Raw genomic sequence first — 57510 nt, 5'->3', positions numbered from 1 at the left:
GCGCTTGAAACCGCCAGCGCCCAAGCCCCGTCCGGCGTTTCCTGCGCGGCTGCCGGCCGGGACGCCGGCCCCCGCGCCGGCGCGGTTGGCTAAAGCGACCCAGGCTCCGCACCGGCCGACGCCCAGCGGGGTGGGCATGGAATCCTCGGCGGTGCGCGCGGCCATGGTGCGCAAACTGCAGGCCCAGGGCATCTCGCATCCGGGTGTGGTGGCGGCCATGCTGGCGGTCGAGCGCCACCGCTTTGTCGATACCGCGCTGGTCAACCAGGCCTATGAAGACACCAGCCTGCCGATCGGACAGGGCCAGACCATCAGCAAGCCGAGCGTGGTCGCCCGCATGGTGGAGCTGCTGTGCCAGGCGCCGTCGGCGCCCCTGGGTCGCGTGCTGGAGATCGGTACCGGCTGCGGCTACCAGGCCGCGGTGCTCAGCCAGGTGGCGCGCGAGGTCTACAGCATCGAACGCATCCGCAGCCTGCACGAGAAGGCGCGCGAGAACCTGCGCCCTTTGCGGGTGCCCAACCTGCACCTCATCCTGGGTGATGGCATGCTTGGCTTCACACAAGGTGCACCCTACGCTGCCATCATTGCCGCGGCCGGTGGGAACGATCTGCCCGAAGCCTGGATCGACCAGCTCGCGGTGGGCGGGCGCTTGGTGGCGCCGGCTGTCACGGCCGGTGGTCGGCAGAACCTGGTGGTGGTGGACAAGACCGCGCGCGGCATCGTGCGCACCGAGCTCGAGGCCGTTCTTTTCGTGCCCCTAAAATCGGGCCTCGCATGACGGTCCCCGCCTTTGCCGGCGATGAGCGTGTATGGATTTGGAGTCGCCCCGACGGGCGGCTCGCAGACAACGGTGGAATCTTCATGAACCCTTTGGCTTTGCATGACCCGGCTGAGGCCGGGCAACAGGGATGGACGGCAGGCAGGGCGTTGACGTGGTCGCTGCTGGGCGCTGCGTTGCTGGTGAGCGCAGGTTGCGCGACCCGCGTGGCGCGTCCCGCCCCCGTGGAAGACCGCGGCACCTCCCGCCCGATTTCGGCCGCACCGGCCCCCGGTGAGAGCCAACCCAAGGTGGGCTACATCACCGTCCAACCGGGCGACACGCTGTACCGCATTGCGCTCAACGCCGGTCAGGACTGGCGCGATGTGGCCGCCTGGAACAACCTGCCCAACCCGAACGCGATCGAGGTCGGCCAACTGCTTCGCGTGGCGCCGCCGAACGGTGCAGCCGTGCCCGCGCCCGCACCGGCTGTCGCCGCCGTGCCCAATGGCCCGGTGACGGCACCGATCACCTCTGGTGGGGTCACGGCACGGCCGTTGACCGAAACCAGCCCTGTGGCGACCGCCCCTGCGGCGGCACCGTCACCGGCGCCTGCCCCCGCACCGGCGCCTGCCCCTGTGGCTGCGGGTGACGAGGTGCAATTCGTCTGGCCAGCCAGCGGGCAGGTGATCGCCAATTTCGACGAGAACACCAACAAGGGCGTAAGCATTGCCGGCAAGGTTGGCGACCCGGTGGTGGCTGCCGCCGATGGCCGCGTGGTCTATGCGGGCGCCGGTCTGCGCGGCTATGGCAACCTGATCATCCTCAAGCACAACAACACCTACCTCACGGCCTACGCCCACAACCAGGCCTTGCTGGTGCGCGAGGACCAGGCCGTGCGACAGGGGCAAAAGATCGCCGAAATGGGCAGCAGCGACGCCGACCGCGTGAAGCTGCACTTCGAGGTGCGTCGTCTCGGCAAGCCGGTCGACCCGCTGTCCTACCTGCCCAAGCGGTGATGGGCGTTTTGCGTTGGGGGTTGGGCGCTGAGCGATCAGCGCCGACGACCTGCTCATGCCAAACGCTCAACCCTCAACGCTGAACGCCCATGTCCTGGCCGGTCCTCGTCTTTGACATCGAGTCCATTCCGGACATCGACGGGCTGCGCAGCCTGCGCGGCGCGACCAGCGACGTCAGCGATGCGCAGGTCTACGACGCCTGGCTGGCCGAACGCAAGGAAAAGGGGCAGAGCGACTTCATGCCGTTGCACCTGCAGCGTGTGCTGGTGATCAGCTGCGTATTCCGCAATGCCGAAGGCCTGCGCATCCATTCGTTCGTGGACCGCGACGGTGCGAGCGAAGGCAAGGTGGTGCAACAGTTCTTCCACGCGGTCGAAAAGCACGTACCCCAGCTCGTCAGCTGGAACGGTGGCGGCTTTGACCTGCCGGTGCTGCACTACCGCGGCCTGCGCCACGGCGTCGAGGCCAACAAGTACTGGGACATGGGCGAAGACGACCGCGAGTTCAAGTGGAACAACTACATCGGTCGATACCACATGCGCCACCTGGACCTGATGGACCTGCTGGCCATGTACTCGCCCAAGAACAATGCGCCTCTGGACGCCATGGCCAAACTTTGTGGATTCCCTGGCAAGCTGGGCATGGACGGCTCGCAGGTGTACGCGCAGTACCTGGCCGGGCAGACCGAAGAGATCCGCCGCTATTGCGAGACGGATGTGATGAACACCTACCTCATGTACTGCCGCTTCCAGCAGATGCGTGGTGGCTTCACCCCTGCCGAGTACGCGCAGGAAATCGACTTCGTGAAAGAAACGCTGGGCAACCTGGCGCCCAACGAGCCGCACTGGCAGGAATACCTGGCCGCTTGGATGTGAAATGGCCCCCACGCTCCGCCGCTGCGCGGGTCGCGAGGCCTTGCAGGCCGCAGGGCTGCCGGAGCCAGCCCTTCTTCGCCCGTCCAAGCCTGCGCAGGCAGGCTTGGAGCCGCGGGGCTCAGCCCCTCGGTGGCTGATCCGCCTTGGGGCGGCCCGGCGGCGGATCGGCTGCGCCCTCACGCTGCGCGGGTTGAGGTCCAGGGGCCTGAGACAATCGCGGCATGTCCGCTGAAGTCCAGACAATCCCCGCCTTTCCCGACGGCTCGCTGGCCGTCGAATCCCTCGACATCGAAGCCCAGGGCATTGCCCACCGCGCCGACGGCAAGGTTGTCTTCATTGAAGGTGCGCTGCCGTTCGAGCAGGTCAGTGTCTCCATCCACCGCAAGAAGAACAACTGGGAGGCCGGCACCACCACCGCCGTCCACCGCGAGTCCTCGCAGCGGGTGCGTCCGGGCTGCCCCAACTTCGGTTTGCACGCTGGCGCCTGCGGCGGCTGCAAGATGCAGCACCTGCACCCGGCGGCGCAGGTGGCCATCAAGCAGCGCGTGCTCGAAGACAACCTCTGGCACCTGGGCAAGGTTAGGCCCGAGACGCTGCTGCGCCCGATCGAAGGGCCCACCTGGGGCTACCGCTACCGGGCTCGCCTGTCGGTGCGGCACGTGCACAAAAAGGGCGAGGTGCTGATCGGCTTTCACGAACGCAAGAGCCGCTACGTGGCCGACATGAAGGTCTGCCCGGTGCTGCCGCCTCACGTGAGCGCGATGCTGATGCCCTTGCGCGAGCTGATTTTCGGCATGGACGCGCGCGAAACCTGCCCGCAGATCGAACTGGCCTGCGGCGACACCGTTACTGCGCTGGTGTTGCGCCACCTGGAGCCCTTGAGTGAGGACGACCTCGCTCGCCTGCGCGCGTTCGCCCAGCGGCACGCGGTGCAATGGTGGTTGCAGTCCAAAGGCCCCGACACCGTTCGCCTGCTCGACGAGGGTGGCGAGCCGCTGAGCTACGCATTGCCCGAGTTCGGCATCACCATGCCGTTCAAGCCCACCGATTTCACCCAGGTCAACCCGGCCATCAACCGCGTGCTGGTGACGCGTGCGCTGCGGCTGCTGGATGCCAAGGCCAGCGAGCGGGTCATCGACTGGTTCTGCGGCCTGGGCAACTTCACCCTGCCCATTGCCACCACAGCGGGCGAGGTGCTGGGCATCGAGGGCAGCGAGACCCTGGTGGCGCGCTCGCGCGAGAACCTGGCACTCAACCAGGCTGGCCGGGCGCAACCGCTGGCGTCCACGGCTTTTGTGGCGCGCAACCTGTTCGAGATGACCCCCGAGATGCTGGTGGCGGATGGGGTGGCCGACAAATGGCTGGTGGATCCTCCCCGTGAGGGCGCCTTCGCGCTGGCCAAGGCGCTGGCCGACCTGCACCAGACGCCTGAGCTGCGTGGCGCTTGGACGCCGCCGCGACGCATTGTTTACGTGAGCTGCAACCCGGCCACGCTGGCGCGCGACGCGGGCTTGCTGGTGCATCAGGCGGGGTATCGGTGCGTGGCCGCAGGAGCGGTGAACATGTTCCCGCACACGGCGCACGTGGAGAGCATGGCGGTGTTCGAGCTGGCCGACGCGTCCGCCTGAGCGCGCCCGGCGCCGCGGTCAGGACTTCTCGCCGTGGGCGGCCTTGTCGCCCTCGACAGGCGCTTCCTCGGACGGCATGCCGACGACATTGTTGTCGCGCATGTATTGGTCCATCTCGCGCCAGCCCGCAAACACGGCCGCCTTGCTGGCGCGGGTGTTCGACTGGAAGCAGGATTCGATGCTGCGCACCGCGTGCCGGCAGGCGCTGCCGATGGCCTTGCCCTCGGCCTCCTTGCGGGCCGCCACCGCGGTGGCGGTCTCGATGCCGAGCGCGTCACAGCCGGCCAGCACGACGCTGGCAACGGCGAGGAGGAGCAGGGTGGTGCGGCGCATGATGGATGTGGGGTGTTTGCAGAGCTTTTCGGCTGGTTCGACCCGAACTTGACACCCGCGCATGAAAAAGGGGCCCGTAGGCCCCCTGGTTTTCGCTGGGTGAAACCACTCAGTCGCTGTTGCCGCCGAACACGCCCAGCAGAACCAGCAGGTTCTGGAACACGTTGAACAGGCTCAGGTACACGCTCAGGGTGGCGGTGATGTAGTTGGTTTCTTCGCCGTCCTGCACGCGCTTGAGGTCGTACAGGATGAAGGCGGAGAACACACCCACGGCCAGCACCGACACGGTGATCATCAGCGCGCTGGACTGGATGAACACGTTGGCGATGGCGGCGACCACGATCAGGATGGCGCCGATGAACAGGAACTTGCCCATGCTCGACAGGTCGCGCTTGATCACGCTCGAGAGCGAGGCCATGCCGAAGAACACCGCTGCGGTGCCACCGAAGGCCGTCATGATCAGGCTCGCGCCGTTGGAGAAGCCCAGCACCATGGCCAGCAGACGCGAGAGCATCAGGCCCATGAAGAAGGTGAAGGCCAGCAGCACGGGCACGCCGGCGGCCGAGTTCTTGGTCTTCTCGATCGCGAACATGAAGGCGAATGCGCCACCCAGGAACACGATCAATCCGAGGCCGCCGCCCAGGCTGGCGGTGATGCCCGTGGCCAGTCCCACCCAGGCACCCAGCACGGTGGGCACCATCGACAGGGCCAGCAGCCAGTAGGTGTTGCGCAGCACGCGGTTGCGCTGTGCGTTGGTGGAAGACACGGCGGCGCCAAAGCGTCCGCTGGTTTGCACGTGGTCGGTCATCGTTGGAATCTCCTTGGGTCTGAAAGACGCGGCCATTGTGGCACGGGGTGCCGGTTTGCGAAGGCACGGCGCTCAGCCATCCGGGTGCAGGTGGCGACAGTTGTGACTGTTCCGTCTGCAATCGCCGCTGTATCGTCGGGCTTTCAAGGCCGTTTGTTCCCCAATCTCAGGAAAAGTTCATGAAATCAACGCACCAGCTTGAAGCAGCCGACGTCAGGAAGATCGCCGAGGCGGCCGAGAAAGAAGCCCTGGCCAACCAATGGGCCGTGACCATCGCCATCGTCGACGCCGGCGGGCACCTGCTGTGGCTGCAGCGCCTGGACGGCGCGCCGCCGGTGTCGGCCCACATCGCCCCGGCCAAGGCCAACACGGCGGCCATGGGCCGGCGCGAGAGCAAGGTCTATGAGGACGTGATCAACCAGGGCCGCATGTCGTTCCTGAGCGCGCCGCACCTGCAGGGCATGCTTGAGGGCGGTGTGCCCATCGTCAAGGACGGGCAGTGCATTGGCGCGGTGGGCGTGAGCGGCGTCAAGTCGGTCGAGGATGCGCAGATCGCGCGCGCCGGCATCGCGGCCATCGGTCTCTGATTCGCGGAAAAAATGCCTGGCTATCGGCGGTGAGTGCACCGCCCTGGCTGGCCAAAAACGACGCTCGGGGAAGCGGGCTTCCCCGGGTCGCCCCACGATGGAGAACCGTGTGAACCCGCCCGGTCAGGGTGCGGGCTCGGTGATGAAACCAATCTTGCGCAGGCCGGCCTTCTGCGCGGCCGCCATGGCCAGCGCCACACGTTCGTAGCGCACCGCCTTGTCGCCGCGGATGTGCAGCTCGGGCTGCGGCTCCTGCAGCGCGGCCGCTGCCAGGCGCTCGGCGAAGACCCGGTCGTCAACCTGCTGTTCGTTCCAGAAGTACTGGCCGTCGGCATCCACCGCCAGGTGGATGTTTTCGGGCTTGTCCTGCACCTTCTCGACACTGGCCTGCGGCAACTCGACGTTGACCGCATGCTTGATGACGGGCACGGTGATGATGAAGATGATGAGCAGCACCAGCATCACGTCGATGAACGGGATCATGTTGATCTCGCTCATGACCTCGTCGCTGGTGTCTTGCGTGCCAATGGCCATGATTGCCTCCGTCAGCCGCGCTTCATGGGCAGCACCTTGCCATCGCCGCCGATGCTCACGCGCGCGCCGGTCACGAAGTAGGCGTGGAGGTCGTGGGCAAAGCGGTTGAGGTGGTGCAGCACCCCTTTGTTGCCGCGCACCAGGGCGTTGTAGCCCAGCACGGCGGGAATGGCCACCAGCAGACCCAGCGCCGTCATGATGAGTGCCTCGCCGATCGGGCCGGCCACTTGATCGATGCTGACCTGGCCCGCAGCGCCAATGCCCAGCAGCGCGTGGTAGATGCCCCAGACCGTGCCGAACAGGCCGACAAAGGGTGCGGTGGAGGCCACCGAGGCCAGCACGGACAGGCCGCTTTGCGCACGGGCGGTGAAGTCATCGACGCTCTTGCGCAGCGAGCGCTCGATCCAGTCGCTCACGTCCAGGCTGTCGTGCAACTGCGGGCGCGCGGCGCCGTCCTTTTGGGTGATGTGGCGTGCCGCCTCGCGGCCTTCCAGCGCCGCGGCACGGAAGGGGTTGGCCTCGGCGTCGCCCAGCTTGTCCAGGGCCTCGGCAAAGTCGTTGCTGTGCCAGAAGCCTTCGACGCCGCGCGCCTGCTTGCGTTGCGCGCGCAGGTCCAGCGCCTTCCAGAGGATGATGATCCAAGTGGTCAGCGACATGGCCAGCAGCACCAGGGCGACGCTGCGGGTGACCCAGTCGCCCTGGGTCCAGACATGGGCCAGGCCCGAGGTGGCGAAATCGTTGGTCATGGTGGTGTGTTGAAGAGCGTTACTTGTTGAGCTTGAAATCGACCGGTACGTTGACCCACATGGCCTCGGGCACGCCGCCACGTTTGCCTGGCACGAACCGCCACTGCATGACGGTCTCCGTGGCGGCCCTGTCCAGGCGCTCGAAGCCGCTGCTGCGCAGCACGTTGATGCGTGTGGGACGGCCGTCGGTTTCGATGAACACGCGCAGCAGCACACGTCCTTCTTCGACCAGGCGGCGCGACATGGCCGGGTAGGCGGGCTTGGGGTTGTTCAGGTAGTCCGCGTTGCTGATGGGCTCCACCACCGCGGGCGGTGCCGGCGGCGCCGGTGGGGCGGGTGGCGCAACGGGGGCCGCCACCACGGGTTCGACCGGCGCAGGCGTGGGCTCCGCGGGTGCGGCCTGCATGGGCGAGGGCTCGGGCGATGTGGTGGCCACTGGCAGCGGCTTCGGTGGTGGTGGCGCTGGGCGCGGTTTGGGCGCCGGGGGCTTGGGCGTCGCCTGCCGGGGCTCGGGTGGCGCCGGCGGCGCGGGCGGTGGTGGCTCGGGTTGGGGCGCTTCGATCAGGTCGGCCATCACCTGCACCGGAATCACGATCTCCATGGCGCGGCGCAGCAGGCCGCTTTGCAGCGCCCACACGCCGGCCACGTGCAGACCGACCACGGCGGCCACGATGCTCAGGCGGCGTTGCAGGTGCGAAGGCATGGGGGAGGGTAGGGACGGTGAGGCCGCGTCGGCGCGCAAAGCGGTCATGGTATCGGTCGGGGCCTGGCTTCTCGAAGTGAACACGGGTCAGCGGTGCAGCACCCATCGCACGGCGATCAGGATCAGCACGACACCGAGGGCGAGGGAGATCAGGGCGGCCATTGTGGGGACGGTGCAAGTAGCGGTTGTTATTCTAAACGCGAATTCTTCGCATTTACAAAAGCTGCTGCAGATTTTGGCGCAAACAGGTCGCCGGCCAGATGCGCACTACGCGCTTGGCCAGGTTGGGTCAGGCCACACAGCGCCAGCGCGATGTGGAGCTCATCCACCAGTTGCCGCAGCGCGCGGGCCACGCCCTGCGCGCCATCGGTGGCCAACGCGCGCGCCAGGGGGCGACCCAGCATCACCGCATCGGCTCCCAGGGCCAGCGCCTTGAGCACGTCGGTGCCTCGCCGCACGCCGCCGTCCACCACCAACGGCAATCGGCCCGCGTTGGCGGCCACGATGTCGGGCAGCGCCTGGGCGGTGGCCAGCACCGTGTCCAGTTGGCGTGCGCCGTGGTTGGAGACGATCAGCCCGCTGGCGCCGTGCTCGGCGGCCAGCACGGCATCGCCAGGGTGCAGGATGCCCTTGGCCCAGACGGGCAGGGGGCTGTGCTGGGTCAGCCAGGCCAGGTCGTGCCAGGTTGGCGCCTGGGCCAGCAGCGCAGACAGTGAGGTTGGCACCGGGCGATCGGTGAGATTGACCGACGACACGCCAGCGGGCAGGACGAAGCCACTTGCCCGTTCGCGGTCGCGAAACCCTTGCACTGGCGCGTCGAGCGTGAGGACCGCCGCTTCGAAGCCGGCCGCCGCTGCGCGCTGGATCAGCGCCAGGGTGGCGTTGCGCGAACCCAGCCAGTGCAACTGGAACCACAAAGGGCCGCGGCCGCTGTCGGCCAGCACCAGCCTGGCAATGTCCTCGAGTGGTGTGCTGGCCTGGCAGCTCAGCACATAGCCCGCACCCAGCGCTGCGGCGGCGAGTGCGCTGGCGCTTTCACCCTGTGGGTGCAGGGCCGCCTGGTGCGCCATGGGTGCCATGAACAGCGGGTGGGGCAGCGCCCGATCGCCGAGCGTCGTGCGCAGCTGGCTGCCGGCCAGCGAGTGCAACACGCGCGGTCGCAATCGCAGGTCTTGCCAGGCGGCTTCGTTGTCACGCAGCGTGACTTCGTCGCCCGCGCCGCCTTCAAGCCAGGCGTGCCAGGCCGGCAGGGCGTCGTTGTCGGGGGTCATGGGGTGGCCCATTGCCGAAGCAGGTTGTGATAGACGCCGGTGAGCCCCACCGTCTCGTCGCTTTCGCCATGGCGTGCGCGCAGCGCCACCAGGTTCATGTCCAGATCGAACAGGATCTGGCGGTGCGCCTCCTGCGGCACCAGGCTTTCGACCCAGAGAAAGCTCGCCAGGCGCTCACCGCGCGTGACCGGCAGAACCTCGTGCAGCAGACCGGCGGGGTAGAGCAGGGCGTCGCCCGCGTCGAGCTTGATGCGTTGCACGCCCAGGCGGTCGTGGATCACCAGCTCGCCGCCGTCGTAGCTGCCGGCATCGGCCAGGAACACCGTGCAGGACAGGTCAGCGCGCAGCCACTGGCCAGGCTCCGCAGCCTTGAGGATGGCGTTGTCGATGTGTGCGCCGTAGTGCTCGCCGCTGGCGCGGTAGCGGTTGAAGCGCGGCGGGAAGATGCGTTTGGGCAGCGCGGCCGACAGGAACATCGGCTCGCGCTGCAGGGCCGCCAGCACCAGCGACTGCAGCCGGCGGCTGTGCTCGCTGTCACTGGCGATTTGCTGGTTGTGCTTGCGCTGCTGCGCCTGCGCACCCGCACTCGCGCCGCCGTCGATCCAGGGCGCGTCGTTGTCGAGCAGCGCGCGCGCCTGGGTGAGTTCGTCGGGGGAGAGCAGGGAGGTGAGACGAAGCAGCATGGGCAGGTCAGAACAGCGAGGTGAGCGTCAGCTGCACCTTGCGCGGTGCGCCGGGCTGGTAGAAGCCGCGGTACAGGCCGTCGGCGTACAGCTTGTCGGTGAGGTTGGTGACGTTGAGCTTGAGTGTGTGGCGATCGCTGATCACGTACTCGGCCATGGCGTCGAGCGTGACGAAACTGTCGGCGATGACATTGCGCGCACCTTCTGGCGACTGCTCGCTGCGGAAATTCAGGCCCGCGCCCACGCGCCAGCTCGGGGTCAGCCGGTAGGCGGTCCACAGGCTGGCGCTGTGCTTGGGGGTCAGCCCGGGGCGATCGCCTTGTACCTGCGCGCCGCCGCCACTGGCGGCCAGGGTCTGGTTGCTCTGCGTGATGCGCGCGCTCGGGATCCACGTGTGGTTGTAGAAGATCTCCCAGGCGGGCGTGATGCGCCCGGCCAGGTTGAACTCCATGCCGCGTGCGAAGCGCTTGCCCGACAGCAGTTGCTGTGTGGCGGCGGTGTCCGGGTCGGTGTTGCGCTCGTTGTACTTCTCGGAGTGGAACACGGCCACGCCGAACAAGGCGCGGTTCTCGAACAGGTCCCACTTTGCGCCGATTTCGAAGTTGCGGCTTTTCTCTGGCGGCGTGTTGGCGTTCTTGGCGTTGTTGCTGCCGGACGCGAAGCTGCCCAGCGCGTACTGATAGGTATCGCCCGAGGTGTTGTACGAGGTGCCGAAGGACGCGTAGTACGACGCCGTGCTGCTGGGCTGGAACAGCAGGCCCACGCGTGGGCTCCACAGGTTCTCGCTAACGGAGAAGTGATTGCCGGAAGGGTCCGTGTAGCTGGCGTTGAAGCGGTCGAAGCGCAGGCCGGTGACCAGCTTTAGTGCTTCGCTCAGCGCCATGGTGTCCTGCGCGTAGAAACCGATGGTTCGTGCGTCGAAGTGCGTCAGCGCCGGGTCGCCACGGGTGTCGGCGCGCCAGGCGCCGTCGTTGGGTGTGCCGACCGTGGTGGTCAGGCCCGAGGCCGTGCCGGCGAAGTTCTGGTTGCGCAGCGCGTGCTCGTAGTTGAAGTCCACGCCAGCCAGCAGCTTGTGCTTCATGCCCATGGCATCGAAGGCGGTGCTGTAGTCGCTTTGCACCTGGGTCAGGTCGCTGTAGCCGACGCGGCCCTTGGGTGTGCGGGTGATGACCGTCGACGGGTTCAGGTTCTCGAACGTCGTGCCACCGGCGAAGCGGATCACGCTGGCCCAGAGCTCGCGCTCGTACTGCCCATGGCGAACGGTGGTCTTGAGCTCGCTGTCCTGATCGAAGCGGTGCGTGTGACTGAATGTGGCCGCGGTGGTCTGGGTGCGGTTGTAGTCGCTGGCCAGGCCATAGAAATTCTCGGCCGGCAGCGATTCAATGATCTTGTTGAAGCCGCCACCGATGGACTGCTGGAACCAGGGATGGTTGTAGCCGGGGTTGCCGTCGGTCTCGAGGTAGTACAGCCCCACCGAGAACTCGTCCTTGAGGCCAATGCCCCAGCGATAGGTCGGGGCGATGCCGCGCTTGTTGTCGGTGGCACCCTTGTTGTCGGCGTTCTGCACCATGGCGTTGATGCGCAAGGCGGAGTCCTCGCCGGTCTTGATGTTGAAGTCGCCAGTCAGGCGCACTTCCTTGCCGGTGCCGATGGTGGTGTTGACCTCGTGCTGGTCCATCAGGAAGGGTTGCTTGCTCACCTGGTTGACCACGCCGCCGGTGGAACCTTTGCCGAACAGCATCGAGGCCGAGCCTTTGAGGACCTCGACGCGGTCGAGGTTGAAGGTGTCGCGCTCGATCAGCGGCGCGTCGCGCATGCCGTCGACATAGATGTCGCCGGCCTGGCCCAGTGAGAAGCCGCGCAGACGGATGTCTTCCTCGCCGGTTTCACCGGCCTGGAAGGTCACGCCGGCGGTGGTGCGCAGCACCTCGCGGAAGTCGTCGAGGTTGCGGTCGTCGAGCAGGCGTTCGGTCATCACTGTGACCGACTGCGGAATGTCGCGCAGCGCCTGCTTGCCCTTGCCGATGCTGGTCTCCGTGGCCTTCAGCGTGCTCTTCGAGTCGGTGCCGATGACCTGATCGCGCACCTCGACCGTGCCCAGCGTGGGCGTGTTGGCGGGAGCGGCAGATTGGGCAAAGGCGGGGGAGGCGGTCAGAGAGCTGGCCAGTAGAGCGGCGCCCAGCGGCAGGGGCTTGAGAGGGTGTTGAGGCATGGCAGTGCAGCAAGGTTGAAACGTTGGCTGGCTGCAGCGCCTGCGTTGGCGCCCCTGCGTTGTGGGGCTTGGACGGGCTGTGGCTGGCTGGGGTGTTGCACTTTATCACAAATAAGAACGATTCCCGTTTACATGCGGCGATGCAACAATGCTGTCAATCGCTTAGATAGGAACTATCGATGGGTGACCGTCATAGTGCTCGTTTACACTAGCATTCGTTCGCTATCAAGCGATTCATATCGATTGACATTTTCTACAACCCAGGAGCTTCTGATGTCTCTCATCAACACCACGGTCCCCGCTTTCTCCACCACCGCCTTCCACAACGGCAAGTTCGTGCCCGTCTCTGACGCCAGCCTGCGCGGCGAGTGGTCGGTGCTGGTGTTCATGCCCGCCGCCTTCACCTTCAACTGCCCGACCGAGGTGGAAGACGCCGCCGACAGCTACGCCGAATTCCAGAAGCTGGGCGCCGAGGTCTACATCGTGACCACCGACACCCACTTCTCGCACAAGGTGTGGCACGAGACCTCGCCCGCCGTGGGCAAGGCCAAGTTCCCGCTGGTGGGCGACCCCACGCACCAACTGACCCGTGGCTTCGGCGTGCACATCGAAGAAGAAGGCCTGGCGCTGCGCGGCACTTTCATCATCAACCCCGAAGGCGTGATCAAGACCGCCGAGATTCACGACAACGCCATCGCGCGTGACATGAAAGAGACCCTGCGCAAGCTCAAGGCCGCTCAGTTCGTGGCCAAGAACCCTGGCCAGGTGTGCCCGGCCAAGTGGAACGAAGGCGCCAAGACGCTGACCCCGTCGTTGGACCTCGTCGGCAAGATCTGATGCACCGTTGAGCGTTCAGGGTTGGGCGTTGGGCGTGTTGCGCGCCCAGCGCTCTTCCCTGAGCGATCCCTTGGTTCGCACCCATTCCAACGCTTAAGGCTCAACGACCATGCTTGACGACACCCTCAAAGGCCAGTTGCAGGCCTACCTCGGCAAACTGCAGCGCCCCATCCGCCTCATCGCATCGCTCGACGAATCCGCTTCGTCGCAGGAGATGCGCGAGTTGCTCACCACGATTGCGAGCCTGTCCGACCAGGTGCGTTTCGACGACAGTGGTTCGGACGAGCGCAAGCCCTCGTTCGTGATCGCCCGTGATGGCGAGACCGCCGGTGTGCGCTTCGCGGCCATCCCGCTGGGGCACGAGTTCACCTCACTGGTGCTGGCGCTGCTGTGGACCGGCGGCCATCCCCCGAAGGCCGAGCAGGAAACACTCGATGCGATCGCCAGCTTGCAGGGCGAGCTCAACTTCGAGGTCTACATGAGCCTGAGCTGCCACAACTGCCCGGACGTGGTGCAGGCGCTCTCGCTGATGGCCATCCGCAACCCGGCGGTGAAGGTCACGGTGATCGACGGCGGCCTGTATCAGGCCGAGGTCGAGCAACGCCAGGTGATGGCGGTGCCCATGGTGTTTCTCAACGGCCAGGAGTTCGGCGGTGGCCGAATGACGCTTGAGGAGATCGTCGCCAAACTCGACGTCAACGCAGATGCGCGCGAAGCCGCCAAGCTGGACGCCAAGGAAGCATTCGACGTGCTCATCGTGGGTGGTGGGCCCGCTGGTGCCGCTGCGGCGGTCTATGCCGCACGCAAAGGCATTCGCGTGGGTGTGGCGGCCGAGCGCTTCGGTGGCCAGGTCAACGACACGCTGGCGATCGAGAACTACATCAGCGTGCTGGAAACAGACGGCCCGAAGTTCGCTGCCGCCCTGGAGGCGCAGGTGCGCCACTACGACGTGGACATCATGAATCTGCAGCGCGCCGAGAAGCTGCTGCCGGCCAGCGCGCCCGGTGCCTTGCACGAGGTCGTGATGGCCAACGGTGCCACGCTCAAAGCGCGCAGCGTCATCCTGTCCACTGGCGCTCGCTGGCGCAACGTCAACGTGCCCGGCGAAGCCGAGTACCGCAACAAGGGTGTGGCCTATTGCCCGCACTGCGACGGCCCGCTCTTCAAGGGCAAGCGCGTCGCCGTGATCGGTGGGGGCAACTCAGGCGTCGAGGCCGCGATCGACCTCGCAGGCATCGTGCAGCATGTGGACCTGATCGAGTTCAACGACACCCTCAAAGCGGACGCCGTGCTGGTGCGCAAGCTGCAGAGCCTGCCCAACGTGCGCATCCACACCAACGCACAGACGACCGAGATCACCGGCGCGGGCGGCACGGTGAATGGCCTGAGCTACAAGGACCGTGGCAGCCAAGAGATCCGTCACCTCGAACTCGAGGGTGTGTTCGTGCAGATCGGTCTGGTGCCCAACACCGAGTGGCTCAAGGGCACGCTCGAACTCAGCCGCTTCGGTGAGATCGTGGTGGATGCGAAAGGGCACACCAATGTGGCGGGTGTGTTCGCGGCTGGCGACTGCACGACGGTGCCCTACAAGCAGATCGTCATCGCGGCAGGCGACGGCGCCAAGGCCTCGCTCAGTGCCTTCGATCACCTCATTCGCCAGGTGGAACCTGAGGCGCAGACGGCCTGACGTAAGGCCGTCGGTAGGGGGGCTTGAACCCCGAGAGACAAGGCGGCTTCGGGCCGCCTTGTCAGTTTCAAGCAAGCTGTTGTTGGATTCGTGTCAGGTGTTCTAGGGGCATACCCGAACCCGCTGAGCGACCTCAGGGGCGTGAAATTTTCCCGTAAGGTGCCCCTTCGAGAGTCCGCGGCGGATCGGAGGGCGGAGGCCCCTGGTCGTTCGCCGCCATGGCTCCCCCATGGTGGTTTCACCATCGAGGAGACACGCTCAATGTCTAGCAACAACAACTCCGCAGCCTATTGGAAGGCCACGCTGGGACTACTTACCAAGGTGTTGATCATCTGGTTCGCGGTGTCCTACGGGGCCGGCATCCTGTTCGCAGGCGCGCTCAACGGCATCAAGCTGGGTGGCTACCCGCTTGGTTTCTGGTTTGCGCAGCAAGGCTCCATCTACGTGTTCATCGTGCTGATCTTCTATTACGCACGCAAGATGGGCCAGATCGACCGTCAATTCGACGTTCACGAAGACTGAGGTAACACCATGGATCTGCAAACCCTGACTTACCTCGTTGTGGGCGCGACCTTCGCGCTCTACATCGGTATCGCTGTCTGGTCACGTGCCGGCAGCACCTCCGACTTCTACGTCGCCGGCGGCGGTGTTCACCCCGTCACCAACGGCATGGCAACGGCCGCTGACTGGATGTCGGCGGCTTCGTTCATTTCGATGGCCGGCCTGATCTCCAACCTGGGCTACGGCGGCGCCGTGTTCCTGATGGGTTGGACCGGCGGCTACGTGCTGCTGGCCATGCTGCTGGCGCCGTACCTGCGCAAGTTCGGCAAGTTCACCGTGCCCGAGTTCATCGGCGACCGCTATTACTCGCAAACGGCGCGTACGGTGGCGGTGATCTGCCTGCTGGTGGCCTCCATCACCTACATCATTGGTCAGATGACCGGTGTGGGCGTGACCTTCGCGCGTTTCCTGGGCGTCTCCAGCGACACCGGTATCTACCTCGGCATGGCAATCGTGTTTGCCTACGCGGTGTTCGGCGGCATGAAGGGCATCACCTACACCCAGGTGGCTCAGTACATCGTGCTGATCCTGGCCTACCTGGTGCCGGCGTTCTTCATCTCGCTCAACCTCACGGGCAACTTCCTGCCGCAGCTGGGCCTGGGTTCCGACCTCGTCGGCACCAACACCACGCTGTTGGCCAAGCTGGACCAGGTGGTGACCGATCTGGGCTTCAACCAGTACTCGACCTCGAGCGCTGGCAGCATGCTCAACATGTTCTTCTACACGGTCTCGCTCATGATCGGTACCGCGGGCCTGCCCCACGTGATCGTGCGCTTCTTCACCGTGCCGAAGGTCGCCGACGCCCGCGCCTCTGCTGGCTGGGCACTGGTCTTCATTGCGCTGCTGTACACCACGGCACCCGCTGTGGGCGCCATGGCCAAGCTCAACCTGCACGGCACCGTCAACAGCGCTGTGGGTCTGACCAAAGACGCCGATGGCCGCATCACCGTCAACCCCGACGTGGCCAACCAGCGCGCCGATCTGTACGCGCCCGAAGCCAGCCTGGAATACGCCAAGCGTCCTGAGTGGATGAAGCGCTGGGAAGCCACCGGCCTGCTCAAGTGGGAAGACAAGAACGGCGATGGCCGCATCCAGTACTACAACTCGGCCACCAAGAACGAAGCCGCCAAGGCCAAGGCCGACGCTGCTGGCTGGAAAGGCAACGAGCTCACCGTCAACGCCGACATCATCGTGCTGGCCAACCCCGAAATCGCGCTGCTGCCCAACTGGGTGATCGCGCTGGTTGCCGCGGGTGGTCTGGCCGCTGCTCTGTCGACCGCTGCCGGTCTGCTGCTGGCCATCTCGTCGGCCATCTCGCACGACCTGATCAAGGGCTCCATCAAGCCCGACATCAGTGAGAAGGGCGAACTGCTGGCTGGCAAGATCTCGATGGCCGGTGCCATCGTGGTGGCTGGCTATCTGGGCCTGAAGCCACCAGGCTTCGCGGCCGGTACCGTGGCCCTGGCCTTCGGTATCGCGGCATCCACGATCTTCCCCGCCATCATGATGGGCATCTTCAGCAAGAAGGTGACCGACAAGGGCGCGATCTGCGGCATGCTGGCTGGCCTGTTCGTGACGCTGTTCTATGTGTTCGCACACAAGGGCATCTTCTTCATCAAAGGCACCGGCTACACCGACCTCATCGGTGGCGTCAACAGCTTCTTCACCATCACCCCCGAAGCCTTCGGCACGGTGGGCGCGATCGTGAACTTCGTGGTTGCCTTCCTGGTGAGCAAGGCTTCCAAGCCGGTGCCGGATCACATTCAGCACCTGGTGGAATCGGTGCGCGTGCCCCGTGGCGCGGGCGCTGCAACGGGTCACTGATCCCAACCTTGTCACGGGCCGCTTCGGCGGCCTGTGGCAGGCCTCCACGCCCCGCCGGTTTGCGCCGCGGGGCTTTTTTTTGAACGGATCCCGCGCGTGGACGGCACAATCGGCCGCGTGTGTGCAGCCTGGCAATCCGATGGACTATTCGCTCAGCATCTTCCCGATTCGCATCATCTTTTACCTGGTGCTGTTCCCCGTGGCCTTCTTCTGGCTGCGCCGCGCCTGGCGCATCGGTGTGCGAAAGGACTTTTCGGAGGTCGCGCTCAAGAAGGGCATGCCGCCACCCAATGCGGCGCGCTACGCACCCTACGAACTGGCGTTCAACCTGGTCGGCGGCGGCGTGATGGTTGGCGTGATCGTGCTGGTGGCACTGGGCCGGGTGGACTACGACACCTGGATCGCCATCGCCGGGTCCACGTTGTGGATCAAGCTCTTTTTGTCGTTTGCGCTGGGACGCCAGGCACATGGGCTGGGTCCCGGACGCAAGCGCGTCTGATGACGAATGACGCGGCCGCTGCGCGGCCGGCATGATCTGGCTTCGCCCATGACTGCCTCGCGGTCTGGGTGGCTTCAGTCATTCGTCATGAGTGCGCACCGCGCACGAGGTCATCCGTCATCAAACGCGAGGACCGTCCACCTTCGACCAGGCGTCGAGCTGTTGCATGAGCGTCTGAGCGGCCGCGCGGTCGCCGGGTTTGACCACCTTCGCATGGCTGAGCACGAAACGCATCTGATCGGCCAGTGAGGCCCATTGGCGTGCCGACCCGGCACGCGATTGCAGGTCACTCAGAGAGTCGTTGATGTTCATGAAAGCAAGGGCCAGCGAACCTTGGTGCAGGGCCTCGATGGCGGCCAGCTCCGGCAGGCCCGCAACGCTCCAGAAATCGGGCTCGTTCTGACGCTGCCGTTGCAAGGTGTCACGCGTGCGTTGCACGCGCGCGGTGTCCAGTGGTCGCCCGCGCAGCAGATCGGCGGCGAGCAGGTTGAGCGCGGGGTAGAACAGGTCGGTTCGACCAGACTGCTGGGCCAGCCGCTCGGCGTTGCCGTAGTGATGGGCCATGTGCGCCAGGGCCGCTTGCTCGGCTGCGCCGTCGCCCGCTACACGCTCAACCATGGCGAGCCGTTTGAAGGCCGAGCCCAGCAGACCTTCCCGTTCGAGCGTGGGGGAGACCACCAGCAATGCCCGCAGGGTGTCGATGGCCAGCCCAATGTCGCGCTTTGCGGCTCGCACGGTGGACGCCCGCTGTGGCGTGTCGCCGGTGGTGTGGCGCACCTGTTCCCAGGCCTGGCGGGCCAGCAGGTTGGCGTGCTGTTCGCTCGCCTTGACCGATGCACTGCCGTCGTTGGCGGCCATCGCGCGGGCATACCACTGAAGCGCCAGCGATGCCTCGCCCGCCTCGGCCCAGGCGACGCCAAACGCTTCTGCGACCGCGCCCATGGCGCCCCAGGCGCTCTCGAAGCGTGCCTGCAGATGGCGGATCTTCTCGCGCTGGGTCTCGGGTCGCGCGCCCTGGGTGGTGCTTTCCACGGCCAGGGTTTCCAGCGCCAGCGCCAGTGCGGCCGGTGACGCCACGCCGGCGTAGATCTGGGCGGGCGTGGGTGGTGCGCGGCGCGTATCGACTTCGGCGCGCTCCCACACCCAGTCGGCATCGCCATAGCACTGGTAGGCCGCCCAGGTGTTGCCTTGGGGGCTGGCGTCGTGGGCGGCCACGCGTCCGGCCTGCACTGCGTCCATGAATCGCTGCCCGCCGAGCAAGGCCTGGTAGAAGGCCCTTGCGAACTGGTTGGCGGCGTCGTCCTCCACCGCCCAGCCGGCCGCCACCACGCAGCGCACGCCGATGCGGATGAGCTGTTTGGCCACGCCCGCGGCGAAGGCGGCCCGGTCGTAGTCGGTCAGCAGCAACTTGCCGTTATCGGCCGCCAAGTGACAGCAGTTGAGGAACACCAACTCCGGCACGGTGCGCATGGCTTGCACCTCGTGTGGCCCCAGGAAGGCGCCGTCGCTGAGCACCACGCCCCGCAGTTTGGGCGGCAGTCCCTCGCGCAGCAGCTCGGGCTCGCCGTGGCCTGCGATGTGCACGACCCTGTACCGACGCGCCAGCAGGCCGTTGATGACACTTGCCGCGTCGGGGCCTGCGCCCTGTTCGTCTGCGATCAGCGTGTGCACGCGCGCCGGGTCAAGGCCTTGTGGCCCCTGCAGGGCCTCGGCCACTGCGAGGGCTTCCTCGCGCGCAGAGGGCAGCGCAGGGTAGAGCGTCGGGTCGCACTGTGGCTCGCCGATGACCAGCACGTCGTCTTCCAGCGTGGCGTCGCTCACCTGGGCGCGAAAGTTGACGGTGCGCAAGCGTCGCAGCAGCTTGTTGCGGATGGCCCAGGGTTTGCGCGGGCCGCTGCGCCCGTCCTGCGGGGCGTCGAGGAGCTCCCAGGGGATGGCGGCAGTCCCGTCGTCGAGCTCGAGCACCAGTTCGGTGGTGCCACCCAGGCTGGCCTCCATTTCGACCGGCACCAGCAGCTGAAACAGGGTGCGGCCCATTTGCGGGTCCTGATTGGCGTGGTTCGATGCGCGTTTGACCAGCTCGCGCACCAGCGTGGTCTGTGTCGCCTGCGCCCGCACCTCGGTGCGCGCGCGTTGGGTGTCGAGCGAGTAGACGATGTGCGGCTCACCGTGCTCGTCGCGCTGCATGATGGCGCTGATGTAGTCGTACGCGGTGCCGCGGTAGCCACTGTCCAGCGGTCGTCGCAGTGGGCCGATGCCGCACTGGACGGTGGGTGTCAGGGTGAAATGCTCGGGAGCGGCCAGTGTCAGCAGCCGCAACGCGGACCAGGCCTCGGTCGCGCGGTCGAGGTAGAGCTCGATCAGGTGGATGTGGCCCACCAGCGGCCACTTGTGCTGTGCCAGACGCTGGTTGGCCTCGCGCACACCTTGCGCGATGGCCTGTGCCGAGGTACCGGTGCTGATGCCCGTGCCGCCGCTGCCAATGAGCGTGGCAGCCAGCTCGAAGTTGTCGCTGCCCGCGCCAGGTGTCTCGGACATCCGTTGGGACCAGGCCATGGCCGCTTGCCGCACACTCATGGCGAGCTGCGTGCTGTTGAGCTTGGCCTCGGGCCCCAGGCCCACCACCACCACGTGCGGCGGCCGGGGCAGGCCCAGCGGGTTCGCCTGGTCGGGCTGGTGATTGACGAACACCTGGTGGGTGCCGGGGGCTTCCGGATAGAGGCCGGCACGCAGTGACGCCGACATGGTGCCGCCGATGTAGCGGTCGACGACGGCTTCGCTGCCGCTGAGTGCGGACGCGGTGTAGTGACCCACCATCAAGGTGCGCCGCATGAACTTGAGGTTGCCGTTGTGCACGCTGACCAGCAAGGGGCGTGTTCGCGCCGTCGCCTGAGGGCGGTCAACCTGTGCCGCCCCGAACACGTCGCCGGGGTTGACCAACGGCGCTGCGAGCGCACCCGGTTGTCGCGACGGGCGATGGCGCACCAGGGTTTGTGCATCCGGGGCTGCGCGTGTCGGCGCTGGCAGGGCCTTCAGGCGCGCGGTGTCGCCGCGCTCGAGCAGCTCGAGGTAAGCCTCGAAGGCTCCGCGCGCAGCGGGCAAGTCGCCATGGGCGCAATCGAGCTGCCAGGTGCGAACCCCGGGCAGGCGCGCACTGTCCAGCGTCACCCGTCCATCGCCGCCTTCGGGCAGGTCCAGGTACACCAGGCCTTCGTTGGGGTCCAGGTCGAAGCGGGCCGGTGTGAAGCGCGCGTGGCCCACGACCAGCAACATGCGGTCCCGAAACGCGGCGAGGTCTTCCAGAACCTGCCGGTCGAGCCGCTTGCGCAAAGCGATGGCCTGATCGAGCACGGCCTGAGGCGGAACACCCCAGCGATAGATGGAGCGCTGCGGCCCTTCGCTGTGCCAGGTGGCGGCCCGCTCAAGGGTCTTGAGGTCCTGATCGGCGAGGGCCTGCCAGCGCTCGCTGCGCCCCAGGCCGAGAGACTCGTCGGTCAGCCCGGCCTGCAGTTGCAGAAATCCGGGCATGCCGGCCATGATGTTGCGCGCTTCGTGATCGTGAAACGGCAAACCGAAGGCGGCCAGTGCGTTGCCGAAGGTGTCGTCGCCCGAGAGCACTTGCATGGGCGCGTACGAGCCCGCGTTGGGGGTGCCGAGCATGAGCAGCCGCGCACCGGCGCGCTCGCTCCAGCGTTGCCACACGTCCGGGCGCTCCAGTTGCACGGTGCGTGCCACCAGGCCCCCCATCGAATGCGCCAGCAAACGCACCGGCTGACCGCTGGCCGAGCGCTCGTTGAGTTCGCGCTCCATGCATTCAGCCAGTCGCCGGGCTTCTTCTTCAATGGGGCGGCGCCAGTCGAAATCGAACTCGATGACCTCGTGGGTATCGCTCAGGAATTCGGCCAGGCGGTCGTAGACCACACTGATCGGCCCGTCGGGTGTGATCGCGCCCGCGGTGCCGCTCCAGCGCAGCCGATCCAGGCCACCCAGCATGCGAAAGCCCAGCCAGACGCGCTCGCCGTTGACCGCCAGGTTGCTGCCCAGAATGCCCGGCAACAGGATGAGCGCTGGGCGCTTGCCCGTGTCCGAACTGTTGGCGCGGGGCGCGGCGCGCACGCCGTCGCTGCTTTGCCCCGCCCACGACAGCGGTCCGATGGCACGAAACCCAGCGGGTTGCGCCTGCGTGAGGCCGTCGCACACCGCCTCGGCCGTGCGGGGGTGGCTGAAGTAGGCAAAGTGGGTCACCTGCCCGCCACGCTCATACACGAAGCTGGCGCCTGGCTGGGTTGGCGTACCGGCTCGCGCTGTGCCGCCGTACATCGAGCGGGTCTGCACGACCAGGTCGTTGTCGGTCCAGTAGAAGGCATCGGCCAGCAGGGTCTTCACCCAGGACATCACGGAGTCGCCTTCGATGTCGCCCGCCACCACTCGCAGCTGACCCGGCAACGGCCCATGCCGATCCAGCGTGTGCAACCACTGCACCAGCGCGCTGTCGGGCGTCATGGCCTGCAGGCCGGGCAGCACCGCAGGGTCGGTGCGCTGGCTGGCGACGTCGCCGAGAAAATCCAGCAGGCGCGGCACCACCGGCACACCGGCCAGTTCGAGTGTCCATTTGAGGACCGAGACATAGGCGTCGAGGCGACCGGACGCCAGGAGCGTGCCACGGGCCGGGCAGGCCACGCGCACCATGCGCTCGACGCGAATGTCGCGCCCTTTGAGTTCGGCGGCCAGCGCCCGCAGCGCACGCAACGACCCACGCTGGTCGGCCGGCTTGAATGGCGCCAGGGCCGCCTCGTCCAGGTCGGGGTGCGCGCACACGCGGGCCAATACCTCGCCAACCAGCCCGCCGCGCGAATGGGTCAGCAGATGAACCCGTGCACCGTCGGGCAGGGCGCGCGCGAGCAACAAGGCGTTGTCGATCGGGCTGGCGCCCAGCGTGGGGTGATCCAGGCCGTAGACCCGATCACCGTAGTGAGCGAAAAGGTCGCGCACACGCTGAGGGTGATGCGTCCACAGCTTGGCAAAGGTGCCATGGGTCTCGGAGAACGTGCCGTGCAGCAGCACCAGCATCGGACCACCGCCGCCAGCGGCCGCAATGCGTGTCAGCTTGTTCTGGCCCTTGAGTGGCCCGTCAAAGGTGTCCGCCTTGAGCGCGTAGACGCCGGGGTCGACCTGGTCGTCCATGCGCTGCGCGATGCGTTGCGCCGTCAAGCGGGACACTGGCTGTGCGCCCAGGCCGGTGACCACTTCGATGGCCGACAGCAGCACCTGACCCAGGCGCCCCCGCGTCGCGCCCGCCCGCTCCAGACCCGGCCAGGACAGTTGTGCGGGCACCGCGATGTCGGCGCCGTTGCTTCCACGCACCGCGCCTGGTGCCGATTGCTGGGCCGTCATCAGGTCGCGCGCGGTGTGCGGATGCAGCATCAGTGACGGGCCATTGGCGATGTGCAGAACCAAGGCATCTGTGCCAGGTGTGAGGCTCAGCCGCACGGCCTGGCCGGCACCGCGTACCGCGCCCATCTGCACCCTTTGGCTGACCCTTGCGCGGCCGCCAAGGGTGGGCGGGCCATTGGCGGATGCGTCGCGGGTGGTTGCCGCTGACGTGGGGGTGCCCTGCACCACGAAGGTCACCGGGTTCTGGTCGTTGGCCTTCATGTCGATGCCTCAGCGTTGGCGCGCGCTGGCCGCTCGGGTGCGGGTGCGCGCGGACTTGGTGGTTGGGCGTGTGCGCCGGGCGGCGACGGGTGCCTGGCGCTGTGTGCGCGCCAACGGGGCTGTTTCTCCGCGTCGCGCCACCTGGCGCTCGATGAAGTCGTTGCAGACCCAGCCCTCCAGATCGCTGGATCCGACCACGGCGACCTGGGACCAGCGATCCAGTGCGCGCAAGACGATCAATTCGGTGCCGCGCTTGAGGGCTGGCGCCAGCTTGGCGAATTCGGCGCCCGGGCCATCGCGGATGTTCAGGCTGGCGACGGTCACCACCATGCGCGGCACGGCGTCACTGCCCCGGCCCAGCGCGCGGCTGCGCACGGCACCCAGCGGAAACGCCGGCCCGGGATCGACCTTGCGCCCGCGGGCGATGTCCTCGTGCCCCAGCACGTCTTCGAGCCCGTAGTGAGCGACCAGCAGCTCGCACAGTGCCAGGGCACGTTCGATCTGGACCTCGCTGTAGGCATGCCATGGCTGGGTGCCACCGCCGTGCTTGTGTTCGGCAACTACGACCTCGTCGCGCGGATAGGCCCTGCCGAACCAGGCAACGCAGCGTTCGCCTTCGTGGTGCAACAGCCCGGCGTTGTCCATTTCGATGCCGATGGACGAGCTGTTGAGCCCGATCAGGTTGCCCCACTGACTCACGCCGGCGTGCCAGGTGGTCACGTCGAACGGGGCCAGCTGCACGATCTGTCCGTCGCGGCCGAGCACCAGGTGGGCAGAGGCGTTGCCTTGGGGCTTGCGCGTGCACAGGGATCGCACGGCGCTCTCGGCGTCACGCCCGGCGGTGTAGTGCAGCACCAGGTACCGTGGGCGCAGTGCGCCCCCCGTATTGGGCGTGGCTTGTTGGCTTACACCCGGTCCGACAAGGCGGTGTTGCTCGATGCGAAGCATGCGGCCCTCCACAGTGAGGCAATGGGTGCGGGTGGCCACGGCCCCCGCGCTGGCCCGAAGGCGTCAGATCGAAAAAGGCGTCTGACTCAGGAAGTCGGCGGCGGGGCCCAACGTGAACAGGTTGGGCGACTGCGTGGGCGGCAGGCCGCTGCGTACCTGCGCATGAAAACGTCCGTGGTTGCCGGAGAAGCGCCCACCGTTCCACACCCGCAGCAATTGCTCGGTGAAGGCGCCGTTGTGTTCTCCGTCCATGGAGAACTGGTTGTCCTGACAGCCCGAAATCAGGATCACCGCGGGCTTGAAGTCGTGCACGATGGCGCTCAGTCGCTCGCTGACCACCACGTTGGCCAATGCGGTGTCGGGGTCGAGCTTGCGGTGCTCGGCGGCCTTGGCGACCTGGGCCTGCAACCGGTCATAGAAAGCCTTGTGCGCTTCGTAGACGCGCCGCCCGATGGCGCGGGGCATGATGCGCGGGCGCTGTTGTGCAGACCCAGGTGTCGGCATGGGTGCGCGGGTGACGGTGCCGCTGTGGCAACTGTCCGACACCACGAGAACACGCACCCCTTCGACAAAGCGACTGAGCTCGTAGTACAGCTCGTCGTCGATGAGTTGACCGTCGTACAGGCACCAGGTTTCGTCGAGCTTGTCGTCCTCGTCGGCCGAGGTGTCGTCGATCTGGCCCCCGTGGCCGGAATAGCTCAGCAAGAAAAGATCGCCAGCTTTCAGCGTTCTGGCCACCTGGCGCAATGCACTCAAGACGCGCGTACGGGTGGCCTGTGCGGTGAGCAGCGTGGTGGGGCTGAAGCCGCGCGCCCTGGCCAGCGCGGTCATGTCGTTGGCGTCGAACTCGCAGGCCGCCAAGGGCCCGGTCCATCCGGCGTAGGCATTGGCCGAGACCTCGTTGAGGCCGATGTGTAGGGAGGCCCCCTGGGGTGCGCGGGCGCGGCGCTTGCGCGTAGGCGGGGCGCCAACGCTGCGGGTGCTGGCAGCTTGCGGGCGACTTCTGTTGCCGACGATCATCGCCATGAAACCCCCAGGATGGTTGACGAGCGTGAACTGCGTCACGGATTCTGGGTGGCAGCGAGACGGGGTGTCAATCGCAGGACTTAATCCGCTCCCCACAAGTGAATGAAAAAAGGCTCACCGGTTCAGTACTCAAGCCGTTCGGGTCTCACCTCCTGCAGGATGGTGGTGGCAATTTCTTCGATGGACTTGGTGGTCGTGGACAACCAGCGAATGCCTTCGCGGCGCATCATGGCCTCTGCCTCGGCCACTTCCATGCGGCAGTTGTCGAGACTGGCGTAGCGCGAGTTGGGTCGGCGCTCGTTGCGGATTTCGCTCAGGCGCTCGGGCGCGATCGTCAGACCGAAGATCTTCTTGCGATGCGGCACCAGGGCCGGTGGCAGTTTGCGCCGATCGAAGTCCTCGGGAATCAAGGGGTAGTTGGATGCCTTGAGTCCGTATTGCATGGCGAGATAGAGCGAGGTGGGCGTCTTGCCGCTGCGGCTCACGCCCACCAGGATCACGTCGGACGACTCCAGATCCTTGTTGCTCTGGCCGTCATCGTGGGCGAGCGAGAAGTTGATGGCCTCGATGCGGTCGTTGTAGGCCTTGCTCTTGGACGCGTCCGAGAAGCGGCCCACGCGGTGGTTGCTCTTGATGCCGAGCTCAACTTCCAACGGCTGCACGAAGGTGCCGAACATGTCCAGCAACATGCCCTTGCAGTGCTGGGCGAAGACCTCGAGCACTTCGGCGTTGACAACCGTGGTGAAGACCAGCGGTCGTTTGCCTTCCACATCGTGGGTGTGGTTGATCTGGCGAACCGCCTGGTGGGCCTTGTCGACACTGTCCAGAAAGGGCAGGCGCACCCGGCGCATGTCGGCCTCGAACTGCGCCAGGATGGCGTTGCCAAACGTTTCGGCCGTGATGCCGGTGCCGTCAGAGACAAAAAATACGGTGCGCAGTGGCATGTCCGGGCCGTCCTTACAATTCCAGGGTTTTGCGTGGCGGCCATTATGTGGCCCGCCCGCCAGCCCGAATTTCACCCTTGCCCGGTGGCCGACCCACAACACAACCAAAGGTCACACGCTGGTGCATGGAACCCCGGTTTTTCAACCTCAGGAGTCTTTCCATGTCCAACCTGTTCGAGCCGACCGCCCTGGTCGTACCGTTCGAAAAACTGCGGATGAGCGACGTCGAGTCGGTCGGCGGCAAGAATGCCAGCCTCGGCGAGATGATTTCCCAGTTGCCCAGCGGGGTGAAGGTGCCCACGGGCTTTGCCACCACGGCGCACGCCTTCCGCGAATTCCTCAAACACGACGGCCTTGCCGATCGCATCAATGCGCGACTGGGCGCACTCGACACCGAAGACGTGCGTGCACTTGCCGCAGTTGGTGCCGAGATCCGCGGCTGGGTCGAAGCGCAGCCGTTCCCCGCCGACCTTGAAAAGGCCATCCGCGACGCATTTGCCACGCTGAGCGCCGGCAATGACAAGGCGTCGTTTGCCGTGCGTTCCTCGGCCACCGCCGAAGATTTGCCCGACGCGTCGTTCGCGGGCCAGCAGGAAACCTTCCTCAACGTGGTCGGCATCGACGACGTGCTGCACAAGATGAAGGAGGTGTTCGCCTCGCTCTACAACGACCGCGCCATCAGCTACCGCGTGCACAAGGGCTTTGCCCATGCCGACGTGGCCCTGTCGGCCGGCGTGCAGCGCATGGTGCGCTCCGACCTGGGTGCAGCGGGTGTGATGTTCACCATCGATACCGAAAGCGGCTTTGAGGACGTGGTCTTCATCACCAGCAGCTACGGCTTGGGCGAAACCGTGGTGCAGGGTGCCGTCAACCCCGACGAGTTCTATGTGCACAAGCCCATGCTCAAGGCCGGCAAGCGCGCCGTGATCCGCCGCAACCTGGGCTCCAAGCTGATCCAGATGGTGTTCAGCAGCGCCGACGAGAAGGCGGCCAGCGGCAAGCTGGTCAAGACCATCGACGTGCCCGTCGAGCAGCGCAACCGCTACAGCCTGAGCGAGGCCGACGTGATGCAGTTGGCGAAGTACGCGCTGGTCATCGAGCAGCACTACGGCCGTCCGATGGACATCGAGTGGGGCAAGGACGGCACCGACGGCCAGCTCTACATCCTGCAGGCACGCCCTGAGACGGTTAAGAGCCAGAGCGCGGGCAAGACCGAGGTGCGCTACAAGCTCAAGGGCAAGGGCGCGGTGCTGGCCAGCGGCCGCGCCATCGGCCAGAAAGTGGGCACCGGCCCGGTCCGCCTGGTGCACAACATCAGCGAGATGGACAAAGTGCAGCCCGGCGACGTGCTGGTGACCGACATGACCGACCCGAACTGGGAGCCGGTGATGAAGCGCGCCAGCGCCATCGTCACCAACCGGGGTGGCCGCACCTGCCACGCGGCCATCATCGCGCGCGAACTTGGCATCCCGGCCGTGGTGGGCTGCGGTGACGCCACTGATCTGCTCAAGGACGGCACGCTGGTGACCGTCAGCTGCGCCGAAGGCGATACCGGCAACATCTACGACGGCCTGCTCGAGACCGAAATCACCGAAGTGCAGCGCGGCGAAATGCCCGCCATGGACGTGAAGATCATGATGAACGTCGGCAACCCGCAGCTGGCCTTCGATTTCGCGCAGATTCCGAACGGTGGTGTCGGGCTGGCCCGCCTCGAGTTCATCATCAACAACAACATTGGCGTGCACCCCAAGGCCATCCTCGACTACCCGCAGATCGACGCCGATCTGAAGAAGGCGGTGGAGTCGGTGGCCCGTGGCCACGCGTCGCCCCGCGCGTTCTACGTGGACAAGGTCGCTGAAGGCGTGGCCACCATCGCGGCGGCCTTCTGGCCCAAGCCGGTCATCGTTCGCCTCTCGGATTTCAAGAGCAACGAATACCGCAAGCTGGTCGGTGGCTCGCGCTACGAGCCGGACGAAGAGAACCCCATGCTGGGCTTTCGCGGCGCGGCGCGCTACATCAGCGCGGACTTTGCCGAGGCCTTTGCCATGGAGTGCGAGGCCATCAAGCGCGTGCGCGAGGAGATGGGTCTGACCAACGTGCAGGTCATGGTGCCCTTCGTGCGCACGCTGGCACAGGCCCAGCGGGTGACCGAGCTGCTGGCTGCGCAGGGACTCAAGCGCGGTGAGGGTGACCTCAAGGTCATCATGATGTGCGAGATCCCCAGCAACGCCGTGCTGGCCAAGGACTTTCTCCAGTTCTTCGACGGCTTCTCGATCGGCTCGAACGACCTGACCCAGCTCACGCTCGGCCTGGACCGCGACTCCGGTCTGGAGTTGCTGGCCCACGACTTCGACGAGCGCGACCCGGCGGTGCGCGCGCTGCTCACGCTGGCCATCAATGCCTGCAAGGCCGAAGGCAAGTACGTGGGGATCTGTGGCCAGGGCCCCAGCGACCACGCCGACTTCGCCGAATGGCTGCGCGACGCCGGTATCAGCTCGATCTCGCTCAACCCCGACACGGTGGTTGACACCTGGCAGCGCCTGGCGGCCGAGTGACGTCTGACTGATTGACGCCCGACTGAGCGACGCCTGGCGGCGTCGCCGCAACGTCCGACAGCCGGCGGGCAAAACCCGTCGGCTTTGACGGCGATCAGCCGCAGGGCGCAGGCGCTGCGTCAAGATGTCGCCATGCCAGCCCACAACGAGACAAGCCGCGCGCCCCCGGCCAATGGGGCGCCCAATGTACGTCGTCGATCCTGCCGGGTGACGCCATGAAGCCTTGGCGCCACCTGCGTTTCTGGCTGCTGTGGTCTGCGCTCACCGCAGCGCCTATTGCGCTGCTCTCGGGTGCCTATGTGCTGCTGTCTGGTTCGCTCGCGCCTGGCGATCTGGCCCTGTTGGAGCAAACGCTGAGCGATCTGCTCCAGACGCGGGTGGCCTTGCTGGGGCTGTTGCTGGTGGTGTATGGGGCGCTGGTGGCGGCCGCGCTCGTCCAGTGGTGGCAATCGTCGGTCACCCCGCTGGCGCGGCTCGCGGAGCACATTGCCGCCAGCGCCGAACACGCCGATGCACCGGATCTGCCGCTGGAAGGCGATGCGCTGACGCGAACCCTGGCCGCAGCCGCCAATCGCCTGATCGCCGATCGCCGCTCCCTGGCCTGCAGCCTGGGTGAGCGCATTGAAGCCGCGGGCGCCAGCCTTGAGCAGGAGCGCAGCCGACTGGCCGCCCTCATGAGCGAGCTCACCCAGAGCGTCATCGCCTGCAACCTCGATGGCCGCGTGCTGCTCTACAACCCGAGTGCGCTGGCCCTGGCGCGTGGCTTGTCCAGCGCGCCGGCAGTCGCTGCGGGTTGCGAGCTGCTGGGCCTTGGTCGGTCGGTGCATGCGCTGATCGACCCTCGGCTGATCGACCATGCTCTTGGCCGGGTGCGCCACGCGCTGCAGCAGGGCAAGGCGAACCCCACCAGCAGCTTTCTGGCGCCGCACCCCGGCGGGCAGGTGCTGCGCGTGCAGCTCGCGCCAGTGCGCCACAGTCCTGTCGATGCCGCTTTGACGGGCTACCTGCTGGTGCTGGAAGACGTGACGAAGGCAATGGCGGCCGATGCCGGGCGTGAGCAGGCGGTGCTGGCTTTCAGTGACACCGTGCGGTCAACGCTGGCGGCCTTGCATGGCAGTGCCGGGCAACTGGGTGAGGGCGCGTTGCAGGCGCAACTGGCCGAGGCGATGCCCCGCGTCGAGGCTGTGTCGAGGCAGGCCCATGACGCCGTGAGGACCACGTGGTTGCTCGAAGACATGCTGGGTGCGGACTTGCTGGATCTGGCCGCGCAACGCATGTCCGCCGACGGTGTGCTTTCGGTGGAGATCGAGCCGCCCGAGCAGGCCTGGTGGCTGCGCGTGGACAGCCACTCCCTGGTGTTTGCCTTGTGCGCCATGGCCGAGCGTCTGGCCAGCGAGTACGCGGTGCGGCGCGTGGCGCTGCGGCTGCGTGCGGGTGCTCGCGATGGCGAGGTGCAGCTCGACCTCGTCTGGCAAGGCCAGGCCTTGAGCGCCGAGACGGTGATGGGCTGGGAACTCGACTCCCTGACCCATGGTGGCGAAGCACTGGGGTTGAGCCTGCGCGATGTCGCGGGTCGACACCGCGCCGCGGTCAGCTACGAGCGCGAACGCGCACGCCACGAATCCAGCTTGCGCCTGGCACTGCCGCTTGCCGATGCCCCGATCGCCGCGCCGGTGGTGCCGACCATCGACAGCCGGCCCGAGTTCTACGACTTCGATCTGTTCAAGCTGGGACCGGTGGTCAGTGCGCTCGACGACGCCCGCCTGGTCGATCTGAGCTTCACTGTGTTCGATACCGAGACCACCGGACTCGACCCGTCGGCGGGTGACGAGATCATCCAGATCGGTGCGGCGCGCATCGTCAACGGCCGCTTGTTGCGTGGGGAGTCGTTCGAGCAGCTGGTGGACCCGCGCCGCCCCATCCCGGCTGCGACCATTCCCATCCATGGCATTCGTCCCGAGATGGTGGTGGGGCAGCCCACCATTGAGAAAGTGTTGCCGGCGTTTCATGCCTATGCGCGCGATACCGTGCTCGTGGCCCACAACGCCGCCTTCGACATGCGCTTTCTTCAACTCAAGGCCGAACGCACCGGCGTGCATTTTGATCAGCCGGTGCTCGACACGCTGTTGCTGGCGTCGATTGCGCAGCCCAACCAGCCCTCGCATCGACTGGAGGCGATTGCCGAGCGGTTCGGTGTGACGGTGACCGGTCGCCATACGGCGCTCGGCGATGCGCTGGCCACAGCGGAGATCCTGCTCAAGCTGGTGCCGCTGCTGGCTGCCCAGGGCATTCACACGCTGCATCAGGCGCGCGAGGCTTCACAGCGCAGCTACCTGGCCCGCCTTCGCTACTGACGCCCGATCGCCCTTCAGCGTCGCCCGTAGCGTTGCGACAGCACCTGTTGCAGTGTGTGCACCACCTTGAAGGCGTCGCGCAGCTGGGTGCGCTCGAAGTTCGACAAGTCAATCGGGGCCATGAAGTTGTCGGGGGCCAGGCCGCGGCCCATGCGCCGTGCCTGATGGCGCAGCCGAACCATGGCGATGAATTCCAGCGCGTCGCGCAGATCGTGCGCGCTTTGTGAGCTGATGGCGCCACCACTGGTGACGGACAGCAGACGGTCGTGGGTGTTGACGGCACCCAGACCCCCTTCCAGCGCGTAGACACGTGCCAGATCGACCACCGGCACGATGCCACCGTGCTTGAGGTCGACCGTGCCCTTGTGCTCGCCGGACCGCTCAGTAGTGATGCGACCCAGAAAACCCAGAGGAGGGCGGTGCCCCAGTGCGTTGTCGGACAGGTGCGCCAGGAACAGCGTGTTGCCTTTCGTGCGCTGCAGGACCTCGTTGCGTAAACCGTCCAGCAAGGCTTGCTCGCCGTGAATGGTGCGCAGGTCGAAGAAGACGCTGGTGAGCATCAGGGCCATGGGCTCGGGCTGCATCGTCCAGTGGTCGAACAGCGCCTGCCAACGGTGCCGCGGCAGCCGCCATTTGGGGTTCATGGCCATCATTTCGCCTGGGCAATGCACGTAGCCGCAGGCATTCAGGCCATCGCACACCCGGCGGGTGAAGGCTTCAAACCACGCGCCATGTTCGTGTTCGTCGAAGGCATCGTCGATGACCAGGCAGTTGTCCTGATCGGTCTTGGCGGTTTGCTCTTCCCGGGCCTGAGAGCCGGCCGCTACCCACGCATAGGGCACCGGCGCCGGGCCAAGGTCGGCTTCGGCCAGGGCGATCAGTCGCCGGGTCACGGCGTCGGTGATGGCGGTGACGATGTGGCCGATGCTGCGCGCAGTGGCGTCGGCCGCCACGAGGTGCTGCACCAGCAAAGACACACCCTCCACCGCCTGCATCAGTTCCGGGAGGTCGGCTGCTCGGTGCACCAGAGCGGCGAGTGTCAGGGGGGAGCCGGCGTTCTGGGTGGACAGGTCGCTTGGCGTAAGCACGCCCACCACGCGCTCGCCATCCACCACCGGCACGTGGTGAATGCCATGTCGCGTCATTGCCAGCACTGCGTCAAAAGCCGGGCGGGATGCGCCAACGACCAGGGGCTTCGTGGTGGCCACGTCGGCGATGGGGCATTGCAGGTCCAGCCCCTCGGCCAGCACGCGGTTGCGCAGGTCCCGGTCGGTCACGATGCCGCGCAGCCGTTCACCTTCCAGCCAGAGCACCGAGGACACGTTTTCACGGCGCATGACTTGCGCGGCCTCTTGCACCGGGGTGCTTCCCGCAAGGCCCACCGGCGGGCGTTTGACCAGGCTGGCCAGGGGCTCGGTCAGCCGCTGCAACTCGGTGGGCGTGGTCCGGGGCATGAATGCCGCGCCAGTGGGGGAAGGTGTGCTGGTGTCTGCCATGTCGGGTCGCGGGCATGGTAGCCCGGGTCGGGCCGGCGTGATGCGGGAAAACCCTCCTCAGTGTTTGACCTAGGTCAGGTGCGGTGCAAGTGCCTTCGTAAGAAATCGGTAAGTTGGCGGCCAAGAATCGCAACAACTCCCCCCAGCATGCTGTTGTTGCTCACCGCCATCAAAACCGTTTGCGAGATCGCCCTGATGTCGCTGGCCGGGCAATGGGTGGTCGGCTTGCTCGCCGGCCAACGTCGGGAGCAGAACTTCTTCTATCAGTTGCTGGGCCAGATCGGTCGCCCATTTGTGCTGCTGGCCCGGTGGGTGTCTCCGCGTCGCATCGTGCTCGAGCGGCATGTCCCCCTGGTGGCTTTTCTGCTGCTGGCCTTCTCCTGGCTGGTGGTCACCGCCTTGCGCATTCAGCATTGCTTTCAGATCGGCGTGGAGTTGTGCAAGTGAGCCGGTCGCTGCATCGGTGGTACCTGCGTGCACAGGTGCGCCTGTTGTTGCTGCTCGGGCAGCAGCACGCCGTGCTTGAGCGCGTCGATGAACTGCTGGCGATGGACGCAGGTGACGCACACGCCTTGGCCACACGCGCCCACGTGCTGGCTGAACTTGGCGACAAGGCGGCGGCTGTGCAGGCGCTGCGCCAATGGGTAGCGCTGCAGCCCACGCAGGCGGCGGGCTGGTTCAACCTGGGCTTTCTGAGTGAAAGCCTTGGGCACATCGACGACGCGGAACAAGCGTTTCGGCGCGCCATCGCGCTCGACGAGAAGTTCGATCGAGCCTGGTATGGCCTGGCGCTGTGCCTCATTCAACAGCGGCGCTTCGAGGAAGCCATCGTGGCACTCAAGCGCAACACGGAACTGCAACCCATGAGCCCGTTTGGCTGGTACCAGCTGGCGCGGGTGCATGTGGACCGGCAAGAGCCCGAGGAGGCGGCGCGGATCATTCGCCACCTTCGCAAGTTCGAGCCGAAGGTGGCGGCCCAGTTGGAGCGCGAGACCGGTTTGGCCCAGGGCCAGACCTGACACGCACTTCAGACGCAGGCCAGCAAAAGGGGTGTGGCGTGCGGACGCTGCGCCGAGAGCACGGACCGGTTGCAGGCCACGTGAGGAGATGCGTGGTGTTCGTGATGTGCCCGAAGGGGTCTTGTTGATGGAGGTCGACTCGATGCAACTGACAGAGAAACACCGCCAGTACTGGCGCAAGAACCTCAACGTCACCGCCATATTGCTGGTGATCTGGTTCTTTGTGACGTTCGTGGTGGCCTATTTCGCGCGTGATCTGAACTTCAGCTTCTTCGGCTGGCCATTCAGTTTCTGGGTCGGGGCGCAGGGTGCACTGGTGGTCTATGTGCTGATCATCGGTTTCTACGCGCGCTACATGAACCGGCTCGACATCGAACACGGCGTCAACGAGGCCGAGGAGTAAGTCATGGCAGGCATCTTTGAAACCAGCAAGAAGTCGGGCAGCTCCAATGCGGCCTTTCGCAAGCAACTCAACAAGGTCTACAAGTGGTACACGGGCGGCTTCTTCGCCTTTGTGGTCGTGCTGGCCGTGCTTGAGCAGCTGGGCTTGTCGCGCGAGTGGATCGGGTTCATCTTTCTGATCGCCACCATCGCGCTGTACGCGGGCATCGGCATCATGAGCCGCACGACCGATGCGGCCGAGTACTACGTGGCAGGCCGGCGCGTGCCTGCGGTCTACAACGGCATGGCCACCGGCGCCGACTGGATGTCAGCGGCCTCGTTCATCGGCATGGCGGGCACGCTCTATCTGTCGGGCTACGGTGGCCTGGCGTTCATCATGGGATGGACAGGGGGCTACTGCCTGGTGGCGCTGTTCCTGGCGCCGTACCTGCGCAAGTTCGGACAGTTCACCATTCCCGACTTTCTGGGCGAGCGCTACGGCGGCAATCTGCCCCGCTTCATCGGCATCTTTGCCGCCATTCTGTGCTCGTTCACCTACGTGGTTGCGCAGATCTATGGCGTCGGCCTGATCACCGCGCGCCTGACCGGTGTGGCTTTCGAGCTGGGCGTGTTCCTGGGGCTTGGCGGCATTCTGGTGTGCTCGTTCCTGGGTGGCATGCGCGCGGTGACCTGGACGCAGGTGGCTCAGTACATCATCCTCATCGTGGCCTACATGATTCCGGTGGTGTGGCTGTCGGTGAAGCAAACCAACGTGCCGGTGCCGCAGGTCATCTATGGCCAGCAGCTCGTGAAGGTGACCGAAGCAGAGCAACGCCTGATCAACGATCCGAAAGAGATCGAAGTGCGTGATCTCTACAAGGCGCGCTCACAGGCCTTGGCAGAAAAACTGAAGGACCCGGCGGCCGCGCTGGCGGCTGACAAGGCTGCGGCCGAGAAAAATCTGGCCGACCTGAAATCGACCAACGCCCCGAGCGCGCAGATTGCCGCTGCGGAACGTGCGCTGGCCGACCTGCCCAAGGATGCCGCTGCGGCCAAGGCCGCCTGGACGAAGGCCAAGGCGGGTGCCGATGCCAAGACCAAGCCACTCAACGGCATGCCGCGCCATGCCCAGCAGTTTGCCGGAGACCCCAACGGCGACGCAGCGGCACAGAAGACCTTCGATGAGTCGCGGCGCAACTTCCTGGCGCTGATCTTCTGCCTGATGGTGGGTACGGCCGCGCTGCCGCACATCCTGATGCGCTACTACACGGTGCCCAGCGTTCGCGAGGCGAGGCAGTCGGTGACCTGGTCACTCTTCTTCATCTTCTTGCTGTACTTCACGGCCCCGGCCCTGGCGGTGCTGGTCAAGTTCGAGGTGTTCACCGTGCTGGTGGGCACACCGTTCAACAACCTGCCCGAATGGATAGCGGCGTGGAACCGCGTGGATCCAGGCTTGCTGTCAGTCACCGATGTGAACAAGGACGGGATTCTTCAGCTCAACGAAATGAGCATTGGTGGCGACATCATCGTTCTGGCCACACCGGCCATTGGTGGCTTGCCCTACGTCATTTCGGGTCTGGTCGCCGCGGGCGGTCTGGCCGCGGCCCTGTCTACCGCCGACGGCTTGTTGTTGACGATCGCCAACGCGCTGTCGCACGACCTTTACTACAAGATGATCGACCCCAATGCCTCGACGGCCCGGCGGGTGACCATTTCGAAGACGCTGCTGCTGGTGGTGGCCCTGGCCGCTGCCTACGTCGCCTCACAAAAGCCGGCGGACATTCTGTTCCTGGTGTCGGCGGCGTTCTCGTTCGCGGCGGCGGCGTTCTTCCCGGCCCTGGTGCTCGGCATCTTCTGGAAGCGTGCGACGGGCGGTGCTGCCTCGCTTGGGATGATCGCCGGCCTGGGCATCACCTTCTATTACATGGCAACGACCCAACCCTGGTTGCGCGGCATTTTCGGCATCACCTCGCCGGTCGAGCTCTGGTGGGGCATCCTCCCGATCTCTGCGGGTCTGTTCGGGGTGCCGGTCGGTTTTGCGGTGATCATCTTCATCAGCTTGATCACCCCGGCACCCAGCAAGAAGATTCAGCAGTTGGTCGAGCACGTTCGCTACCCCAACCTGCGCGCTTCCTGAGGCAGACTCGGCGTGCTCCGCCCGGGCCTGCCGGGCGCCCGCCGGGCGAGACGCAATACGGCCCCCCGCCCCGATTTGGCCGGGGGGCCGAACATTTGTATAATCGCGGGCTTGCCTTGCTGCACCCCTGCTGACGCCTGGGGGCAGCTGTCATCCTCCCCGGCCGTGTTTGCAACGGCCGGCCGGGGTCATCCACAAGGAGAGTCCATGCGTCACTATGAGATCGTTTTGCTGATCCATCCGGATCAGAGCGAGCAGGTTCCGGCCATGCTGGAACGCTACAAGGGCATGATCACCGCCGGCGGCGGCAAGATCCACCGCGTTGAAGACTGGGGTCGCCGTCAACTGGCATACCAGATCAACAAGCTGTCCAAAGCCCACTACCTGTGCGTCAACATCGAGGCCGATCAGGCCGTGATGAATGAGCTGGAGCATGCCTTCCGCTTCAACGACGCCGTGCTGCGCCACCTGAGCGTGCAGCGCAAGAAGGCCGACACCGGTGCTTCGTCCATGATGAAGACGGTCGAGCGCGAAGAGGCCCGCAAGGCCCAGCAACAGTCGCAGGAGCAATCCGCCTGACGCCATGTGCGTGAGGTTCGCGGGAATCAGGTGAATCGTCTTCAGTTGCAGGCGGTGGTGGTGCAGGTGCAGAACCTGCGTTACACGCCAGCCGGCATACCGGTACTCAATCTCGTGCTTGAGCACGAGTCGCAGCAAACCGAACTGGATACACCCCGCACAGTCAAGCTCCAACTCAAGGCCGCAGCCTTTGGCGCACTCGCCGAAGCCCTGCAGAAGCAGGCCTTGAACGAAGCCGGTGACTTTGACGGATTCCTGGCGAACGCACGCAACGGCAAGGGCGTGGTGTTCCACATCCAGACATACCGCAAGACATAGGACATTCATCATGGCTGCACCCAAGCGTTTCGGCAAAGACAAGCGCCCCAAGCGCAACACGCAATCGCTGCTGTTCAAGCGCAAGCGTTTCTGCCGCTTCACCGTCGCCAAGGTCGAGGAAGTCGACTACAAGGACATCGACACCCTGCGCGATTTCATCGCCGAGAACGGCAAGATCATTCCGGCACGCCTGACCGGTACCCGCGCCATTTACCAGCGCCAGGTCACCACCGCCATCAAGCGTGCGCGCTTCCTGGCCATGCTGCCGTACAGCGATCAGCACCGCGTCTGATTGAGGAGCCCGACATGCAAGTGATTCTTCTCGACAAAGTGATCAACCTCGGCGCCCTGGGCGACGTGGTCAAGGTCAAAGACGGCTACGCCCGCAACTTCCTGATCCCCACGGGCCGTGCCCGTCGCGCGACTCAGACCGCCGTGGCCGAATTCGAAGCGCGCCGCGCCGAGCTGGAAAAGGCCGCTGCCGCCAAGCTGGCCGAGGCCCAGGCGCTGGGTGAGAAGCTGGCTGCAGTGAGCCTGAAGCTCACGCAGAAGGCTGGCGTTGACGGTCGCCTGTTTGGCTCCGTCACCAACAACGATGTGGCAGAGGAGCTGGCCAAGCAGGGCTTCACCGTTGCCAAGGCCCAGGTTCGCATGCCCAACGGCCTGCTGAAGAACGTTGGCGACTACACGGTGCAAGTGCATCTGCACACCGACGTCACGGTTGACGTGGCGGTTGCGGTGCTCGGCGAAACCGCCTGATCGGCTTCAGCCCAATGAAAGCCGCTGTCGCGAGGCAGCGGCTTTTTTCTTTTCCGTGCCGTCGGGCTGCTCACAGTCTGTCCACGGGTTGCGCACAGGGTATCCACTGGTCACCCGCGTTGTGCATGCTTACCATGCTGTTTTGCCTCGACGCCGAATGTCCACTGCATTTTCAGACCCCTTTCCCGACCTCGGTGCGGGCGTTGACGAGGCGGGTGACCGTCAGATCGCCCAGCTGCGTGTTCCCCCGCATTCGATCGAGGCCGAATCCAGCGTGCTGGGCGGGCTGCTGCTCGACAACGGTGCCTGGGACCGGGTCGCGGACCTCGTCAACGATTCCGACTTCTACCGCTACGAGCACCGCCTGACGTACTCGGCCATTGCCGCCCTCGTCAATGCCGCCAAGCCGGCTGACGTGGTGACCGTGTTCGAGCACTTGCAGAACCTGGGCAAAGCCGACGAAGTGGGCGGCCTGGCCTACCTCAACTCGCTGGCTCAATATGTGCCGAGCGCGGCGAACATCCGTCGCTACGCGGAGATCGTTCGCGAACGGGCGGTGTTGCGCAAGCTGGTCGCGGCCAGTGATGAGATCGCAACGGCGGCCTTCAACCCGCAGGGCAAGGCGGTCGCCAAGATCCTGGATGAGGCGGAGCAGAAGATCTTCCACATCGGCGAGGAAGGCTCGCGCATGAAGGAGGGCTTCCAGTCGATGGATCGGCTGGTGGTCGACCTGCTCGACCGGGTGCAGGAGATGGCCGACAACCCGAACGACATCACGGGTGTGCCAACAGGCTTCATCGATCTTGACCGGATGACGGCTGGCCTGCAGCCTGGCGACCTCGTGGTGCTCGCTGCGCGACCGTCCATGGGCAAGACCGCCTTTGCGATCAACATCGCCGAGCATGTGGCCTTGAACGAAGGTCTACCGGTGGCCGTGTTCTCGATGGAAATGGGTGCGGCCCAGTTGGCCGTGCGTATCGTCGGCTCTATCGGGCGCATCAACCAGGGCCACCTGCGCACCGGAAAGTTGACCGATGAGGAGTGGCCGCGGCTGACCGAGGCGATCGAACGTCTGCGCAATGTGTCGCTGCACATCGACGAAACACCAGGATTGACCCCGAGCGAGCTGCGCGCCAACGCGAGGCGTCTTGCTCGCCAGTGCGGCAAGCTTGGACTCATCGTCGTTGACTATCTGCAGCTCATGAGTGGCAGCAGCAGTGACGGCGAGAACCGTGCGACAGAACTGGGCGAAATTTCCCGTGGTTTGAAGATGCTGGCCAAAGAGCTGCAGTGTCCGGTCATTGCGCTGTCGCAGCTCAACCGTTCGGTGGAGCAGCGCACAGACAAGCGCCCCATGATGAGTGACCTTCGGGAATCGGGCGCCATCGAGCAGGACGCGGACATCATCATGTTCATCTACCGCGACGAGTACTACTCCAAAGATGCGTGCAAGGAGCCGGGCGTCGCCGAGATCATCATCGGCAAGCAACGTAACGGCCCGACCGGTACGGTCAAACTGGCCTTCCTGAACATGCTGACGCGATTCGAGTCGCTCGCCGGCGGCGGCGACTTCTGACTTGGCGTAGGCAAGGTGTCTACCGGGCAGAAAAAAGGCGCACCGTTGTGCGCCTTTTTGTTGGGCAGTGCCTGAGCGACCTAGAGAACCTCGGAGGCAAAGTCCGCCAGTCGTGAGCGTTCGCCACGCGCCAGGGTGATGTGCCCACCGTGGGGCCAGCCCTTGAAGCGGTCCACCGCGTAGGTCAGGCCCGACGAGCCCTCGGTCAGGTAGGGCGTGTCGATCTGGGCGAGGTTGCCCATGCAGATCATCTTCGTGCCAGGACCGGCGCGGGTGATCAATGTCTTCATCTGCTTGGGTGTCAGGTTCTGAGCCTCGTCAATGATGACGTACTTGTTCATGAAGGTGCGACCGCGCATGAAGTTCATGCTTTTGACCTTGATGCGACTGCGGATGAGTTCATTGGTTGCCGCGCGGCCCCACTCGCCGGCATTGCCGCCATCGCCCTTCGCGAGGAACTCGAGGTTGTCGTCGAGTGCGCCCATCCAGGGGCCCATCTTTTCTTCCTCGGTACCAGGCAGGAAGCCGATGTCCTCGCCCACACTGACGGTGGCGCGGGTCATGATGATTTCGGTGTAGCGACGATCGTCTAGCACCTGCGTCAGTCCCGAGGCGAGCGCCATCAGGGTCTTGCCGGTACCCGCGGTGCCGGCCAGGGTCACGAAATCGATTTCGGGATCCATCAGCAGGTTCAGTGCGAAGTTCTGCTCCCGATTTCGGCTGGTCACGCCCCAGACAGCATTCTTGAGGTGCGTGTAGTCCTTGAGCGTCTTGAGGACTGCGGTCTTGTCCCGGATCTCGATCACGCGCGCGTAAAGGGAAGGCTCGCCTGGGGCCTCGAAGTACACGAACTGGTTGATGTAGAACTGACTCACCGCCGGGCCACTGACCCGGTAGAAGGTGTGGCTCCCGCTCTGCCAGCTCTCGATGGTCTTGCTCTGGCGCGTCCAGAAATCCTGCGGCAGCGCCAGCGAGCCGGGGTACAGGAGTTCGCCATCGTCGAGCGTCTTGTCGTTTTCGTAGTCCTCCGCAGGCAGGCCGAGTGCGCGTGCCTTGACACGCATGTTGATGTCCTTGGACACCAGAATCACTTCGCGCTCTGGAAAACGATGCCGCAGGCCGGCCACAACCCCGAGGATCTGGTTGTCGGCCTTGCCTTGTGGCAGGCTGGCTGGCAGCTCGTTGGTCAGTGGCTCGGTTTGAAAGAAGAGCAGGCCACGCGCCGACTGGTGGCCCGTCGCCGACAGCTTGAGGCCTTTCGCCATGTCGCCGCCGGTCTGCGCAGCCAGCATGTCCAGATTTCGGCTGGTCTGGCGCCCGTTGCGAGCCACCTCGGTCATGCCCTTTTTGTGACCGTCGAGCTCCTCCAGCACGATCATCGGCAAATAGATGTCGTGCTCCTCAAAGCGGAAGAGGCTCATGGGGTCGTGCAGCAGCACGTTGGTATCCAGCACGAACAGCCTCGCAGGACCGCCTTTCGTTGGTCCGCCAGCGCGTCGCCGGGCCACAGCAGGTACGGCTTGTCGAACAGGTGCGCTGTCCGGTTTGGTGGCGCTCGATTTCTGCGTAGCAGGAGGCGAAGTGGGGTTGGTCCGCGATTCGGGTCGGGCCTCGAGGGTCGGTGCTGCCCGCTTTCGGGCCTTGGCTTTGGGGGGCGCCGCTTTGGGCTTGACCTCTGCCGGCTCCTCCAACTGAAGGATGTTCAATCCGTCAGATCGCTCATTCAGTTCTTCGATGGGGGTGTCGGAGGCTTTGATTGCGTAGGCGTCGGGGGCAAGCAATGCGGCGCGTTTGGTCGGGGCGGGGGGCAGTGGCATGTGTGGTGATGGCGGTCAGTGCGCGGACTCAAAAAAACAAAAAGCCGCCGGGCGAACCGGGCGGCTTTGCGGGCAGCGAGGCAACGGAGAACGATCAGAAGCAGGAAGAATGCCCGAAGACATGCGGCCCATTATGCACTTGGCGCGTGACGCCGCCAGTGCCTTCGACGCAACTGTCGCTGCAATGCAGCAACCGAGTTCAGGCTGCCTTCTTGAGGGACTTGACGGCCTTGAGGACTTCTTCGACGTGACCGGGGACTTTGAGTCCGCGCCATTCCTGGCGAAGCACACCGTCAGGGCCGATCAGAAAGGTGCTGCGTTCAATGCCCTTCACCTTCTTGCCGTACATGATCTTGTTCTTGACCACACCGAACATGTGGCACATCTTCTCTTCGGTGTCGGCGATGAGTTCGAAGGGAAGTTCAAGCTTGGCCTTGAAATCGTCGTGCGACTTCATGTTGTCGCGCGAAACCCCGAAGACTTCGGCGCCCGCCTTCACAAAATCCTTGTACTTGTCGCGGAACTGCATGGCCTCGGTTGTGCAACCGGGGGTGTTGTCCTTGGGATAAAAGTAAAGAACCAGGGTCTGACCGAGATGGCTCTGGTGGCTGACCTTCACCCCGCTGGTGGCCACGGATTCGAATTCGGGGATAGGTTTGTTGACAACGACGGCCATGCTGTGGAGACCCCTGAAGTGAGTTGATGGTGTAGCGTTGGCTACCAGCACGCCATGCAATGGCATTCGGGCAGCAGCCCGTTATTTTAACGCCTATTGCGTACCCGCGCCCATCGCTCGGGTCATGCCTCTATCAGCAAAGCGGCCGTCACCCGCCTTCCTTCCCCCACCAGGATGTTGTAGGTGCGGCAAGCGGCCGCGGTGTCCATGGTCTCGACGCCAATGCCTCGGGCGATCAAGGTGCGAAGCAAAGCCGGCGCGACAAAGCGAAGTCTTGCGCCGCTACCGAAGATGACCAGTTCGGGCAGCGCGTCAGGTTCGTCAAGCAACTCGGCAAAGTGCTCGACCGCCAGATTCCCGAATTCACTGCACTGCCAGCTTCTCAGGCCGCGAGACGCACTGAGGACGACGCTGCTGGTATGGCGTTCCCCGTTGATGGCAATCCAGCCGTCTCCCAACGACGTAATGGCCAGGTTGTGGGGGGTGTCGGCATGGAGTTTCATGGGGGCGCTGTGCGCCAGCGAGGGCGATGAACTGTGGTCAAATTGCGGGTTTGCTCAGGGCCGGAGCCCCGTCAGTGTAGCCCTGCGAAACCCTTACCCGCCCCCTTGGAGGGACTTTGAAGACCATCCAGAAATCCGCCAAGCTAGCCAACGTTTGTTATGACATCCGCGGCCCCATCATGGACGCGGCGCGTCAGATGGAAGAGGAGGGGCACAAGATCATTCGCCTCAACATCGGCAACCTGGCGGTGTTCGGTTTTGATTCGCCCGAGGAAATCCAGCAGGACATGATCCGCAACCTGCCGAATTCGGCGGGCTACTCGGACAGCAAAGGCATCTTCGCGGCGCGCAAGGCGGTGATGCATGAGACCCAGCGCCAGGGCATCAAAGGTGTCACCCTCGACGACATCTACCTGGGCAACGGGGCCAGTGAGCTGATCGTGATGGCAACCAACGCGCTGCTCAACGATGGCGACGAGCTGTTGCTGCCCGCACCAGACTATCCGCTGTGGACCGCCGCGGTGAGCCTCTCTGGCGGCACACCCGTGCACTACCTGTGCGATGAGTCCAAGGGGTGGTTGCCCGATGTCGAAGACATCCGGCGCAAGATCACGCCGGCCACCAAGGGCATCGTGGTGATCAACCCCAACAACCCCACGGGTGCGTTGTATCCGACGGAGTTGCTGCAGCAGTTGGTGGCCATTGCCCGAGAACACGACCTCGTGATCTTTGCCGACGAGGTCTACGACAAGGTGCTCTACGACGGCGTCAAACATGTGCCGATTGCCAGCCTGTCAGAGGATGTGCTCACGCTCACCTTCAATTCTTTGTCCAAGAGTTATCGTTCCTGTGGCTATCGCGCCGGTTGGCTCATCGTCACCGGCGACAAAAAACCCGCCAAGGATTACATCGAGGGCCTGAACATGCTCTCGAACATGCGCCTGTGTGCCAATGTGCCCGGCCAGTGGGCGATCCAGACGGCTCTCGGTGGTTACCAGAGCATCAATGAGCTGGTCAATGAGGGAGGGCGCTTGCGCCGCCAGCGCGATCTCGCCTACGAGTTGATCACGGCCATTCCGGGCGTCACCTGCGTCAAGCCGCAGGCAGCGCTCTACATGTTCCCTAGGCTGGACCCCAAGGTGTATCCGGTCGAGGACGATCAGCAGATGTTTCTGGAGTTGCTTCAAGAGACACGCGTGATGCTGGTGCAGGGCTCGGGCTTCAACTACCCCGACAACCAGCACTTCCGGATCGTCTTTCTGCCCCATGAGGACGACTTGCGAGAGGCCATTGGGCGTGTCGCCAGATTCCTTGAGCACTGGCGAAAGCGCCACGGCACCTGAGTACTTCGAACCTAGTCATTGACCATGAAACCCATTCAAGTTGGCCTGCTGGGCATCGGCACCGTGGGCAGCGGCACCTTCGAAGTGCTGCGTCGCAACCAGGAAGAAATTCGCCGCCGCGCGGGACGTGGCATCGAGATCACCATGGTGGCCGATCTCGACACTGCCCGGGCGAAGTCGATCGTGGGAGAAGGCGTGGCCGTGGTCGGCGATGCACGCGAGGTCATTGCCAACCCGGACATCGACATCGTCATCGAACTCATCGGTGGTTACGGTATTGCCAAGGCACTGGTGATGGCGGCCATCTCTGCTGGCAAACATGTGGTCACGGCCAACAAGGCTTTGCTCGCGGTGCACGGAACCGAGATCTTTGCTGCGGCTTCGCAGCGAGGCGTGATGGTGGCTTTCGAAGCGGCCGTGGCAGGTGGCATCCCCATCATCAAGGCCTTGCGCGAAGGGTTGACCGCCAACAGCATCCAGTGGATCGCCGGCATCATCAACGGCACGACGAACTTCATCCTCAGCGAGATGCGCGACAAGGGACATGACTTCGACGTCGTGCTCAAGGAGGCGCAGCGCCTGGGCTATGCCGAAGCCGACCCCACTTTCGACATCGAAGGTGTGGACGCGGCGCACAAGGCAACCCTCATGAGCGCGATCGCATTCGGCATTCCGGTGCAGTTCGACAAGGCCTACGTGGAAGGCATCACCAAGCTCTCGGCCACCGACATTCGCTATGCCGAACAACTCGGCTACCGCATCAAGCTGCTGGGTATCACCAAGCGTGCACCCAAGGGCATCGAACTGCGCGTGCACCCCAGCCTGGTGCCTGCCAAGCGGCTGATTGCCAACGTCGAGGGCGCCATGAACGCGGTGGTGGTGCAGGGTGACGCGGTCGGAACCACCCTGTACTACGGCAAGGGCGCCGGCAGCGAGCCCACAGCCAGCGCCGTGATTGCCGATCTGGTGGACGTGACGCGTCTGCACACCGCCGACCCGCATCACCGCGTGCCCCACCTGGCGTTCCAGCCGGATGCCATGAGCGACCTGCCGGTGTTGCCCATGAGCGAGGTGGTGACCAGCTATTACCTGCGCCTGCGTGTTGCGGACCAGGCCGGGGTTCTGGCCGAGGTTACGGGCCTGCTGGCCGGGCAGGGCATCAGCATTGATGCCGTGCTTCAGCGCGAGGCCGACGAAGTGGGAGGCGAAGGCGCCACCAGCACCGACCTGATCATCCTCACGCACGACACCCGGGAAGGCACGATGAGCGACGTGCTGGCGCAGCTGCAGGCCTTGCCCAGTGTGCTGGCGCCCATCGTGCGCATTCGCAAGGAAGAGCTCAACTGATGCGGTATCTGTCCACGCGCGGTCACCCGGATCGCAGGCGGTTCTGCGAGATCCTGCTTGAGGGGCTCGCACCCGACGGCGGCTTGTACCTGCCAGAGAGGTATCCGCAGCTCGACGGAAAGGCGTTGCAACGGCTGCGTGATACCTATGGCAACGGCCGGGCCGGTGGCTATGCGGCGCTGGCCTTCGAGGTTTTGTCGCTGTACATCGACGACATTCCTGCCGACGATCTGCGCTCGCTGTGCGAGCGCACCTACACCGAAGCTGTGTTCGGCACCGCGCCCATCGTGCCCCTCAAGCCACTCGGCGAGGGCCTTTTCCTGGAGGCTTTGTCCAACGGCCCCACGCTGGCCTTCAAGGACATGGCCATGCAGCTGCTGGGCAATCTGTTCGAGTACGAACTGGCGCGCCGTGGCGAGGAGCTCAACATCCTGGGGGCCACCAGTGGCGACACTGGCAGTGCGGCCGAACACGCCATGAAGGGCAAGCGCGGCGTTCGCGTGTTCATGCTCAGCCCGTACGGCCGCATGAGCCCCTTCCAGCAGGCGCAGATGTTCAGCCTGCAGGACCCGAACATCCACAACATCGCCATCGAAGGCGTCTTCGACGACTGCCAGGACATCGTGAAGGCGGTCAGCAACGACCTGGACTTCAAGCGCCGCTGGCGCATCGGCACCGTCAACTCGATCAACTGGGCGCGTCTGCTGGCACAGGTGGTCTATTACTTCGCGGGCTACTTCCAGGCCACGGCATCCAACGCCGAACGCGTGTCGTTCACCGTGCCGTCGGGCAACTTCGGCAACGTTTGTGCGGGCCATGTGGCGCGCATGATGGGTTTGCCCATTGCACACCTTGTTGTCGCCACCAACGAGAACGACGTGCTCGACGAGTTCTTTCGAACCGGCGTGTACCGCGTGCGCAGCAGCGCCGACACCCACGAGACTTCCAGCCCGTCCATGGACATTTCCAAGGCGAGCAACTTCGAGCGTTTTGTGTTCGATCTGGTGGGGCGCGACGGAGCGCGCTGCAAGTCGCTGTTCGCCGATGAGCTGGGGCGCCAGGGCCGGTTCGATCTGGGGCAGGACCCCGCCTTCGCCGACGCTGCCACCCGCTATGGTTTCGTCAGTGGCAAGAGCACGCACGCTGATCGCCTGGCCACCATCCGCGAAGTGTTCGATCGTCACGGCGTGATGATCGATACCCACACCGCCGATGGCGTCAAGGTGGCCTGGGCGCACCGCGATCCGACCGTCCCGATGGTGGTGCTCGAGACCGCGTTGCCCATCAAGTTCGCCGAGACCATTGTCGAAGCGCTGGGCCGAGAGCCAAGCCGTCCCGCCGCCTACGAGGGCATCGAATCGCTGCCCAAGCGGGTCACCGTCATGGCCGCCGATGCCGAGCGGGTCAAGGCGTTCATCGCCGGGCATTGCGCCTGAGGCGGGTCAGCGGGATGCACGTCGTCGGCTTTGCGGGCTTCTCAGGATCGGGCAAGACCACCCTCGTTGAGCAACTCATTCCCGCCTTGCGACTGCGCGGGTTTCGGGTGTCGGTCATCAAGCACGCGCACCACACTTTCGACATCGACCACCCCGGCAAGGACACCTGGCGCCACCGCGAGGCGGGCGCCGTCGAAATCCTGGCGGCGTCGCCGCGCCGGCTGGTGCAGATGCATGAATTCGACGCACCAGTGGAGCACGACGTGCACACCTTGCTCGGCCACCTGCGTGCCGACGTGGACTGGGTGCTGGTCGAAGGCTTCAAGCGCAGCAGCCTGCCCAAGATCGAGGTCTGGCGCGAAGCCAGTGGCCAGCCTGTGATCTACCCTGAGCAGGCCCAGGTGCTGGCCGTGGCCACCGATTCGCCGCAAGCGCTGCCGGTTGCGCCCGCACGCCCGGTGCTGGATTTGAATCTGCCCGATGACGTGGCGGGCTGGCTGGTCGACAATGCTACCCGATTCCACTACAGCCGACCCGACGAGACATGACCGCTCCGGTGCGCGCCCCGCTGATGGCGCTTGACGACGCCTTGCATGCGTTGCTTTCCCATGCCCTGCCGCTGACCGACACCGAATCGGTGGCGACCTTCGATGCCGTGGGCAGGGTGCTGGCCACCGACCTCGTGAGCGCATTGCAGGTGCCGCCCCGCGACAACTCCTCGATGGATGGGTACGCGGTGCGTGTGGCCGATCTGCCCGAGGCCGGCACCGTGCTGCCGGTGAGCCAGCGCATCCCGGCCGGGCACGCCGGTGAACCGCTGCGCCCGGGCACCTGTGCCCGCATCTTCACCGGCGCGCCCATGCCCGAGGGCGCCGACGCGGTGGTGATGCAGGAGGACACGCGCGAGGTGGGGGGCGATTTCCACGCCGTGCACATCGACGCCATTCCCCAGCCGGGCCAATGGGTGCGGCGTGCCGGCGAAGACGTCACCCGCGGGTCGGTCGTGCTGGCGCGCGGCGTACGTCTTGACGAAGCCGCGCTGGGCCTGGCGGCCAGCCTGGGTCTGGCGCACCTGACCGTGACGCGCCGGCCCCGCGTGGCCCTGTTCTCCACCGGCGACGAGCTGGTGATGCCCGGCGAGGTGCCGCCCGAGGCCATGCCGCCCGGCGCCATCTACAACTCCAACCGGTTTTTTCTGCGTGCCCTGCTGCAACGCTTTGGTTGCGAGGTGAGCGATCTGGGCATCGTGCCCGATCGCCGCGAGGCCACGCTGGCGGCCCTCAAGACCGCTGCCGATCACCACGACCTCATCCTCACCAGTGGTGGCGTGTCGGTCGGCGAAGAGGACCACATCAAACCCGCCGTGCAACAACTGGGTGAACTGGCCCTGTGGCAGATCGCCATGAAGCCGGGCAAACCGTTCGCCTATGGGCACGTTCGCCGAGACGCAGGTGCGGGCGCGGACGTAGCCGGGCGCTGCCATTTCATCGGCCTGCCCGGTAACCCGGTGTCCAGCTATGTGACCTTCCTCTTGCTGGTGCGGCCCTTCCTGCTGCAACTCCAGGGGGTGGCCGACCCCTCGGCGCTGCGCCTGCCCGCGGCCATGCGCTTGCGTGCCGACTTCGCGGTGCCGCGCGCCGACAAGCGTCGCGAGTTTTTGCGTGCCCGCCGCAACGCGCAGGGCGGCGTCGACCTGTTTCCCAACCAGAGTTCGGGGGTGCTGACCTCGGTGGCCTGGGCCGACGGCTTGGTCGACAACCCGGCCGGCACCACCATTGCGCCGGGTGATGTCGTGCACTTCATAGCCCTGGCGGACCTGCTCTCATGAACACCATCCAGTTGCGCTACTTCGCCTCGATTCGCGAGGCCATTGGCAACAGTGCCGAGCGCATCCACACCACGGCGCCCACGCTGGGCGCGCTGCGCGACGAGCTCATCGCCCGTGGTGGCGCCCATGCCGAGGCCCTCGCCCGTGGCCGGGCGGTGCGTGTGTCGCTCAACCAGACCATGGCCGAAGAATCGGCCGCGCTCACCGACGGCGCCGAGGTCGGGTTCTTTCCGCCGGTGACCGGGGGCTGAGCGATGACCGCGCGCGTGGCCATCCAGACCGCGGACTTCGACCTCAGCACCGAAGTGGCCTTGCTGCGCCTGCAGGACAAGGGCGTCGGCGCGGTCTGTACCTTCATCGGCACGGTGCGCGACCGCAACGACGGCCAGTCGGTCAGCGCCATGGAACTCGAGCACTACCCCGGCATGACCGAGAAGGCCATCGAGGCCATGATCGACGCCGCCTTCCAGCGCTTCGACATCCTGGGGGCCCGGGTCATCCACCGCGTGGGCCCTTTGCAGCCACTCGATCAGATCGTGCTGGTGGCCGTCAGCTCCGCTCACCGTGGCCAGGCCTTTCAGGCCTGTGAGTTTCTGATGGACTACCTCAAGACCCAGGCGCCGTTCTGGAAGAAAGAGCAAACACCCGAAGGCGCGCGTTGGGTCGACGCCCGCGTGAGCGACGACCAGGCGCTGCAGCGCTGGGGCATCCAGGCGGGCAACGCCTGAAGACCGCTGGCAGAGACGAGCATGGACGCCCGCGACGTCGACAGCCTGGAGCGCGCCACCGTGCAGGCGGTGTCGCCCGAGTTCGTCGATGACGGCGTGCCTGGCTGGTTGCTGCCCATGGACCACGGCACCGTCGGGCGCGCGCAGTGCGCGGTGCCGTTGCGCCACGACGCCCCCGATGTCGGTGCCATTGACGACATCCTTGCGCGCTACGCATCGCGCGGCTTCACACCGGCCTGGCGCCTGCCCGACCTGCCCAGCTTCGACGCCTTCTTCCAGGCCTTGAGCGAGCGGGGCTTTCGCCGGGCGCTGCCGACGCAGACCCAGGTCGGGGACATCGCCACCGTGCTGCACGCGATCCCCGAGGCGCTGGTGCCCGGGCGGGAACTGCATCTGGACGAGGCGCCCACCGCTGCCTGGATGACCATGTTCCTGGGCGAAGGGCTCGACCCCGTGGACGGCGCCAGCCGCTCCCGCGCACTGGCCCGTGCCCAGGGCACGCTGTTCGCCAGCCTTCTGGAGCATGGCGAAACACTGGCGTGTGGCGCGGCCAGCTACAGCCATGGCTGGCTGGGCGTGCACGGCATGCGCACCGCAGCCAGCCAGCGTGGCCGGGGCATGGCGGGTGCCGTGCTGAACGCCATGGCGCGGGAAGCCCGGCGCCGCGGCATCGAGCGGGTCTTCCTGCAGGTCACGGCACACAACACACCGGCCCTGGCGCTGTACCGGCGCGCCGGCTTTTCGCTCGCCTGGCCCTACGCCTACTGGCGACGTTGACCTCGGTCAATGCCGGCGTAGGGCCGGCGCCTTGAAATTGGCTCTGTCGGTGCCATGTGACCGGCAGTCCACTTTTTCAGCGAGCCCTTGCCATGCGTCTCGACAAACTCACCACCAAGTTCCAGGAAGCCCTCGGCGATGCCCAGAGTCTGGCCCTGGGCAACGACCACGCCTACATCGAACCCGTTCACCTGCTGCTGGCCATGCTGCGCCAGACCGATGGGCCCTCGTCCATCCTGCAGCGCGCCGGCGTCAACGTGCCGGGCCTGACCCAGGCCAGCGAGGCGGCGGTAAAGCGCCTGCCCCAGGTGCAAGGGCAGGAGCAGGTGCAGGTCGGGCAGGAGCTGGCCAGGCTGCTGCAGGCCAGCGAGAAAGAGGCCATCAAGCGCGGCGATGCCTACGTCGCCAGCGAGCTCTTCCTGCTCGCCGTGGCCGACGCCAAGGGCGAACTTGGCCGCATTGCCAACGAGAACGGGCTGTCGCGCAAGAGCCTGGAAGCCGCCATCAGCGCGGTGCGCGGCGGCGAAAGCGTGAACAACCCCGAAGCCGAAGGCCAGCGCGAGGCCCTCAAGAAGTACACGCTGGACCTCACCGAGCGCGCCCGTGCAGGCAAGCTCGACCCGGTGATTGGCCGCGACGACGAAATCCGCCGCGCCATTCAAGTGCTGCAGCGTCGCAGCAAGAACAACCCTGTGCTCATTGGCGAGCCGGGCGTGGGCAAGACCGCCATCGTCGAAGGCCTGGCCCAGCGCATCGTGGCTGGCGAGGTGCCCGACAGCCTCAAGGGCAAACGCGTGCTCAGCCTCGACATGGCGGCGTTGCTGGCGGGCGCCAAGTACCGCGGTGAATTCGAAGAGCGCTTGAAGAGCGTGCTCAACGAGCTGGCCAAGGACGAAGGCCAGACCATCGTCTTCATTGACGAGTTGCACACCATGGTGGGTGCCGGCAAGGCCGAAGGCGCCATGGACGCCGGCAACATGCTCAAGCCGGCGCTGGCGCGTGGCGAGTTGCACTGCGTGGGCGCCACCACGCTGGACGAATACCGCAAGTACATCGAGAAGGACGCCGCGCTGGAGCGCCGCTTCCAGAAAATTCTGGTGGACGAGCCCACGGTCGAGGCCACCATCGCCATCCTGCGCGGCCTGCAGGAGAAGTACGAAGTCCACCATGGCGTGGAAATCACCGACCCGGCCATCGTGGCCGCGGCCGAACTCAGCCACCGCTATATCACCGACCGATTCCTGCCCGACAAGGCGATCGACCTGATCGACGAAGCGGCGGCCAAGATCAAGATCGAGATCGACTCCAAACCCGAGGTCATGGACCGGCTCGACCGGCGCCTGATCCAGTTGCAGATCGAGCGCGAAGCCATCAAGAAGGAAACCGACGAGGCCTCGCAAAAGCGCCTGAGCCTCATCGACGACGAGATCGCCAAGCTCAAGCGCGAGCTGGCCGACCTCGAAGAGATCTGGAAGTCGGAGAAGGCGCAGGCCCAGGGCTCGGCCCAGGTCAAGGAAGCCATCGACAAGCTGCGTCACCAGATCGAAGAACACACCCGCAAGGGCGACTTCAACAAGGTGGCCGAGCTGCAATACGGCAAGCTGCCCGAGCTGGAAAAGCAGCTCAAGGACGCCCAGGCCGCCGAGACCGGCAAGAAGGAAGGCGGGCGCCCGCAACTGTTGCGCACCCAGGTCGGCGCGGAAGAGATTGCCGAGGTGGTGGCGCGCGCCACGGGCATCCCGGTGAGCAAGCTCATGCAGGGCGAGCGTGACAAGTTGTTGCAAATGGAGGACCGCCTGCACCAGCGCGTGGTGGGCCAGGACGAAGCGATCAGCGCGGTGGCCAACGCCATCCGCCGCTCGCGCTCGGGCCTGTCCGACCCCAACCGCCCGACCGGCTCCTTCCTGTTCCTGGGCCCGACCGGCGTGGGCAAGACCGAGCTGTGCAAGGCGCTGGCCGGTTTCCTGTTCGACAGCGAGGACCACCTGGTGCGCATCGACATGAGCGAGTTCATGGAGAAGCACTCGGTCGCGCGCCTGATCGGTGCGCCCCCGGGCTACGTGGGCTACGAAGAGGGCGGCTACCTCACCGAAGCGGTGCGTCGCAAGCCCTATTCGGTGCTGCTGCTCGACGAGGTTGAGAAGGCCCACCCGGACGTCTTCAACGTCTTGTTGCAGGTGCTCGACGACGGGCGTCTCACCGATGGCCAGGGGCGCACGGTGGACTTCAAGAACACGGTGATCGTGATGACGAGCAACATCGGCTCGCACATGATCCAGTCCATGGTCGGTCAGCCCTACGACGAGGTCAAAGAGGCGGTGTGGGGCGAGCTCAAGACCTACTTCCGCCCCGAGTTCCTCAACCGCATCGACGAGACCGTCGTGTTCCACGCGCTCGACGCGAAGAACATCGAAGCCATTGCCGCCATTCAACTGCAAGCCTTGCAGGCCCGGCTGCAGAAGATGGATCTCAAGCTCGAGGTCTCTCCCGCCGCGCTGGGTGAGTTGGCCAAGGTGGGCTTCGACCCCGTGTTCGGCGCGCGCCCGCTCAAGCGCGCGATCCAGCAGCGCATCGAGAACCCGCTGTCCAAGTTGTTGCTGGAAGGGCGTTATCCGCCCAAGTCGGCCATTCCGGTCGGCGTCGATCCGGTGCGCCAGCCAGGCGTGTTCGAGTTCGGCGAAGCCTTGCCGATGGCTTGACGGGTGCGGCCGGCCCGGCGTGGCTTAGGCCAGGTCGTCTTCCGGCTCGGTCAGGGCCAGGGCCTGGGTGTCTTGCAGATAGCCCAGGTCCGCCAGGCGGGCGGCCAGCTCACTGATGTCTTCGTCGAGCAGGCGCGAGAGCTCGCGCAGGGTGCGCCGGCCATTGGCCAGCAGGAGCAGGGTGTGGGCCTTGCGGTCCAGCGCGTCTGGCTTGGCGAGGTTCTGCCAGGCCTGAGACGTACGGGTGTAAAGCGGTGTCTCCATGGCGATCTGTAACGGTGCGCCAGCGGCGTGACGTGCACATGAATAGCCCTGGCGCACTGTGTGCATTCAAGAATCGCGCCAGCCGTCTGCGCCCCGTCAATGACCGACTGGAACCTCAAACGTGGAGGTCGTCCGGAAATCGGCCGATGAGCATATCGATCACGCAGCTCAAGGCTATAACCGTGATCCGCGTCACGTGTTGCCATTCAGTTGAGGACCATGCCGGTCAATTCGCCCCTGCTCGAGCAGTGCTTCGATGAAGCCGTTCGCCATGCCGCCCCCAGTCTGGGGCGCTGCATCGATCTGGCCGTCAGTTCGATGCAGCAGGAAGAAAAGGACGAGCGCGACGTCGCCGCGCGCGACCGTTGCGCGCGCGCGTGGTACGCGCTGCTCAAGCACCGCCAGACCTGGGGTGCGGCCTTCACCCAGAAGCTCAAGGTGGCCTTGCAGAACGGGTACGAAGAAGGTGGTACATCGTCGATGGGTCTGCTGTCGAACTCGCAGCTGCTCGCCCTGGTCGACGAAAGCGCAGTTAACGAATCGATCGAGTCGGCGCGCATCCTGCAAAACCTGCTGCCCGAGGTGGAGCAGGCGCTCGCGGTGCTCGATGCCCGCATGAGCTCGCTGATCGGCCTGCATTCGGTGCACGCCGAGAAGAACCCCCTGCGCCCCTCGATCTACGTGCGTGTGTTGCGCGAGCTCATGACCGCGTCAGAGGGCGACCCCGAGATCCGCACGCTGTGGATGCGCCACGTGGCGGTGCCACTGGGACGCGAGCTGCGCACGCTGTACGAGCAGCTCGCGCTGATGCTGCAGAAGGCCAACGTGCAGGAAGCCAGCTACCGCGTGCGCCTGGTGGCCGACCCGCAAGCCAGCAAGCCGGCGGGGCACCCCAAACGCGATCTGCTCGACTTCGAATTCACGCCCGGCGGTCAGGCCGTGCAACCCGACCGCACCAATGCCAACGCCGACACCATGTGGCTGCCGCCCATGGCCGACCTGGCGCGCGCCGAGCCCATGCTCGATCACGACGTGATGCAGCAGTTCCTGGAGCAGGGTGGCAGCGAGTTCGACAAGCCGCTCGACCAAAACTACTTCCAAGCGCTCGACCGGGCGCGGGCCGAGTTGCAGGCGCTGGCGTCCATTCCGGTGCTCGACGAGGTGGTGCTTGAAGAAGAGCGCACGCGTTTTCGTGAGTTGCCGGCGGTGGATCGCCCGGTGCGCCACGTCAGCATTGCCTCGCAGCTCAGTGGTCAGACCTGGGGCGAGATGGCCACCGCCACCGAGCGCTCGCGGGTGCTGCTCGACCTCAAGTCGCAAGCCAGGTCGGTAGCCCAGGCCGTTGGCCTGGACGTGGTTCGCAAGCTGGTCAACCAGGTCGCGCGCGACCCGTTGCTGCTGGCGCCGGTGCGTGAAGCGGTGGTGGCGCTCGAGCCTGCCCTGCTGCAGCAGGCGATGACCCAGCCGCGCTACTTCAACGAAGACGCGCACCCGGCGCGGCGTCTCGTCGAAAGCGTGGCGCAGCGCAGCTTCCGCTACAACGACGAATTCAGCGAAGAGTTCGAGTCCTTCTTCGGTCCGGTGCGCGAGGCGTTTCGCACGCTCAACGAGCGCGCGGCCAAGGACCCCAAGGCCTTTGGTGAGGTCCTCGACAAATTGCGTGGCGACTGGCGCTCGAGGGACGAGCGCGAAGAGAGCGTTCAGAACGATCGCCTGCACGCCTTGCGCCATGCCGAGGAGCGCCAGGCCAAGGCCGACCAGATCGCCTGGGACCTGAGCCAGCGCCCCGACATCGAGAACGCGCCTGCCTTCATCCTCGACTTCATCTACGGCAGCTGGGCCCTGGTGCTGGCCTCCGCCGAGATGGGGCTGCCCAAATCGCAAGATCGGCTCAATGCCTACCGCAAGGCGGTGTCCGATCTGCTCTGGAGCATTCGCAAGGAAGTGACCTTGCGCCGGCCCGCTGAGCTCTTTCGCATCGTGCCCGGCCTGGTCAAGACCTTGCGCCAGGGCCTGGAAGAGCTGGGCAAGTCCGAAGACGAAACCCGCGGTTTCTTTGACCAGTTGCTGCGCCTGCACGAGCCGGTGCTGGGCCTGCGCCGCGCCAAGGTGCGCAGCGATTCCGGCCACTCCGACCCGATTCCGCTCGAAGGCGATGCGACCGCACTCATCGTGCTCGAGGAGCTCACCCCGGCCACGCCCGAGCAGCGCGTGCCCAAGGCGGCTGCACAGCCCTGGATCGGCCAGCGTGAACTGGCCGACGCCGGTTTCGAGGACACCATCGCGACCGACTTCGGCGGTCTGCACGGTGTCGACCTCGACTCGTCCACCGGTTCGCTGGACGAGCAGAGCGCCTTCGACGCCGAACAGATGCTGTTCTCGCTCAAGGAAGGCGCCTGGGTCGACCTGTACTCGCACGGCGAATGGCTGCGCGCGCAACTGACCTGGGCCAGCAACCGGGGCACGTTGTTCATGTTCACCAGCCGCGGCGGGCGCGCGCACTCGATGACCAAGCGTGTGTGCATCCGGCTCATCCGCAACCGCTGGCTGCGCCCGGTCGAGGCCCGCCCGGTGGTGCAGACCGCGCTCGATGCCGTGCTCACGGCCGGTCCGCCGCCGGTGCTCGAACCCGTCAGCATGCACTGAGCGCGCACGGCGCGCAGGCGGACCATCGCGCGCGGTGTCGCCCAGCGGCCAGCGCGGGCATCGCCGGCTGGCTACCATCTCGCCCATGACCACCGCCACCCTGGGCAGCCTGCCGCCTGCCAACCCGGTTCCCTTGCGGCAAGACGCCACCGTCATCGGCCTCGTCGGCCTGGCCCACGGCACCTCCCACTTCTCTCATCTGCTGCTCGCGCCCTTGTTCCCGGTCTTCATCCGGGAGTTCGGTATCGGCTTTGCCGACGTCGGGTTGTTGATGGCGGTGTTCTTCGTTATCTCCGGCATCGGCCAGGCGCTCTCGGGCTTTCTGGTCGACCGCGTGGGTGCGCGCCCGGTGCTGTTTTCGGCCATTGGCTGCTTCCTGGCGGCCTCCCTCGTGGCTTCGCAGGCCAGCGGCTACTGGGGCCTGGTGGCCGTGGCGGTGCTTGCGGGCATCGGCAATGCACCGTTTCACCCCTGTGATTTCACGATCCTGAACCAGCGCGTGTCGGCGCCCCGGCTCGGCCACGCCTTCAGCGCGCATGGGCTCACGGGCAACCTGGGCTGGGCGCTGGCGCCTGCCTTTCTGGTGGGCATCACGGCCATGAGCAACTGGCGCACCGCCTACCTGTCGGCGGCCATCATGTACGCGGGGGTGTTGGCGCTGCTTTGGTGGCAGCGCGACAAGCTGCAGACGGAAGTGGTGGTTCGCAGTCCTCAGCGCGCGGGTGATGCGACCGCGTCCAACGATCTCGACTTCCTCAAGCTGCCCGTGGTGTGGTGGTGTTTCACCTTCTTCCTGCTCTCGACCATGACACTGGCGGTGGTGCAGAGCTTTGCGCCTTCGATCCTGCAAGCCATGTACGGCACGTCGATGGAGGCAGCCACCTTCACCATCAGCGCCTACATGCTGTGCGCGGCGGCCGGCATGTTCACCGGCGGCTTCGTGGCCGTCTACGGGCACAAGCACCAGGTGTCCAGCGACACCGTGGTGGCCTGGGCCATGGGCCTGGGCGCTTTGTTGATGGCCGTGTGTGCCACCGGCTGGTTTGGCGAGCAGGGCACCATGGTCGTGCTGGCGGCCACCGGCTTTGCCATTGGCGTGGCCGGCCCCAGCCGCGATCTGCTTATCAAGCGCGCCACCCCCAAGGGCGCCACCGGCCGGGTGTACGGCACGGTCTACTCCGGTCTGGATGTGGGTTTCGCCATCTCGCCGCTGTTGTTTGGCATCTTCATGGACCACGGGTGGTACGCCGCGACGCTGTCGGGGGCCGCGCTCACGCTGGCCTTGTCGGTGGTCGCCGCGCTCGGCGTGGGCAAACGCACCGGGGTGGCCGCATGAGCGCCGCGCGTCTGGGTGGCCACCTGCTGGTGGAATGCCTCATCGAACAGGGTGTGACGCACGCGTTTGGCGTGCCGGGTGAAAGCTACCTGGCGGTGCTCGACGGCCTGCACGCGCACGCCGACCGCATCCGCTTCGTGACCTGCCGCCAGGAGGGCGGGGCGGCCTTCATGGCCGAAGCGCACGGCAAACTGACCGGGCGGCCCGGCGTGTGCTTCGTGACGCGCGGGCCCGGTGCCACCAACGCCTCGATTGGTGTGCACACGGCGTTTCAGGACAGCACGCCCATGGTGCTGTTCGTGGGCGATGTGGCCAGCGATGCCCGCGACCGCGAGGCCTTTCAGGAGGTGGATTTCGCCGCCTTCTTCGGCCCGTCCACCAAGGGCATGGCCAAGCGCGTGGAGCGCATCGACGATGCGCGCCGCATTCCCGAGTACGTGGCGCGCGCCTTTGCCACCGCCATGAACGGTCGGCCTGGCCCGGTGGTGCTGGTGCTGCCCGAAGACATGCTTACCCACGAGGTGGACGCTGCGCCATTGCCCCGCGTGGACGCCGTGCAGGCCTGGAGCGACCCGGGCTCGCTGCGCGAACTGCGCACCCTGCTGCTGGCGGCCGAGCGCCCCCTGGTGATTGCCGGCGGCGGCGGCTGGACGCCGCAGAGCGCGGCCGCGCTGCAGCGCTTTGCCGAGAACTGGCAACTGCCGGTGGCCAATGCTTTTCGCTTCCAGGACACCTTCGACAACCACCACGCGCAATACGCCGGCGACGTGGGCCTGGGCATCAACCCGGCCCTGGCCAA

51 protein-coding genes (2 of these 51 cut by a window edge) are annotated in these 57510 nt (G+C 65.7%); 34 read left to right on the top strand and 17 right to left on the bottom strand.

The features are described 5' to 3' along the window. The 5 genes from surE to rlmD form a co-directional block, all read left to right on the top strand. On the top strand, nt 1–8 hold the end of the coding sequence (surE, locus tag KF871_RS08155) for a 5'/3'-nucleotidase SurE (protein WP_291140475.1). 775 nt of this gene lie to the left of the window's left edge; only the last 8 of its 783 coding nucleotides appear in the window; its start codon lies off the left edge, out of view; the stop codon is at nt 6–8. Nucleotides 9–85: 77 nt separating this feature from the next. After that, entirely contained in the window at nt 86–778 is a 693-nt protein-coding gene (locus KF871_RS08150) for a protein-L-isoaspartate(D-aspartate) O-methyltransferase (protein ID WP_291140472.1), read from the top strand. Between the two features lie 83 nt (nt 779–861). Next, entirely contained in the window at nt 862–1776 is a 915-nt protein-coding gene (locus KF871_RS08145; RefSeq protein WP_291140470.1) for a peptidoglycan DD-metalloendopeptidase family protein, read from the top strand. 89 nt (nt 1777–1865) lie between these two features. Next, nucleotides 1866–2651, top strand: a complete 786-nt coding sequence (locus KF871_RS08140) for a 3'-5' exonuclease (protein ID WP_291140467.1) — start codon at nt 1866–1868, stop codon at nt 2649–2651. 221 nt (nt 2652–2872) lie between these two features. Further along, nucleotides 2873–4279: a 23S rRNA (uracil(1939)-C(5))-methyltransferase RlmD gene (gene rlmD, locus KF871_RS08135; RefSeq protein WP_291140464.1), complete on the top strand. Its 1407-nt coding sequence runs from the start codon at nt 2873–2875 to the stop codon at nt 4277–4279. An 18-nt stretch (nt 4280–4297) separates the two neighbouring features. On the opposite strand, the gene KF871_RS08130 is transcribed toward rlmD, so the two are convergent. Continuing rightward, nucleotides 4298–4612 carry a hypothetical protein gene (locus KF871_RS08130; protein WP_291140461.1) on the bottom strand — a complete coding sequence of 105 codons (315 nt, stop codon included), beginning with the start codon at nt 4610–4612 and terminating at the stop codon, nt 4298–4300. 109 nt (nt 4613–4721) lie between these two features. Continuing rightward, nucleotides 4722–5420, bottom strand: coding sequence for a Bax inhibitor-1/YccA family protein (locus KF871_RS08125; RefSeq protein WP_291140458.1), 699 nt, complete (start codon nt 5418–5420; stop codon nt 4722–4724). Between the two features lie 179 nt (nt 5421–5599). Between KF871_RS08125 and KF871_RS08120 the strand changes: the two genes are divergently transcribed. Then, complete coding sequence (locus KF871_RS08120; RefSeq protein ID WP_291140455.1) at nt 5600–6007, top strand: heme-binding protein; 408 nt, start codon at nt 5600–5602, stop codon at nt 6005–6007. 123 nt (nt 6008–6130) lie between these two features. Here the strand turns inward: KF871_RS08120 and KF871_RS08115 are convergent, their stop codons facing one another. From KF871_RS08115 to KF871_RS08090, 6 genes are all read right to left on the bottom strand, one after another. After that, the gene (locus KF871_RS08115) at nt 6131–6541 is read right to left on the bottom strand and encodes a biopolymer transporter ExbD (RefSeq protein ID WP_291140453.1); all 411 of its coding nucleotides are present in this window, start codon (nt 6539–6541) and stop codon (nt 6131–6133) included. Nucleotides 6542–6552: 11 nt separating this feature from the next. Continuing rightward, nucleotides 6553–7287 (bottom strand): MotA/TolQ/ExbB proton channel family protein, encoded by a 735-nt coding sequence (locus KF871_RS08110; protein ID WP_291140451.1) that lies wholly within the window; start codon nt 7285–7287, stop codon nt 6553–6555. Between the two features lie 19 nt (nt 7288–7306). After that, complete coding sequence (locus tag KF871_RS08105) at nt 7307–7990, bottom strand: energy transducer TonB (protein WP_291140449.1); 684 nt, start codon at nt 7988–7990, stop codon at nt 7307–7309. Nucleotides 7991–8178: 188 nt separating this feature from the next. Next, nucleotides 8179–9261 carry an alpha-hydroxy acid oxidase gene (locus KF871_RS08100; protein ID WP_291140447.1) on the bottom strand — a complete coding sequence of 361 codons (1083 nt, stop codon included), beginning with the start codon at nt 9259–9261 and terminating at the stop codon, nt 8179–8181. Continuing rightward, on the bottom strand, nt 9258–9944 hold the full coding sequence (locus tag KF871_RS08095) for a Fe2+-dependent dioxygenase (RefSeq protein WP_291140445.1): 687 nt from the start codon (nt 9942–9944) through the stop codon (nt 9258–9260). The genes KF871_RS08100 and KF871_RS08095 overlap by 4 nt, the downstream gene beginning before the upstream one ends. 7 nt (nt 9945–9951) lie before the next feature. Further along, nucleotides 9952–12156 carry a TonB-dependent siderophore receptor gene (locus KF871_RS08090; RefSeq protein ID WP_291140443.1) on the bottom strand — a complete coding sequence of 735 codons (2205 nt, stop codon included), beginning with the start codon at nt 12154–12156 and terminating at the stop codon, nt 9952–9954. Between the two features lie 273 nt (nt 12157–12429). Here KF871_RS08090 and ahpC point away from each other — a divergent pair, with 273 nt between their 5' ends. From ahpC to KF871_RS08065, 5 genes are all read left to right on the top strand, one after another. Beyond that, nucleotides 12430–12993 (top strand): alkyl hydroperoxide reductase subunit C, encoded by a 564-nt coding sequence (gene ahpC / locus KF871_RS08085; RefSeq protein ID WP_291140441.1) that lies wholly within the window; start codon nt 12430–12432, stop codon nt 12991–12993. A 109-nt stretch (nt 12994–13102) separates the two neighbouring features. Next, entirely contained in the window at nt 13103–14680 is a 1578-nt protein-coding gene (gene ahpF, locus KF871_RS08080; RefSeq protein WP_291140439.1) for an alkyl hydroperoxide reductase subunit F, read from the top strand. 261 nt (nt 14681–14941) lie between these two features. Further along, a complete protein-coding gene (locus tag KF871_RS08075) occupies nt 14942–15202 on the top strand; it encodes a DUF4212 domain-containing protein (protein WP_291140437.1) in 261 nt (86 codons plus the stop codon). Between the two features lie 9 nt (nt 15203–15211). Further along, nucleotides 15212–17065 (top strand): sodium:solute symporter family protein, encoded by a 1854-nt coding sequence (locus KF871_RS08070; RefSeq protein ID WP_291140435.1) that lies wholly within the window; start codon nt 15212–15214, stop codon nt 17063–17065. Between the two features lie 139 nt (nt 17066–17204). After that, a complete protein-coding gene (locus KF871_RS08065) occupies nt 17205–17564 on the top strand; it encodes a hypothetical protein (RefSeq protein WP_291140433.1) in 360 nt (119 codons plus the stop codon). A 120-nt stretch (nt 17565–17684) separates the two neighbouring features. Here the strand turns inward: KF871_RS08065 and KF871_RS08060 are convergent, their stop codons facing one another. The 4 genes from KF871_RS08060 to KF871_RS08045 form a co-directional block, all read right to left on the bottom strand. Then, the gene (locus KF871_RS08060; RefSeq protein WP_291140431.1) at nt 17685–23219 is read right to left on the bottom strand and encodes a CHAT domain-containing protein; all 5535 of its coding nucleotides are present in this window, start codon (nt 23217–23219) and stop codon (nt 17685–17687) included. 9 nt (nt 23220–23228) lie between these two features. Then, nucleotides 23229–24167, bottom strand: a complete 939-nt coding sequence (locus KF871_RS08055; RefSeq protein WP_291140429.1) for an N-acetylmuramoyl-L-alanine amidase — start codon at nt 24165–24167, stop codon at nt 23229–23231. 63 nt (nt 24168–24230) lie between these two features. After that, complete coding sequence (locus tag KF871_RS08050; protein WP_291140427.1) at nt 24231–25193, bottom strand: caspase family protein; 963 nt, start codon at nt 25191–25193, stop codon at nt 24231–24233. Between the two features lie 122 nt (nt 25194–25315). Then, nucleotides 25316–26137: a pyruvate, water dikinase regulatory protein gene (locus tag KF871_RS08045; protein WP_291140425.1), complete on the bottom strand. Its 822-nt coding sequence runs from the start codon at nt 26135–26137 to the stop codon at nt 25316–25318. 161 nt (nt 26138–26298) lie between these two features. On the opposite strand from KF871_RS08045, the gene ppsA reads away from it, so the two are divergent. Both ppsA and KF871_RS08035 read left to right on the top strand, forming a co-directional pair. Beyond that, entirely contained in the window at nt 26299–28692 is a 2394-nt protein-coding gene (gene ppsA / locus KF871_RS08040; protein WP_291140423.1) for a phosphoenolpyruvate synthase, read from the top strand. Between the two features lie 215 nt (nt 28693–28907). After that, nucleotides 28908–31046: an exonuclease domain-containing protein gene (locus KF871_RS08035; protein WP_291140421.1), complete on the top strand. Its 2139-nt coding sequence runs from the start codon at nt 28908–28910 to the stop codon at nt 31044–31046. 14 nt (nt 31047–31060) lie between these two features. On the opposite strand, the gene KF871_RS08030 is transcribed toward KF871_RS08035, so the two are convergent. Then, the gene (locus KF871_RS08030; protein WP_291140419.1) at nt 31061–32500 is read right to left on the bottom strand and encodes a DUF294 nucleotidyltransferase-like domain-containing protein; all 1440 of its coding nucleotides are present in this window, start codon (nt 32498–32500) and stop codon (nt 31061–31063) included. Between the two features lie 189 nt (nt 32501–32689). Here KF871_RS08030 and KF871_RS08025 point away from each other — a divergent pair, with 189 nt between their 5' ends. The 9 genes from KF871_RS08025 to dnaB all read left to right on the top strand — a co-directional run bounded on the left by KF871_RS08025 (nt 32690) and on the right by dnaB (nt 39311). Next, a complete protein-coding gene (locus KF871_RS08025; protein WP_291140418.1) occupies nt 32690–32989 on the top strand; it encodes a hypothetical protein in 300 nt (99 codons plus the stop codon). After that, nucleotides 32986–33561, top strand: coding sequence for a tetratricopeptide repeat protein (locus tag KF871_RS08020; protein ID WP_291140416.1), 576 nt, complete (start codon nt 32986–32988; stop codon nt 33559–33561). The genes KF871_RS08025 and KF871_RS08020 overlap by 4 nt, the downstream gene beginning before the upstream one ends. A gap of 142 nt (nt 33562–33703) precedes the next feature. Then, the gene (locus KF871_RS08015) at nt 33704–33964 is read left to right on the top strand and encodes a DUF4212 domain-containing protein (protein ID WP_291140414.1); all 261 of its coding nucleotides are present in this window, start codon (nt 33704–33706) and stop codon (nt 33962–33964) included. Nucleotides 33965–33967: 3 nt separating this feature from the next. Continuing rightward, nucleotides 33968–36079, top strand: a complete 2112-nt coding sequence (locus KF871_RS08010; RefSeq protein WP_291140412.1) for a sodium:solute symporter family protein — start codon at nt 33968–33970, stop codon at nt 36077–36079. A gap of 207 nt (nt 36080–36286) precedes the next feature. Next, nucleotides 36287–36658, top strand: a complete 372-nt coding sequence (gene rpsF / locus KF871_RS08005) for a 30S ribosomal protein S6 (protein ID WP_291140410.1) — start codon at nt 36287–36289, stop codon at nt 36656–36658. Nucleotides 36659–36688: 30 nt separating this feature from the next. Next, nucleotides 36689–36976, top strand: a complete 288-nt coding sequence (priB, locus tag KF871_RS08000) for a primosomal replication protein N (RefSeq protein ID WP_291140408.1) — start codon at nt 36689–36691, stop codon at nt 36974–36976. A gap of 10 nt (nt 36977–36986) precedes the next feature. Further along, nucleotides 36987–37268, top strand: a complete 282-nt coding sequence (gene rpsR / locus KF871_RS07995; RefSeq protein WP_291140406.1) for a 30S ribosomal protein S18 — start codon at nt 36987–36989, stop codon at nt 37266–37268. A gap of 14 nt (nt 37269–37282) precedes the next feature. Further along, a complete protein-coding gene (rplI, locus tag KF871_RS07990; RefSeq protein WP_291140404.1) occupies nt 37283–37735 on the top strand; it encodes a 50S ribosomal protein L9 in 453 nt (150 codons plus the stop codon). Nucleotides 37736–37892: 157 nt separating this feature from the next. Continuing rightward, the gene (gene dnaB / locus KF871_RS07985; RefSeq protein WP_291140718.1) at nt 37893–39311 is read left to right on the top strand and encodes a replicative DNA helicase; all 1419 of its coding nucleotides are present in this window, start codon (nt 37893–37895) and stop codon (nt 39309–39311) included. Nucleotides 39312–39391: 80 nt separating this feature from the next. Here the strand turns inward: dnaB and KF871_RS07980 are convergent, their stop codons facing one another. From KF871_RS07980 to KF871_RS07970, 3 genes are all read right to left on the bottom strand, one after another. Beyond that, nucleotides 39392–41128 carry a PhoH family protein gene (locus tag KF871_RS07980; RefSeq protein ID WP_291140402.1) on the bottom strand — a complete coding sequence of 579 codons (1737 nt, stop codon included), beginning with the start codon at nt 41126–41128 and terminating at the stop codon, nt 39392–39394. Nucleotides 41129–41327: 199 nt separating this feature from the next. Next, nucleotides 41328–41804 (bottom strand): peroxiredoxin, encoded by a 477-nt coding sequence (locus KF871_RS07975; RefSeq protein ID WP_291140400.1) that lies wholly within the window; start codon nt 41802–41804, stop codon nt 41328–41330. A gap of 122 nt (nt 41805–41926) precedes the next feature. Next, nucleotides 41927–42307: an Mth938-like domain-containing protein gene (locus KF871_RS07970; RefSeq protein ID WP_291140398.1), complete on the bottom strand. Its 381-nt coding sequence runs from the start codon at nt 42305–42307 to the stop codon at nt 41927–41929. A gap of 116 nt (nt 42308–42423) precedes the next feature. Here KF871_RS07970 and KF871_RS07965 point away from each other — a divergent pair, with 116 nt between their 5' ends. The 9 genes from KF871_RS07965 (at nt 42424) to clpB (ending at nt 52465) form a co-directional block, all read left to right on the top strand. Then, the gene (locus tag KF871_RS07965) at nt 42424–43650 is read left to right on the top strand and encodes a pyridoxal phosphate-dependent aminotransferase (RefSeq protein WP_291140396.1); all 1227 of its coding nucleotides are present in this window, start codon (nt 42424–42426) and stop codon (nt 43648–43650) included. Nucleotides 43651–43674: 24 nt separating this feature from the next. Continuing rightward, nucleotides 43675–44997: a homoserine dehydrogenase gene (locus tag KF871_RS07960; protein ID WP_291140394.1), complete on the top strand. Its 1323-nt coding sequence runs from the start codon at nt 43675–43677 to the stop codon at nt 44995–44997. Beyond that, the gene (thrC, locus tag KF871_RS07955) at nt 44997–46433 is read left to right on the top strand and encodes a threonine synthase (protein ID WP_291140392.1); all 1437 of its coding nucleotides are present in this window, start codon (nt 44997–44999) and stop codon (nt 46431–46433) included. The genes KF871_RS07960 and thrC overlap by 1 nt, the downstream gene beginning before the upstream one ends. A gap of 14 nt (nt 46434–46447) precedes the next feature. Beyond that, nucleotides 46448–46981, top strand: a complete 534-nt coding sequence (gene mobB, locus KF871_RS07950) for a molybdopterin-guanine dinucleotide biosynthesis protein B (protein ID WP_291140390.1) — start codon at nt 46448–46450, stop codon at nt 46979–46981. Further along, nucleotides 46978–48261 carry a gephyrin-like molybdotransferase Glp gene (gene glp / locus KF871_RS07945; protein ID WP_291140388.1) on the top strand — a complete coding sequence of 428 codons (1284 nt, stop codon included), beginning with the start codon at nt 46978–46980 and terminating at the stop codon, nt 48259–48261. Before mobB ends, glp begins: the two co-directional genes overlap by 4 nt. Further along, complete coding sequence (locus tag KF871_RS07940) at nt 48258–48512, top strand: MoaD/ThiS family protein (RefSeq protein WP_291140386.1); 255 nt, start codon at nt 48258–48260, stop codon at nt 48510–48512. The genes glp and KF871_RS07940 overlap by 4 nt, the downstream gene beginning before the upstream one ends. 3 nt (nt 48513–48515) lie before the next feature. After that, nucleotides 48516–48989: a molybdopterin synthase catalytic subunit MoaE gene (gene moaE / locus KF871_RS07935; RefSeq protein WP_291140384.1), complete on the top strand. Its 474-nt coding sequence runs from the start codon at nt 48516–48518 to the stop codon at nt 48987–48989. Nucleotides 48990–49010: 21 nt separating this feature from the next. Then, nucleotides 49011–49766, top strand: a complete 756-nt coding sequence (locus tag KF871_RS07930) for a GNAT family N-acetyltransferase (protein WP_291140382.1) — start codon at nt 49011–49013, stop codon at nt 49764–49766. Between the two features lie 92 nt (nt 49767–49858). Continuing rightward, the gene (gene clpB, locus KF871_RS07925) at nt 49859–52465 is read left to right on the top strand and encodes an ATP-dependent chaperone ClpB (protein ID WP_291140380.1); all 2607 of its coding nucleotides are present in this window, start codon (nt 49859–49861) and stop codon (nt 52463–52465) included. 24 nt (nt 52466–52489) lie between these two features. Here the strand turns inward: clpB and KF871_RS07920 are convergent, their stop codons facing one another. Further along, nucleotides 52490–52729, bottom strand: a complete 240-nt coding sequence (locus KF871_RS07920; RefSeq protein ID WP_291140378.1) for a hypothetical protein — start codon at nt 52727–52729, stop codon at nt 52490–52492. Nucleotides 52730–52948: 219 nt separating this feature from the next. Here KF871_RS07920 and KF871_RS07915 point away from each other — a divergent pair, with 219 nt between their 5' ends. From KF871_RS07915 to KF871_RS07905, 3 genes are all read left to right on the top strand, one after another. Beyond that, the gene (locus KF871_RS07915) at nt 52949–55375 is read left to right on the top strand and encodes a DUF1631 family protein (RefSeq protein WP_291140376.1); all 2427 of its coding nucleotides are present in this window, start codon (nt 52949–52951) and stop codon (nt 55373–55375) included. Nucleotides 55376–55460: 85 nt separating this feature from the next. Then, nucleotides 55461–56711, top strand: coding sequence for an MFS transporter (locus KF871_RS07910; protein ID WP_291140374.1), 1251 nt, complete (start codon nt 55461–55463; stop codon nt 56709–56711). Beyond that, nucleotides 56708–57510 carry the beginning of a thiamine pyrophosphate-binding protein gene (locus KF871_RS07905; RefSeq protein WP_291140372.1) on the top strand. The gene runs 904 nt beyond the window's last position, so only the first 803 of its 1707 coding nucleotides appear in the window; its start codon is at nt 56708–56710; its stop codon lies beyond the right edge, outside the window. Before KF871_RS07910 ends, KF871_RS07905 begins: the two co-directional genes overlap by 4 nt.

This window comes from Hydrogenophaga sp., assembly GCF_019635465.1.
GTDB lineage: Bacteria > Pseudomonadota > Gammaproteobacteria > Burkholderiales > Burkholderiaceae_C > Hydrogenophaga.
The sequence above is the reverse complement of the archived record's forward strand: the minus strand, read 5'-3'. Positions and strand labels throughout refer to the sequence as shown.

Coding starts and splice junctions, on each gene's coding strand:
- KF871_RS08145 (WP_291140470.1), top strand. CDS start 862: ATGAACCCTTTGGCTTTGCATGACCCGGCTGAGGCCGGGCAACAGGGA.
- KF871_RS08140 (WP_291140467.1), top strand. CDS start 1,866: ATGTCCTGGCCGGTCCTCGTCTTTGACATCGAGTCCATTCCGGACATC.
- rlmD (WP_291140464.1), top strand. CDS start 2,873: ATGTCCGCTGAAGTCCAGACAATCCCCGCCTTTCCCGACGGCTCGCTG.
- KF871_RS08130 (WP_291140461.1), bottom strand. CDS start 4,612: ATGCGCCGCACCACCCTGCTCCTCCTCGCCGTTGCCAGCGTCGTGCTG.
- KF871_RS08125 (WP_291140458.1), bottom strand. CDS start 5,420: ATGACCGACCACGTGCAAACCAGCGGACGCTTTGGCGCCGCCGTGTCT.
- KF871_RS08120 (WP_291140455.1), top strand. CDS start 5,600: ATGAAATCAACGCACCAGCTTGAAGCAGCCGACGTCAGGAAGATCGCC.
- KF871_RS08115 (WP_291140453.1), bottom strand. CDS start 6,541: ATGGCCATTGGCACGCAAGACACCAGCGACGAGGTCATGAGCGAGATC.
- KF871_RS08110 (WP_291140451.1), bottom strand. CDS start 7,287: ATGACCAACGATTTCGCCACCTCGGGCCTGGCCCATGTCTGGACCCAG.
- KF871_RS08105 (WP_291140449.1), bottom strand. CDS start 7,990: ATGCCTTCGCACCTGCAACGCCGCCTGAGCATCGTGGCCGCCGTGGTC.
- KF871_RS08100 (WP_291140447.1), bottom strand. CDS start 9,261: ATGACCCCCGACAACGACGCCCTGCCGGCCTGGCACGCCTGGCTTGAA.
- KF871_RS08095 (WP_291140445.1), bottom strand. CDS start 9,944: ATGCTGCTTCGTCTCACCTCCCTGCTCTCCCCCGACGAACTCACCCAG.
- KF871_RS08090 (WP_291140443.1), bottom strand. CDS start 12,156: ATGCCTCAACACCCTCTCAAGCCCCTGCCGCTGGGCGCCGCTCTACTG.
- ahpC (WP_291140441.1), top strand. CDS start 12,430: ATGTCTCTCATCAACACCACGGTCCCCGCTTTCTCCACCACCGCCTTC.
- ahpF (WP_291140439.1), top strand. CDS start 13,103: ATGCTTGACGACACCCTCAAAGGCCAGTTGCAGGCCTACCTCGGCAAA.
- KF871_RS08075 (WP_291140437.1), top strand. CDS start 14,942: ATGTCTAGCAACAACAACTCCGCAGCCTATTGGAAGGCCACGCTGGGA.
- KF871_RS08070 (WP_291140435.1), top strand. CDS start 15,212: ATGGATCTGCAAACCCTGACTTACCTCGTTGTGGGCGCGACCTTCGCG.
- KF871_RS08065 (WP_291140433.1), top strand. CDS start 17,205: ATGGACTATTCGCTCAGCATCTTCCCGATTCGCATCATCTTTTACCTG.
- KF871_RS08060 (WP_291140431.1), bottom strand. CDS start 23,219: ATGAAGGCCAACGACCAGAACCCGGTGACCTTCGTGGTGCAGGGCACC.
- KF871_RS08055 (WP_291140429.1), bottom strand. CDS start 24,167: ATGCTTCGCATCGAGCAACACCGCCTTGTCGGACCGGGTGTAAGCCAA.
- KF871_RS08050 (WP_291140427.1), bottom strand. CDS start 25,193: ATGGCGATGATCGTCGGCAACAGAAGTCGCCCGCAAGCTGCCAGCACC.
- KF871_RS08045 (WP_291140425.1), bottom strand. CDS start 26,137: ATGCCACTGCGCACCGTATTTTTTGTCTCTGACGGCACCGGCATCACG.
- ppsA (WP_291140423.1), top strand. CDS start 26,299: ATGTCCAACCTGTTCGAGCCGACCGCCCTGGTCGTACCGTTCGAAAAA.
- KF871_RS08035 (WP_291140421.1), top strand. CDS start 28,908: ATGAAGCCTTGGCGCCACCTGCGTTTCTGGCTGCTGTGGTCTGCGCTC.
- KF871_RS08030 (WP_291140419.1), bottom strand. CDS start 32,500: ATGCCCCGGACCACGCCCACCGAGTTGCAGCGGCTGACCGAGCCCCTG.
- KF871_RS08025 (WP_291140418.1), top strand. CDS start 32,690: ATGCTGTTGTTGCTCACCGCCATCAAAACCGTTTGCGAGATCGCCCTG.
- KF871_RS08015 (WP_291140414.1), top strand. CDS start 33,704: ATGCAACTGACAGAGAAACACCGCCAGTACTGGCGCAAGAACCTCAAC.
- KF871_RS08010 (WP_291140412.1), top strand. CDS start 33,968: ATGGCAGGCATCTTTGAAACCAGCAAGAAGTCGGGCAGCTCCAATGCG.
- rpsF (WP_291140410.1), top strand. CDS start 36,287: ATGCGTCACTATGAGATCGTTTTGCTGATCCATCCGGATCAGAGCGAG.
- rpsR (WP_291140406.1), top strand. CDS start 36,987: ATGGCTGCACCCAAGCGTTTCGGCAAAGACAAGCGCCCCAAGCGCAAC.
- rplI (WP_291140404.1), top strand. CDS start 37,283: ATGCAAGTGATTCTTCTCGACAAAGTGATCAACCTCGGCGCCCTGGGC.
- dnaB (WP_291140718.1), top strand. CDS start 37,893: ATGTCCACTGCATTTTCAGACCCCTTTCCCGACCTCGGTGCGGGCGTT.
- KF871_RS07980 (WP_291140402.1), bottom strand. CDS start 41,128: ATGCCACTGCCCCCCGCCCCGACCAAACGCGCCGCATTGCTTGCCCCC.
- KF871_RS07975 (WP_291140400.1), bottom strand. CDS start 41,804: ATGGCCGTCGTTGTCAACAAACCTATCCCCGAATTCGAATCCGTGGCC.
- KF871_RS07970 (WP_291140398.1), bottom strand. CDS start 42,307: ATGAAACTCCATGCCGACACCCCCCACAACCTGGCCATTACGTCGTTG.
- KF871_RS07960 (WP_291140394.1), top strand. CDS start 43,675: ATGAAACCCATTCAAGTTGGCCTGCTGGGCATCGGCACCGTGGGCAGC.
- thrC (WP_291140392.1), top strand. CDS start 44,997: ATGCGGTATCTGTCCACGCGCGGTCACCCGGATCGCAGGCGGTTCTGC.
- mobB (WP_291140390.1), top strand. CDS start 46,448: ATGCACGTCGTCGGCTTTGCGGGCTTCTCAGGATCGGGCAAGACCACC.
- glp (WP_291140388.1), top strand. CDS start 46,978: ATGACCGCTCCGGTGCGCGCCCCGCTGATGGCGCTTGACGACGCCTTG.
- KF871_RS07940 (WP_291140386.1), top strand. CDS start 48,258: ATGAACACCATCCAGTTGCGCTACTTCGCCTCGATTCGCGAGGCCATT.
- moaE (WP_291140384.1), top strand. CDS start 48,516: ATGACCGCGCGCGTGGCCATCCAGACCGCGGACTTCGACCTCAGCACC.
- KF871_RS07930 (WP_291140382.1), top strand. CDS start 49,011: ATGGACGCCCGCGACGTCGACAGCCTGGAGCGCGCCACCGTGCAGGCG.
- clpB (WP_291140380.1), top strand. CDS start 49,859: ATGCGTCTCGACAAACTCACCACCAAGTTCCAGGAAGCCCTCGGCGAT.
- KF871_RS07920 (WP_291140378.1), bottom strand. CDS start 52,729: ATGGAGACACCGCTTTACACCCGTACGTCTCAGGCCTGGCAGAACCTC.
- KF871_RS07915 (WP_291140376.1), top strand. CDS start 52,949: ATGCCGGTCAATTCGCCCCTGCTCGAGCAGTGCTTCGATGAAGCCGTT.
- KF871_RS07910 (WP_291140374.1), top strand. CDS start 55,461: ATGACCACCGCCACCCTGGGCAGCCTGCCGCCTGCCAACCCGGTTCCC.